The sequence below is a fragment of the Luteibacter sp. GL_149 genome (assembly GCF_057834065.1).
Genome location: NZ_CM174395.1, coordinates 1 through 57,671, shown reverse-complemented (window position 1 = coordinate 57,671; position 57,671 = coordinate 1). Strand labels below are relative to the sequence as shown.

Genomic DNA, 57,671 nt, shown 5'->3' with positions numbered 1-57,671 from the left:
AGACCGATCGCATGGATCTCGTCGGGCGTCAGCTCCAGCGTCGTGTATTCGCGAATCTGCTGCTGGTAGTAAGCCTTGCCGTCCGGCAGCGCTTCGGCGGCCAGGGTAGAGCGCGCATGCGGCACGTATTCCTCGCGGAAGAAGCGCAGCAGCTTCGCGTAAGCCGGCACGACGCTTCCTGAGATGACCCGGCGCGCGTCGGCACGAAGCTTCTCGGCGTCGGCAGCGGGCATGCTGGCGGGAATCGTGGTGAGCGGCTGGTAAAGCGCACTGTCCTCGGGCGATTTCAGGTCGGCGACAGCGGCGATGGAGACGTCGCGACCCGCCAGGACGTCGCGCGGCACGGTAAAGCCGCGCGCCAGACCCAGGCGCATGTTGGCGATTTCCTGATCGACGAACGCCGGGATATCGCCGAGGCGGTCGACGTAGCGGCGGTAGTCGTCGCGCGTGCGCAGCCGGTCGCCGCCCAGTTGGTAGCCGATGTCGGACCAGAAGGCCGAGTCGCTGTTGAACGGCATCTGCCACTGACCGAAACGCTGGGTGGCGATGAAATTGCCGATCTGTTCGCGATAGATGGCGTAGTCGATCTGCGCGCTGTCGCTCAGCGTCTTCGGGTCGATACGGTCCAGCCTGGCCATCACGTCGGTCCAGTACGCCAGCTTGCGCTGCTGGCTGGCGGCATCGACCTGATCGAGACGACCGGAACCCGGCTGGGACTCGCCGGAAGTCTGGATGCCTGCCTGCCCGTTACGCCACGCCCATTCGGTGGTGTAGATCGTTCGGAAGGCGGCATCGGCGGGCGTCGCGACGGGTTGTTCGGCGTGTACGGCGCCGGTCGCCAGGGCGGCCAGGAGCAGGCCTTGGGTCCAACGGTTCATGCGTTATCCGGGTCTATCGGGGGGAACGGTCGATGATCGCATTGAAGCGCCTGGATCGGGGGTGCCGAAAGTCCCCGGGCGCAGCGCCCTGTCTACCCCTCACCGTCGCCCCTGCGCAGGCAGGGGCCCAGGGCGATCGCGACCGGAATGCTTAAACGCGCACGATCATGCTTTGAGAGCATGAACGAACCCCGTCGCGAAAACCCTTTGCACCGTACTGGACCCCTGCCTGCGCAGGGGAGACGGTGAGGGACGTGGAACGTTAAAGGAACCCCGGGATGTCGTTACGAACTCACTCAAACCCTTCGTAATCCCCACGCATCGTTCCCAGATACGCCTCGAGATTCCGTCCCGGACCGTCGTCGAATGTTTCGCCCGACACACGGCAGACGTCGATGCGATCGGGACGGAAGTTACGGAAACCCTGCCGCATCCGGCACCAGCTGCCCAGCGTCCAGGCGCCACCCCAGAACGAAAGACATAACGGTTCGACTTCGCGAACGCTGGTACGGCCTTCGCCGTCGCGATAATCCAGACAAAGTACGCTGCGCGCCACGATGGCCGCGTGCAGCTGATCCAGCAACACAGCGACCCGGGTCTGGAAGGCATCGCGCCATATCGGCGCGTAAATGCGCGACTGCGCCGAACGCTCGCGCAGGTCGGGCGGAAGTACCGCCTCGATCTTGATCAGTGCGGACTGTGCCTCGCGGGCAAGACGCTCGCCGGCGAAAGCGCGTACGAAACGCGTTCCCGTGACCAGCGCCTCGAGTTCGTCGGCGGAAAACATCAGCGGCGGGATATCCGAGCCCTTGCGAAGCACGTAGCCGACGCCGGCCTCGCCTTCGATGGGTACGCCGGAAAGCTGAAGATCGGCCACGTCGCGGTAAACCGTACGTAACGAAACCTCCAGCGTGGCTGCCAGCTGGCGCGCGGGCAAGGCTGTCCGCCTGCCACGTAGCGCATTGATAATGAGGAATAAGCGGTCGGCTCGACGCATTCGGTGATCTTTGCGGAAGAAAGTGATGGGCGCCAGCGCCGGAAGGCACTAGCTGGGGATGGGGGGTGGGAAGTGGGGGCGCGTTTCCGGCGAACGCCTGAGGGAACGACAGTTGCCCGGTGAACGCTACGTCTGCCGAGCGATACGAGTGCCCTCGAACGATCGTCGGAACAGCGCCCCCACTTCCCATCCCCCATCCCCAGCTTCACAAATGCCTCGTCTCGCCGGGCTCACTCATCCAACTGCCGTGATAGGTCTTCTTCATCGGGCGATTCCTTTGGTCCGTGCGTAAATGCGAAGCGTGGAGGCCGTGCTCGCCCTTGCGGGGCGCACATTGCGACGATCGGCCGGCGGCACGTCGCCGCTCGTTTTTGCCGCGAAGCGATACTGTCCGTCGAAGAGCAGGCCGCGCTGACCCAGCGGCGCGTAAGCGATAGCGAGACGTTCGAGAATGCGATTCATCCGGTGTCTCCTCAGGCGATGGCCGGGTTGCCGTGTTTGAACAGCCGGTACCAGTCTTCCCGGTCCGACGGGTCGTACAGATCGAGCGCGGCGATGACGCCCCTGGCGAACTCCACGCTGCCGTGCTCGCTGGCGCAGAGGTAACGTTCCTTACCAGCCAGATGCGCCATGGCGAGCATGGCCGTACCACTGGCGGCGACCGTGCCTCCGGCGTCGTGAATGCGCTGGGCCGCCGCTGCCACGTAATCCAGCCGCCCTCGCCCCCACGCGTGACCGCCGGGCAGAATCGCCAGCGCGGCGCGCGCCGGTTCCAGCGCATCCAGCGTCTCGTCGGGCGTCACCCGAAGACCGCTGGCCGACTGCACCGGCGTCATCGACTGCGCGACGACCCGGACCCGCCAGTCGCAAGGCCGCCGGATCTCATAGAGCGCCAACGCCGTCTGCCAGTCGGCGAAACCGTCGAACACCAGGAAATACACTGCGTCGCGCATGACCGTTCCCTCTCCCTTACCGTGGAGTAAGAGTCTGAGGGGGGGCTACTGACAACGTACTGTCAGCAGAGCGGGGGGTGGGGGTGGGTAGTGGGGGCGCATGTCCGGCGAACGCTTGAGGGAACGACAAACGCCACGCGGACGCTGCCTCCGCCGGACGATGCCGGCCCCCTCGAACTATTGCCGGATCTACGCCCCCACTACCCACCCCCAACCCCCGCTCTACTAGCGCCCCGAAGCCAGCCACCCGACAATACCCACCTTCGCTAAAGGAACCGTCCACCTCCATGTCCAGACCCATTTCGCTGATCCAGTTCCTTATCGAGGAAAAACGCGCGGGGCATATCAATGCCCAGCTGAGCCTGCTGATCGAGGTCGTCGCGCGTGCCTGCAAGCGTATTTCGGTCGCCACGGGCAAGGGTGCGCTCGGTGGGGTGCTCGGCAATGCCGGCACTGACAACGTGCAGGGCGAAGCCCAGAAGAAACTCGACGTCATCTCGAACGAGATCCTGCTGGAAGCCAACGCCTGGGGCGGTCATCTGGCGGCCTGCGCTTCGGAAGAAATGGAAGATCCGCAGCCGATTCCGGATATGTATCCGAAGGGCAACCACCTGCTGTTATTCGATCCGCTGGACGGTTCGTCGAACATCGACGTGAATGTCTCGGTGGGCACCATCTTTTCGGTGTTGCGTTGCCCGGACGACGTTACGGAGCCGAAAGTCGACGACTTTCTCCAGCCGGGCACCGAGCAGGTCGCGGCGGGTTACGTGGTCTACGGACCCAGCACGTTGCTGGTGTTGACCTTCGGCCACGGCGTCCACGAGTTCACGCTGGACCGCGAGCACGGCAGCTTCGTGCTGACGCGCCGTAACGCCATGATTCCGGTGGAAACCGGCGAATTCGCCATCAACATGTCGAACCAGCGTCATTGGGAAGCCCCGGTACAGCGCTATATCGGCGAGCTGCTGGCGGGTAAGACCGGTCCGCGTGGGCGCGACTTCAACATGCGTTGGGTCGCCTCCATGGTGGCGGATGTCCATCGCATCGTGACCCGTGGCGGCGTCTTCATCTATCCCATCGATGCCAAGATCAAGGCCAGCGGCGGCACCGGCAAACTGCGCCTGATGTATGAAGCCAATCCCATGGCGTTCATCGTCGAGCAGGCCGGCGGCGCCGCCACGACGGGTCGCGAACGGATCATGGATCTGCAACCGACCGCCCTGCACCAGCGTGTGCCCGTGTTCCTCGGTTCGAAGAACGAAATCGAGATCGCCACGCGTTACCACGTCGAAGCGGACGATACCCGCGAGTAAATGCATGGAAGACGCGCGACAATCTGTCGCGCGTCTCATCCCCGCCATGTTTCGGCCCGCGGCGCGCCGCGTGCACGCCCGATCATCCGGCATCACCGACCTTCTGTCCCAAGGCCACCCCATGTCGTTCCGCCGCGCCCGCACCTGGCTTCCCGTTCTGATGGCGGTGCTCCTCAGCGGGTGTTTCGGCACGAAGCCGGACACAACGCCCGCGACCACGCTTCCCTTCCTTAGTCCGACGCCGCGTATCGGCCTCGCGCTGGGCGGCGGCGCGGCGAAGGGCTTCGCGCATATCGGCGTTATCAAAATGCTGGAAGCCAGCGGCATTCATGTCGACGTGGTCTCGGGCACCAGCGCCGGCAGCGTCGTCGGCGCGATGTATGCCAGCGGCATGGATGCGTTCGCGTTGCAGCAGCAGGCTTTCGCACTCGACGAATCGAAGATTCGCGACGTCCGCTTCTTTTCCGGCGGACTGGTCCAGGGTCAGAAACTCGAAGACTACGTCAACGAACTCGTCCACCACCTGCCGGTCGAAAAGCTGCGCACACCGTTCGCCGCCGTAGCCACGGAACTCGAAACCGGCGAACGGGCGATCTTCGTACGCGGCAACACCGGTCAGGCCGTGCGTGCGTCCAGCAGCATCCCCGGCGTTTTCGAGCCGGTGGAAATCGGAGGCAAGCATTTCGTGGATGGCGGCCTGGTCAGTCCGGTCCCCGTGGATGCCGCACGTCAGCTCGGTGCCGACATCGTTATTGCCGTGGACATCTCGACCAAACCCAGCGGCAGCAATCCCGGCAACATGGTCGGCATCGTCGGCCAGTCGATCACGATCATGGGCAGAAAGCTGGCCGAGCAGGAACTGGCGCGCGCGGACATCATCATCCGTCCCAAGGTCGGCATGATCGGCCCAACGGATTTCGATCAGAAAAACGTGGCCATTCTGGAAGGCGAACGTGCGGCGCTGGCCGCCATTCCCGCGATCCGCGCGAAAATCGCGGAAAAGACAGCGGCCATGGGTCAGCCGCCGGCACACTGATTACACGCTTGAAGACCCCAGGCTGATCGCCGCCTGGCGACCGGCCACGAGGATTTCTTCCGACAGCGCCGGATCGTCGACGGCGCGCGCCAGCGACATCGTGCCCACCATCGACGCGAAGATGGCCACGGCCAGCGCACGACGCTGTTTCGGCTTCAGTGTATCGGGAAGGTTCTCGCCCACGAATTCGACGACACCGCCGAACCCCTCGGTGAAGGCCGCGCGCGTCGCATCGGGACGGCGGCCGATTTCGGACGAAAGCGCCGCCGCGGTGCAGCCGCGTTCCGGATGGTCGCGATGCTCCACGCTGAGATAGCCGGTCACCAACGCCTTCAGTCCATCGCCGCGCGATGCGGCGACGCGGGCTTTCAGTCGATCCAGCGTCGACTCGAAACCGTCTGAAAGGCTCTCGCGAACCAGGTCTTCCTTCGATGGGAAGTGGTTGTAGAAACCACCCTGCGTCAGGCCCACCTCGTTCATCAGGCTGACGACGCCCACGGCTTCGATGCCTTCGGAACGGAAACGCCCGGCCGCCGCCTCGAGGATTCTCTGGCGGGTGATTTCTTTATGGCCTTTGTCGTAGCGCATGTTCGCGACTCCACTCGATCGGACGATTGTACGGCCGCCCTGTGCCTCTTGCGTTTTTGAATGATGCGTATCATATTAAATTATGATCATCATTGCAAAGGCGCCCGGCGCCTCTCCCGTCCTTCGCTAAATCACGAGGCTTCACCATGAAAATCCAAGGTTCCGTCGCACTGGTTACCGGTGCCAATCGCGGTCTCGGCCTGGCCTATGCCAAAGCGCTGCTGGCTGCCGGCGCGTCGAAGGTTTATGCCGGCGCGCGAGCCCCTTCCACCGTGCCCGATGTCGGACTGATCCCCGTACAGCTCGATGTGACCGATCCGGCCAGCGTCGCTGCCGCGGCGGCGGCGTGCGGCGACGTCCAGATCGTCGTCAATAATGCAGGCATCGCCGCGGCCCCGGCCGCTCTCGCCACGGCCGAAGGTACGGAAGCGCTGCGCAACGTGCTGGATACGAACCTCTACGGCGTCCTGTCCGTCAGCCAGGCGTTCGCGCCGATCCTTGCACGCAACGGCGGCGGTGCGCTGGTGAATATGTTGTCCGCGCTTAGCTGGACAAGCCTTTCCGGCATCGCTGCCTATTCGGTCTCCAAGTCGGCTGCGTGGGCACTGACCAACGGTCTGCGCAACGAACTGCGCCAGCAGGGCACGCTGGTGATGGCCGTCCATGCCGGATTCATCGACACGGATATGGTCCGCGCCGTGAACGCGCCGAAGATCAGTCCCGAAGACGTCGCCGCCCGGGTCGTGGAAGGTCTGGAAGCGGGCGCCGAAGAGGTACTTGCCGATGACACATCGCGCGCGGTGAAGGCCGGATTCAATGCCACGCCGGCCGCCTATCTGGCTCCCTGGGCGTGAATGCCGTCGCCGCCGATGTTCGCCCCCGTCGCATGCGACGGGGAGTCCTCTTGCTCGGCGTCGTACTGGTCGCGACATTGGGCGCGGTGGCGTGGGGCTGGCACTGGTGGACACTGGGTCGCTTCCTCGCTACGACCGACGATGCGTACGTGGGCGGCGACATCACGGCGATCGCACCGAAGGTCGCCGGCTTCATCGACGAAGTACGCGTAACGGATAACCAGCGGGTCCATGCGGGCGAACTACTGGTGCGGCTCGACGATCGCGACTACCGCGCCCAGGCGGAACAGGCTGCGGCGGCCGTGACATCGGCGCGGGCCGCCATCGCGAATCTCGACGCGCGGCGGCACCTGCAGTCGGCGACCATCGACGAGAAGCGCGCCGGGACCTTCGCCACCGCCGCGGAAGTCGTTCGTGCGGGAACCGATGTCGAGCGTTACCGGCACATCGTGGGTAGCGCCGTGTCCAGGCAGGTACTCGATCAGGCCGATGCCACGCACAAGAAAAGTCTCGCGGACGACGCACGTGCTCGTTCGGCCGTGAAGGCGAGCGAGCGCCAGCTCGACGTCATCGATGCGGAACGTAGCCAGGCGGTCGCGACGCTCGCGCAAGCGCAGGCCGCCTTGCGCGTCGCCGAGCTCAACCTGGAGCACACACGTCTTCTCGCGCCCATCGATGGCGTAGTCGGAAATCGCTCCGCACGTCCCGGTGCCTACGCGACGATCGGCGCCCAGTTGATGTCCGTCGTGCCGGCCTCCGGCATGTGGATCGACGCGAACTTCAAGGAAAGCCAGCTCGCCGACATGCACCCGGGACAACATGTGGACATCCGCGCGGATGTGTTACCCGGAGAGCGCTTCGACGGTCGCGTCGAAAGCATCGCGCCGGCCACGGGCGCGCAGTTTTCGCTGCTGCCTCCGGAAAACGCCACGGGCAACTTCACCAAGATCGTGCAGCGCGTGCCAGTGCGGGTACGGCTGGAAGGGGCATCGGGCACGTTGGGCCAGTTGCGCCCGGGGCTTTCGGTTATCGCAACGGTCGACACGCGCGACGCTCCGCGATGACCTCGACGATCGCCGGCATGCCGGAGTCGCGCAAGCTGCTCCTGTTCTCGTTGATGGCGCTGGGTCAGTTCATGGCCCTGATGGACATCCAGATCGTCGCCAGTTCGATCAACGATATCCAGGCAGGTCTCGCGGCCGGTCCCGACGAATCGTCCTGGGTGCAGACCGCCTACCTGATGGCCGAAATCGTGATGATTCCGCTGTCCGGCTGGCTGTCGCGGGCATTCTCCACGCGCTGGCTGTTCACAGCCTCGGCGGCGGCGTTCACCGTCACGAGCGTCGCCTGCGGACTGGCATGGAACATCGAATCGATGATCGCGTTCCGCGCCATCCAGGGCTTCGTCGGCGGCGCGATGATCCCCACGGTTTTCGCGACAGGTTTCGCGCTGTTCGAAGGCAAGCGGCGTGCCATGGTACCCGCGGTGCTCGGCATTCTCGGCGCACTGGCGCCGACGATCGGGCCAACACTGGGCGGTTACATCACCGATACATGGTCCTGGCACTGGCTGTTCTTCATCAACATTCTCCCCGGCATCGTCATCGTGTCGACCATTCCCATTCTCGGCCGCGTCGACGAACCCGATCCCGGGCTGATGAAGCACTTCGATTTCATATCGCTGCTCTTGCTCGCCATGTCGCTTGGCGGACTGGAATATGTGCTGGAAGAAGGTTATCGCTGGAACTGGATGGACGACGAGACGATTCGCGGCGTCGCGTGGATCGCCGGTATTTCGGGTATCGCATTCATCGTCCGCACGCTACGCAGCGTGCATCCGCTGGTGGACCTGAAAGCACTGCGCCATCCCACGTTCGCCCTGGGGTGCCTGTTCAACTTCGTCACCGGTTTCGGCATCTTCGCGGCCGTTTACGTATTGCCTCTGTTCCTTGCGCGCGTTCGCGGCTTCAATGCCCACCAGATAGGCAATGCGGTATTCATCGCCGGCGTCGCAATGGTCGCATCCGCACCGATCGCCGCGAACCTGTCCAGACGCCTGGACCTGCGCATCATGATCGCCTTCGGCCTGTGCATGTTCGCCGCGGGTCTGTGGATGATGTCGTTTATCGCGAGCGAATGGACCGGTGCAGAACTCTTCTGGCCCCAGGTGGTACGCGGCTTCGCCATCCTGTTCTGCATCGTGCCCGCGACGAACATGGCGCTCGGATCGGTGGCGCCCGAGCGCCTGAAGATGGCCAGCGCGCTATTCAATACGATGCGCAATCTCGGCGGCGCCGTCGGTATAGCGGCGGTGAATACGGTGCTCAACGACCGCCTCAACCTGCACTGGCTGCGTCTCAACGAGCACATGACCGGCGCCTCGGCGACACTCGACGGCATCCGGCAACACCTGATCCAGCACGGATCGGATGCGGCGCAGGCTGGCGAGCAGGCCATTGCCATGCTTGCCCGCCTTGTCCGGCGCGAGGCGACAACGCTGGCTTTCGCCGACGTACTCTGGCTGATGGCCATGCTGTTCGTGCTTGCGCTACCGCTGGTGCTGCTGATCAGACCAGTGGGGGCGCCGACCCCGGCACAGCAGGTCGACGCCCATTGATGCCGGTCAGAAGCGCAGGCGTACGCCAAACCCCGGAAGCCCATGCTTCTTCTTATAGCGCTCTTTTCTTCGCGACGTCATCGGGTGTGACCGTTCCCTGTTTGTTACCGAAGTGCGCGATGACGTAGTTGGCGAGCGCAGCCACTTCGGTATCGGTGTAGGCATGACCGAATGCCGGCATGTACACATCGGTATCGTTCACGCGCATCTTCACGCCTTGCAGGATGGCCTGCGTAACGTTGGCGCCCTTCGGATCGTTCACACCGCGCGTGCCGATAAGGCTCGCGTGCGACACCTGCTGGCCAGCACCATTCCATTGATGGCAACTCGCGCACGCGCCTTCGAACAAGCGCAGTCCCATGGCGTTGGCGGCATCGTCGCCACCGGGTGCGGCATTCGTCGAGGCCAGCGCAGCGGCTGGCTTCGCATCCACGTCGACTGGGTGCTTACCCTCTCGCGCCGGTACCGTGCGCAGGTAGGCAACCAGCGCGGCCGTGTCGTCAGGCGTGAGGAATTGCAGGCTATGCGCAATCGCCTCGCCCATCGGTCCCGATGCCGACGCATGTCCATCCGCATGCCCCGTCCGCAGGTATTGCGCGACCTGATCGTCCGACCATCCACCGATGCCGTACTTCGGGTCCGACGTGATGTTGTACGCACGCCAGCCCTGGAGTTCCTCACCCGCCAGCGCGTTGCTGTTTTCCAGCCCGAAGCCGATGTTGCGCGGCGTATGGCATTCGGCGCAGTGACCCAACGCCCCCGCGAGATACGCGCCACTATTCCATTCCGGCGATTTCGACGCATCCGCGACGAAGCGCTGGCTACGGAAGAAAGCCGCGTTCCAGAAGCCCATGGCCCAGCGTTGATTGAACGGGAAGGACAGATCATTCTCCCGATCGGCCTGCTTCACCTTCGGAAGACTGAAGAGATAGGCCTTGATCGCCAGCACATCGGTGCGGCTCAACTGCGTGTACGAGGTATACGGAAACGCAGGATACAAATGCTTGCCGTCGTTACGCACACCCTCGCGCACGGCGCGCACGAAGTCGTCGTCGCTCCAGCTGCCGATCCCGGTTTCCGCATCGGCGGTGATGTTGCTGGAATAGATCGTGCCGAACGGCAGCTTGAATGCCACGCCACCCGCGAAGGGTTTGCCGGTTTCGGGAACGGTGTGGCACGCGATGCAGTCGGCGGCACGCGACAGGTATTCGCCTCGCGCGAGCACATCGGCGGTTGCCGGTGCACCGGCAATGGCCGGCGCGGTGCCGTCGTTCTTGTCCGTGCGATTAAGCAGGAAGTAGGCAACGGCGCCCAGCACTACCACGATGACGATAAATCCGAGGAAGCGTTTCATACCGGCGTCCCTCCCGCCCCGACCGTCGCCGAAGCGACCGTCTGTTTCAGTGCGTCCGGGCTGGCAACCAACAGCGAACGGTCGACGGGCAGCTTATGCAAGCGCACGCCCGTGGCCGCGAAGATGGCATTCGCCAGCGCCGGTGCGGCGATGGCCGTACCGACTTCGCCGATACCTCCTGGCGTTTCGTCATTGTCGATGCGGTGCACCTCGACCAGCGGAACCTCGTTCATGCGCAGGTTGCGGTAATCGTGGAAATTGCTTTGCTCGATGGCGCCGTCCTTCACGGTGATGCCGCTGTATAGCGCGGCGCTCAGGCCGAACAGCAGTCCACCCTGCATCTGCGCTTCGATGGAACCCGGATTGATCGCGATGCCGGTGTCGATGGCCACCACGAAACGCCGGAGTTTCACCTCTCCCTGCGCGGTGACTTCCACTTCCGCAATCGCGCAGACATGACTATCGAAGGGCGACCCGACGGCGATGCCGCGACCCACGCGCGCCGGCAACGGCTGCGAGCCCCAGCCGATCTTTTCAGCCGCGAGATTCAGCAACGCCAGAACACGAGGATTTTTCTGCAACATGGCGCGACGGTATTCGAGCGGCTCCTTGCCGGCAGCATGCGCCAGTTCGTCGACAAAACTTTCGACGATGAAAAGGTTATGCGTCGGTCCGACGCCACGCCACCAGCCGACCACCAGGCCGTCGGGCATATCGTGGCGAACCCATTCCACATGGACGTTCTTCAGGTCGTAAGGCAGGTCGGCCGCCGACTCGATGGCATCGCTGTCCATGCCGTTCTTGCCCATCGCACCGGGCGCCCAACGCCCGAGAACGGTTCCGCTGGTAATGCGATGCCGCCAGGACGACGGCAGGCCATCGGTTCCCAACGTGGCGGAGATGCGGTCGTAGTACATCGGCCGCACGATATCGTGACGGATGTCTTCTTCGCGGCTCCACACGACTTTGAGCGGATAGGACACGTTCTTTGCCAGCCGCACGGCCTGTTCGACCGAGTCCGTTTCCAACCGGCGTCCGAATCCGCCACCAATGTAGTGATTGTGCAGGATCACTTTTTCGACGGGCAGGCCGGTAATTTTCGCGGCGGCCTCCACGGCACGCACAGGTACCTGCGTACCGACCCAGATCTCGCATTGACCGGGTGTGACATGCACCGTGGTATTCAGAGGCTCCATGGTTGCGTGCGCCAGCATCGGCGACAGGAACACCGCATCGATCGCCTTGCCCGACACGTTTTCTTCGCCATCCTGGCGCCCGACGATCGCCTTGCCGTTGAGCGAGGCATCCATAAGATCGGCAACCAGCTTCTCAGTGGTCAGATTGGCGTTCGCGCCGGGGCTCCATTCGATATCCAGCGCTTCCAGGCCCTGCTTCGCTGCCCAGTAATGCTCGCCCACCACGGCGACGGCGTTATCGATGCGAATGACATCGATGACACCGGGCATGGCCCGCGCCTTCGCATCGTCCACGCGGCCAAGCTTTCCTCCGAACGTTGGACATGCCTTCACCGCGGCGATCTTCATGCCCGGCACGCGGACGTCCAGACCGAACTGGGTCGTGCCCGTTACCTTGTCCGGCGAGTCGACACGGCGCAGCGGCTTGCCGATCAGTTCGAAATCCTTGCGCGCCTTCAGCTTCACCTGGGCGGGCTGCGGCAGTGCGCCCGCGGCATCGGCGACAGCGCCGAAACCGATCGTGCGACCGGACGGTACATGTGTAATGACGCCGCGCGATACCGAGCAGCTTTCCGGTTCGACATGCCATTGCGCCGCCGCCGCCGCGATGAGCATTTCGCGTGCCACCGCGCCCGCTTCGCGCAGCGTCTGCCAGGTACCGCGCGTACTGGTCGAACCGCCGGTGATCTGACCGCCAAGCAGCGGCGTGCCGTAAAGCGGTTCGTTCGGCGGAGCATGCTCCGCCTTGATCTGGTCGAGGCCCACGCCGAGTTCCTCGGCGAGCATCATGCAGGCACCCGTATAAATCGCCTGCCCCATTTCGACGTTCGGCATCACCAGACGGACACTGCCATCCTTGTCGACGCGAATGAATGCATTGGGAGCGAAGGGAGGATTGCCGTCGGCCGCCGCTGCCGCGGCATCGTCCGGCTGGCGGCGGGCATTGATGGCGGCGGCAACCTTGCCCGCTCCGCCCATCCAGAGAAACGCGATGGCCAGCCCACCGCCCGCAGCTTGCATGGCACGACGGCGACCAAAGTCGATCTCATTCTGGTATTTCGGATCGACGATGCTCATGGCGCACCTCCGGCCGGGCCGCTCACGATCGTCTGCATGACTTCGGGCTTGCCGGTCGCGGCTTGCTTGATCGCCGCGCGAATGCGCACATACGTACCGCAGCGGCAGATGTTTCCGGACATCGCCGCGTCGATATCGGCGTCGCTGGGATTGGGCGTCCGGGTAAGCAGCGCCGTGGCGGACATGATCTGTCCCGACTGGCAGTAACCGCACTGGACCACATCGACATCGAGCCAGGCCTTCTGGACCTTCTGTCCCTCCGGCGTCTGCCCGATGGCCTCGATCGTCGTGATCGCCTTCTGTCCGATGCTCCCGACGGGCATCACGCAGGACCGGATCGGCTGGCCGTCCAGATGGACGGTACAGGCACCGCACTGGGCGATGCCGCAACCGAACTTCGTGCCGGTCAGACCGACGACGTCCCGCAATACCCAGAGCAAGGGCATGTCGGCGGGAACGTCGACCGTACGGTCTTCGCCATTGACGCGCAATACGAACATAGCTGTCTCCGGGGTGTTCAGATTGTCGGCCCGTGCAGGCGCTTCCGACGAGCATATGCCCCTGCCAGCCGGGTTTCTATGTAAAAAAGACCGGTTCTTGGTTCATGTCCGGAAGCACTTGTCGTTGAGAGCCCCCGTCCCGATGTCTTAACGACGATCTTCCCCTCCCAAGGATCAAAACCATGGCAACCCAACCCAATGCGGCGGCATCCGGACAATTCCTGATCGGCGGTGACCTTAAGGTCAACAGACTCGGCTTCGGCGCCATGCGGATCGTGGGCAAGGGCATCTGGGGCAATCCCGAGAACCCCTCGCGTGCGCGCGAAACGCTGGCGAAACTGCCCGAACTCGGCGTCAACCTGATCGACACGGCGGACAGTTACGGGCCTTACATCAGCGAGGACCTCATTCGTGACGTCCTGCATCCTTATAAAAATACGGTGATAGCGACGAAAGGCGGCCTGACCCGCCATGGGCCGGATATCTGGGCGCCGGTCGGCCGGCCCGAGTACCTGCGCCAGTGCGTCCTCATGAGCCTGCGCCGCCTGGACGTCGAACGGATCGACCTCTGGCAGCTGCACCGCGTCGACCCGAAGGTTCCGCGTGAAGAACAGTTCGGCGTCATCGCCGATATGCAGAAGGAGGGCCTGATCCGCCACGTGGGCCTCAGTGAGGTCAACGTCGAGGAAATCGAAGCCGCCCGCAAACATTTCGACGTCGTCACCGTGCAGAACCTGTACAACCTCGCCAATCGGCAGAGCGAAGAGGTGCTGAACTACTGCGACAAGCACGGGATCGGCTTCATCCCCTGGTTCCCGCTGGCGGCCGGCAAGCTTGCCACGCCCGACTCGGTACTCAGCCGCATCGCCGAACGCCTGAAGGCCAGCAATGGTCAGGTGGCGCTGGCATGGCTGCTGAAGCGCTCGAAAGTCATGCTGCCGATTCCCGGTACGGGCAGCGTCGACCACCTCATTGAAAATGTCGGCGCGGCGGATATTCAGTTGAGCGGCGAGGACTTCGCAGCATTGGAGGCAGCGGCAAAATAAGGGTGCTTCTCGCACTACGGGAGCGATTTCGTGCGGCTCGTCGCTCTTTGGTTGAGGACCGCCGCTGGGTGGCTCGTGCTATTCGTAACTTGGCCGCCTCACGCTCGTGGGTTTGGGAAGCCGCGACCGGGTTGGCCCTTGGGGCCTTCGGCGCCGTCCCTGCGGGAGCGGGCCGTAGCGCCGCTTTCGCTCCAACGAGGCAGCGCGGCCCTCGGCTAAGGCGGCCCCAAGGGCCAACCCGGCCACGGCACCGTCGGTTGCGGTTTACTGTGGGCAGAGCGCGAGCCGATGCACGTGATGGGACGGGACCGGATGCGGTCATCACGGATCCTGCGTCACGCGATGCTTTCCCCCACGCGACCGCAGCATCCGGAAGAGCCGTCGGCCACCCCCCTCGACGTGACTTGCGGAACCGAGCGCGGCGGGCGGAAAAGGCCCGGAGGGGGCGGACCAGGACGGTCCGCCGTTTTCGCTGAGGCAGGAGGCCGAATCGAAAACCCCCGCCCGCCGCGCGGGCGCGACGGGGCGCAGCCATTAAAACACCAGCCGCGCAGCGGCTATCCCTCCCCGAGCGACGGTGGAGACGGAGCGTCGAGGGCGGTGGCCGACGGCTCTCCCCGAAACGTCCCAGCGCAAAAGCGATGGCGAAGCCGAGCCCTCCACGTAAGGAACCAAAGTAAACCCCGCCTCATCACACCGTACGCGTCGCCTCGACCGGTGGAACGCGCGAAGCGCGAAGCGCCGGCGCCAGTACCGCCAGCTGACCCAGCGCCAGCAGGATGAATGCCGCGATGACGATGTAGATCGCGGCGAGGCGTGCCGTCTCGAACTCCATCATCATCCAGCGATTGAGTACCAGCGCCAGCACGACGCCGCCGACGATGCCACCCACGCTGATGAGGACGTTCTCGGTCAGGAAGTACATGACGATGTCGCGACGCGTGGCGCCCAGGGCCCGCCGTATACCGATCTGCCGGCGGCGCTGCCCGACCCAGAAGCTGGTGAGGCCGACAATACCGGCCGCCGTGACCACGAGGAGAATCGTGCTGATGCCACCCATCATCCAGGCCAGTCCGCGGTCGCCACGGTAGGCCATGTCACGTATCTGGGCGAACGTCATGACGCCGTGGGGTTCGGGAATGACGCGACGCGTGCTGGTCGCCTTGAGCGCGGCGGGTACCGTTTTCAGCAATGTCGGGAGTTGCCCCGGTTTCGCACGGATAACGAAGAATGCCCCCGAACCGCTGAGACGCAGAGGAACGAGAATGACGTTCTTCCAGCGTTCGTCTTCGCCGGCACTGGTTTCGGGCGATTGCAGGTGCTCGACAATGCCTACGATCGTGCTCGGACGAGCGTCCGATGTGCCGATGTAGATCAACTTGCCCAGCGCTTCCGTGTCGGGATACAGCAACTGTGCAAGCGCACGCGTGACGATGATGGTGGGTGCATCGGGAGAACCGTGATCGTCGAGGCGGCCTATCTCGTCGCTACGGAAATTCCTTCCCGCGACTAGCTTTACGCCAAGGGTCGATATCGCGTGATCGTCCGCGAAGTACACCGCCGTACCCGAATCGAGATTTTTTTCGGTGGGCGTGCGGCGAATGCCGCTCTGCCAGCCGTTACCGACCAATGGAAAAGCGTTGGTCACGTAGGCATCTGCGACGCCGGGCAATGCACGCACGGTGGCCAGATCGGCAGCCTGCCGCGCGGGCACATCCGTGACGCGACCGACCCATTTATTGTTGACGACCATCAGTTCGCTTTCGGTAATACCGGTGGGACGCGATAGTCTCTGTATACGGCCCTGGATGATGAACAGCGCATTGCAAACGATGGCCAGCGTGAGCGCGATCTGTAGCGCGATCAGCAAGGTGCCGGATTTATGGTGCCGGAGCGCGGAAAGGATCGGTTTAATCTGCATGTCGGTCGGCCCCGGTATCAGTTGGATTTCAATTGCCAGGCCGGCTGCACCCGCGACGCGCGCCATGTGGGATAGAACGCCGCGATCAGAGTACTGACCAGCGCAACGACGACCGTCAGCGACAGTAGCGAAAGATTCATATGCGCCAGCTTCGCGATCGCGGGATCGAATACCAGTCCGATGCCCATCATCCCGACACCCGTGAGGACTATGCCCAGCAAGCTGCCTGCCAGGCCCACGGATGCCGCCTCGATAAGGAACTGCGCGTAGATGGCACGGCGCGACGCACCGAGCGCCCGTCGTATGCCGATTTCCGGAGCGCGACGCATGAACTTCGCCAGCAGCAGTCCGATCGTATTGACCAGGCAGATCACCAGGAACGCCGAGGCAATCACAAGACTCATGCGCGCCTCCGGTGGAACCACACGCCTGTACGATAGCCAGTCCATGACACTACGCAGGCGAACGTTGGGTTCCCAGCGGAATCGGCCTGCACTGCGCTGCTCGTTCGAGTAATCGTGAAGAAAGCGGAGATAGCGATCCGCGGATGCGGCGTCGGGAAGTTCGGCCCAGAAGCTGACGAAAACGCATTCCGAACGAACGAAGTTATCCCAGCCTGGCCCCGACGGCAGGTTGCATACGTTTCCTCCCTGGGTTGGGCGCTGGTCGGCGATGGCCCGGGCGAACGGCATGTACAGATCGCCCAGATCGCCGAATCCCCGCTGGACATCGAGATCGAAGAAGCGCGGTCGCGCATCCCAGCGCGCCGTGACTCCCACCACCCGAAAGTTCGTGCCGTCGAGATCGATCTCGCGGCCGACGCTGTTGACGCCGCCGAACACGCGATCGTTCAGATCCTTGCCGATGACCACGACGCGGGCACGGGCCTCGTCGTCTTCGACCGACCAGGGGCCGCCATAGATGAAGGGCACATCGAACATCGGGAACATGTCGGTGAATACGGCATAGCCCCGAACGGGGTACGCCAGTTTCGAGGGATCGTCGCTGAGTACCGATACGCCGATCGGATACAACGCCGTCTGCCGCTTCGCCTGCCGCGCCTGCATCAGCGCCATCGCATCGCGCCATGTCAGCCAATGCAGCGGTTCGGCGCCCGGCGCCTCGGGACCATAGTTGTCCACCTGCGCGATAAAGAGTTGCGACGACTTCTGCGGAATCGGATCGCCCGACGTAGCGCGGAACACGGCGTATGTCGTCATCGATGCCGCGACGCCTACGCCGATGACGACGATCATCAGCGCGGTCAGCATGGGGTTTCGTCTCAGGCTGCGCAGGCCGAGCTGTAGGTAGTAGCCAAACATATCGAAGTCGTTCCTTCTGAGCTCGTAACGAGTGGCTAAGCAAGCGACGTGCCATGCGGCGGATGGCCCACTATCCGCGCTTCGCGACGGATCGCATGTCCGCGGACAAATGCGACGCGGACATGCGGACAACCGCCAGCACCGGGCATACCTCCATCTCGCCGGTGAGAGAAGCGTTGACCATTCCCGACGAATCCTCGTAGACTGTAATGCGAATCGTTCGTATTTAAGCCCTTGATCACCGGAAGAGATCGGGCTTCCCTCCTTATCTCTACAGGGTTTCAATGCGTCTCCCTTATCGTTTAATCCCCGCGGCCTCGCTGCTGGTCGTCGCGTACGCGCATGCCCAGACGGCAGCGAACCCTTCCACCTCCCTGGATACGATTACCGTTTACGGCAATGCCGACCACGGCTACGTGGGCCAGCGGGTAGGCGTAGGCGCCTTCCGCGACCAGTCGATCATGGACGTGCCGGCGACGGTCAATGTCGCCACGCGCGATCTGATCGAAACCCAGGCCGCCGTGACCCTGTACGACGTGCTGCGCAATACCGCCGGCGTGACGCGACAGCAACTGGGTGGGGAAACGCTCGACAACCTCGCCGTTCGCGGCATGATCCTCGATAACCGGAGCAACTACCGCCTCAACGGATCGTTGCCGCTGCTGAACCTGATGCAGTTGCCGCTGGAAGACAAGGAACGCATCGAAGTACTGAAGGGCGTGTCCGCTCTTTACTACGGCTATACCGCGCCCGGTGGCGTGGTCAACATGGTGACGAAGCGGGCGGGCAGCGAGCCGAATACCCGCGTCGGCATAACGACCGACAACAACGGCACGATCGTCGGCAACATCGACGTGGGACGCCGTTTCGGTTCGGAACAGCAGTATGGCCTGCGCGTGAACGCGGCGGGCGGATCGCTACAATCGCCAGTACGCGGTATCGACGGCGAACGAAAGATGGCCAGTGCGGCGTTCGACTGGCGCGTCAACGAACGGATGAATATCCGGCTCGACGGCGAATACTTCCAGCGCACCATTGCCGAGCAAAGCGTCGTGACCTTGCCTGCCGCGAAGAATGGCGTCATCGCCATTCCGCGCGTTCCCGATCTGTCCAACCGCCTTTCTCCCGAGTGGGCGAATTTCGCGGCGCACGGAAACAACCTGCTGTTCCACACCGACTACGCGCTCAGCGACCGATGGATCGCGACATTCGAGGCCGGACAAGCGAAGCTCACCCGCGACGAACGGTCGTTCACGGAGGTCAAAGGCTACGACCTTGTTACCGGCCAGGGCACCATCAGCGGCAATCGCCAGCGCGATGTTTCGTGGACGAACAGGAATCTGCGCGCCGAACTTTTCGGCAGCTTCGCCACCGGTTCCATCGGACACGAGCTGACGATCGGCGCGGCACAGACGCGTTCCGATCAAAGCCCGACGTATACCGGACTTTTTTCCGGTTCCCAGAACCTCTATAACCCCGTCGACCTGCCCTGGCTGCCCACCACCCGCACGACGTATACCGCGCCGCTGGCTGCCGTGGACAAAGGTATTTATGCCACGGACCGCATCGCTCTGACGGACAAGTGGCAGGCCATTCTCGGTGCGCGATACACGAAGTACACCAGCGACCAGGGGGCCAATCATTACAAGGCAAGCAAGACGACCCCGCTTACCGCGCTTATCTACAAGTTTTCTCCGAAGCTGACGGCCTACGCGTCCTATGCGACGGGCATCGAGCAAGGCGATCGCGCACCCAACACGGCAACCAACGTCAACGAAGCGCTGCCCCCCGGCATATCGAAGCAGAAAGAAGCCGGCCTTCGCTGGCAGCCGACCCAGGCGACTCTCCTGTCCATCGCCGCGTTCGACATCAATCGTGCCGCCAGCTACGTCAACACCGATAACCTGTTCGTGCAGAGCGGTCGCGAGCGTTACCGCGGCATCGAGTGGTCCGCCCAGGGGCAGGTATCGCGCGACTGGTCGGTGCAGGTCTCGGGCCAGTACCTCCACGCGCGCTTCGAAAGCATCAGTGCCGAGTTGCTCGGCCGCACGCCCGAGAACACACCGACGTATACCAGCAGCGTGTTTGCCCAGTACACGGTGCCCATGCTGCCGAAGCTGTCGCTCAATGCAGGCGTCTACTACACCGGCCGCCGCGCGGTGAACGATCTGGACCAGGGCTATCTTCCGCACTTCACGCTCCTCGGTCTCGGCGGTCGTTATGTCACGACCATCGACCGGAAGAACGTTACCTGGCAGGTCAACGTCGATAACGTCATGAACAAGCGTTACTGGGCCGCGGCCGGCAACAACCGCCTTGGCATGGGCCAGCCGCGTACGGCGAAACTCAGCGTCCAGCTCGATCTATAAGGAAACATCATGTCGCGTGTCGCCAACCGGTTTCGTTCTTTCTTCTTGATTTGCGCGGCCTGTATCGCGGGAATAGCTACCCCTGCGATGGCCGCGAATGCGCCGACGGCACTGCTCGTCGTAAGGGAGGACGGCAAGAGCCTCGCTGTCGATCAGGCAATCCAGACGCATCTGGAACAACTGGGCTATCGCGTCACACTGTACGACCAGTACAAGCCCGCATCGCAGGCCAATAAAGTCGACCTCGTGGTGTTGTCTTCGACGGTGCGTTCCCGCGACCTGCTCGGCGCGTATCGCGATGTACCCGTGCCCCTGGTCACCTGGGAAAGCGATCTGCTCGACGACATGGCGATGACCGGCAAGCGTCCCGAGGTGGACTTCGGCAAAAGCGAGAAGCAGCACGCGCTATGGTTCGTCAATGCACCGCATCCGCTTCAGGCGGGCCTGCACGCCGGCATCGTGAATGTCTACGTGAAGAATGCGCCCATGAACTGGGGCAAGCCCGGCCTTGGCGCAACGACGATCGCGACGCTGCCAGGGGAACCCGAAAAGGCCGCGATCTTCGGCTATGAAAAGGGCGCCACCATGGACTATGAAACCGTCGCACCCGCGCGACGGGTCATGTTTTTCCTCGACAACGAAACCTTCGGCAACCTGACGCCCGAGGGCATGCTTCTTTTCGACGCCGCCATTCGATGGGCGACGCGTCCCGAGGCCCAGCCGAAACCGTGACGTCCTGTCAGCCCTGCGACCAGCCGCCACCCAGGGCCTGAACAAGTGCGGCCGTGTCGCTGAAGCGGGAAGCCTGCGCCTGGATACGAGCGATTCTGGCCTGTTGGTAGGCCTGCTCGGCGTTGAGTAAAACCAGGACATTGGTGTACCCGAGATCCAGTTGCCTGTGCGTCAGATCCAACGTTTTCCTGGCCGCCGTTTCGGCCCGGACAGCGGCGGCCAGGGCTCTTGCATCGGCATCCAATGCGTACAGGGTGTCGGCAACGTTCTGAAATGCTGTGAGAACGACGACGCGGTAGTCGGCTGCCGATTGCTGCAACGCCGCTTCGGCCGCGCGCTGTCGATGCTTCAGCGTGCCGAAGTCGAACACCGTCTGGGTAAGATTGCCGGTGAGGCCCCAGAATGTGTTGTTGTCCTCGAACATCCGGCTGAACTGTGTCGAGCTGCCGCCATATAGCGCGGAAATCGAGAACTGTGGCAACCGGTTCGCCAGCGCGATACCCACCTGTGCACTTGCCGCCCGCACCTGTGCTTCGGCCGCCCGTACATCGGGGCGTTGTTCGACCAGCTGCGAGGGCAAACTTACGGGCAATGTCCGCGGCAATTGCAGGCCGGCCAGATCGAACGCTTCGCTTCCACCCTGCGAAGGCGGACTACCCGTGAGTACCGCCAACAGGTCGCGTGCCTGTTCGAGCTGTTTTTCAAGTACGGGCAGACCTTGCTGCGTCTGCGCCAATGCGGTTTCCTGTGCGGCCACGTCCAGACCGGAGGCAAAACCCAGTGCGACCTGCTTCCGGAGTATCTCCAGCGCTCGCGAATCGGCATCCACGATAGCGTGGGTAGCATCGATCTGAGCGCGTAGCGACGCTTCCTGTATAGCCGTCGAAACCACATTGGAAGCCAGCGTGAGATAGGCAGCCTCAAGCTGGAACCGCTGTACGTCGGCTTGCGCCTGAAGCGATTCGACGGTGCGCCGGTTGAGGCCGAATATGTCGGGTGCGTAAGCGATGCTTAGCTGAGCCGTATGCAACGTATAAAGCGCATCCCCCGACGTCAGCGTCGGCGAAATGGTGCCTACCGCATTCTTCTGCCGGGTCGGCGAGTAACTCAGCTGCGCGGAGGGGAAGTACCCGCCGCGCTGTGCCGCGACATTTTCCCTGGCCTGACGCAACGCAGCCTGCGCGCTGTGAATGCTGGGATTGTGGGCGAAGGCGCGCTGCACCAGTGCGTCGAGCGACGGCGAAGCGAATACGGTCCACCACTCGCGAGCGATCGTCGCCGTGGGGTCCAGATGCTGTTCGTCGTGGTCAAGGCCAGCCGAACCGATCGTCGCGGGAAGCGGCGAACGGACATAACTATCCGTAGCGGGAAGGTCCGGCCGATGGTAGTCGGGTCCTACGGCACAACCGTTGCAAAGCACGCTCAGTATCGCCACGGCCACAACGGACCGGCTGCATGGCGGCAGGCGGCGGCCCCTCGGTATACGAAGCGATGTCATGGCAGGTCTCCCGTCGAACCGCGAGCGCCGGCGCGATGCTTCGCCCGCCTTTGCGACCACTCCACCACCAGCACCTGCAGTGCCGGCGCGACGATCAGCAACATGATCGGCCCCAGCAACATGCCGCCAACCACGACCGTCGCCAGAGGACGCTGTACCTGGCTGCCGATACCGGTGGATATCGCCGCCGGCAACAGACCGATACATGCCGACAAAGCGGTCATCAGCATCGGCCGCATACGTTGCTCGGCGGCAAGATACATGGCTTCCAGCGGAGCGTTACCTTCGAACACCAGATGATTGAAGTAAGTGATGACCAGAATGCCGTTCATCACCGACACACCGAACAGGGATACGAAGCCGATGGCCGCCGACACGCTCATGTTCAGGCCGGACAGATACAAGGCGATGATGCCGCCGGCAATGGAGAACGGAATGGCCGCCAGTGTCAGCAAACTATCGCGCAGCGAATTGAACAACGTGAACAGCAAAGCCAGGATCAATCCGACGGCAATCGGAAGAACGATGGCAAGACGGTGCTTGGCCTGCTGCAAATCTTCGAATTCGCCCGCCCACACCACGTGGTACCCCGTAGGCAGCACGACATGTTTCGCGATCCTGTCCTGGGCATCCTGCACCGTGCTGCCGAGATCCCGGCCACGCACGCTGAATTTGACAGGGATGAAGCGTTCGTTGCGCTCGTGATAAATATACGAGGCACCGGTATCCAGCGAAATGGAGGCCAGCTCGCGCAGCGGGATATAAGCCGTCGCACCACTCGGCGTTGTATAGCCGACCTTGATATTGCCTATGGCCTGGACGTCCGATCGATACTGCGGCGTCAGTCGAACGACCAGAGCGAACTGCTTGTCGTCCTCGAGTACGGTCGTTGCCTGAGTGCCGCCAGCGGCGGCTTGCAGTGCGCTATTGATGTCGCCGGTGTTCAGGCCATAGCGCGCGGCCTTTGCACGATCGATGGTGACGTTGAGATTGGGCTGGCCCATGACACGGAATACGCCGAGGTCCTCCACCCCTTTGACCTGTCGCATCTCGTGCAGTACCTGGTCGGACAGCTTTTCCAGTTCGCGTAAATCGGGGCCGATGATTTTTACCGAATTGGCGCCCTTGACGCCGGACAGTCCTTCTTCGATGTTGTCCTGGATGTACTGTGAGAAATTGAATTCGACGCCGGGGAACTCGGCGGTGAATTCCTTCTGCAACGCATCGACCAGTTGCTCCTTGGTGTGACCGCTCGGCCACTGGTTTTCGGGCTTCAACGGCACGAATAGTTCGACGTTATAAAAGCCCGACGCATCGCTGCCATCGTCGGGGCGGCCGTGCTGCGATACGACGGTCACCACCTCGGGATGCGCCTTGACGATCTGCCGCATGCGATCGACTTTGTCCATGCCGGCTTCGAGCGAGATGGTCGTGGGCATGGTAGCCCGTATCCACAGATTGCCCTCTTCCAGCGCAGGCAGAAACTCGGTGCCGATGCGCGGCAGCAACAGGCCGGCCAGCAACAGAAAGCCCAGCCCCAGCATGACGGTGATCTTGCGCCGGGTAAGCGCCCAATGAAGCACCGGCGAATAGACGCGGCGGATAGCCCGTACGAACAGCGTTTCGACTTCCCGGACGTTTTTCGGTAGCAGGACCGAAGCGAGAACGGGCGTCACGGTAAAGGTGGCGAGCAGTGCACCGGACAGCGCATAGGCATATGTGCGCGCCATCGGGTTGAAGATCTGACCCTCCACCCCCTGCATGGTAAACAGCGGAATGAATGCCGCTACGGTGATCGCGGATGAAAACAGCACCGCGCGATCCACCTGAATGGCACTGATATACAGCAGCCGGAGTCGCTGGCTCCATGAGTGTGCGGCATGGCCGCGCGCATACATGGCAAAGTCGCTTTGTGCCTGGTCGTGCAATAGCTGCTGCCGCTCTTCGTTAGTCTTCTGGAAGTTGCGGAAGATGTTCTCTATGAGGATCACCGCCGAATCGACAATGATGCCGAAGTCCACCGCCCCCACGGAAAGCAGGTTGGCGGAGTCGCCCAGCAGGACAAGGATGATGATGCTGAAGAAAAGCGCGATCGGAATATTCGCGCTGACGATGATCGCGCTGCGCAGATCACCCAGGAAAAGCCACTGGATGAAGAACACGAGCAGACAACCGAAAATGAGATTGTGCAGCACCGTGTGGGTAGTGACTTCGACCAGACTGGAGCGGTCGTAAATCGGCACCACCTTCACACCCGGTGGCAGTGTACCGTCGCTATTGAGCTTCTGGACTTCCGCCTTGACGCGTGCGACCACGTCGTTGGTTTGCTCGGTCCGGTTCATCACCACGATGCCGGTCACCACATCGCTCTGGTCGTCGCGGCCCGCCTTGCCGAGGCGCGGTACCGTGCCGATCGATACCTTCGCTACATCCCTGACCAGTACGGGCGTGCCATTGGATTGCGAAAGCACGATGTTGCCGATGTCGCCGGTATTCTTGATCAGACCCACGCCGCGAATATTGACCGACTGCTGACCGATATTGACCGTTCGTCCGCCGACGTTGATGTTGCCGTTGCCGATCGCGCCGATGAGCTGGGGCAAGGTCACGTTATAGCCTTCCAGCTTATGCAGATCGGCTTCGACGTCGTATTCCTTGGTGGTCCCGCCCCAGGTCACCACCTGCGCAATGCCGGGCGTCGACAGCAGCCGACGCGTGACGACCCAGTCCTGGAGAGTGCGCAGATGGGTCAGCCCATAATGCGGCGGCCCGACCAGCTGATATCGATAGATTTCGCCGACCAGACTGGATGCCTGGATCTGCGGTACCGCATTGTTCGGAAGAGTGACGTTCTGCTGCAGGTTGAGCGCCGCCTGCGTCGAGGCAAAGTAATAGTCGATGCCGTATTTGAATGTGACGCGAACGAACGAAAGACCGTAGAAAGAAGTCGAACGGATATTGTCGACGCCGGGCGTCGTAGCCAGCCCGACTTCCATCGGGCGCGTATAGCTTCGCTCCATCTCTTCGGCGGACAACCCCGGCGCTTGCGCCGTAATTTCCAGAATGACGGGGGCCGGATTCGGATAGGCCTCGATATTGAGCCGGGTATACGCCACCAGGCCCGCGGCGATGAAAGCCACCAGACCCATGATCACGATGGATCGCCGGGTCAGCGCGAACGCGATAATGCCTCTGAACACGATGAGCCTTCTAACGTTGGAGTGCGGCGGACGACAGGCGGTAGCCCGATCGGGCTATTGCGATTGCAAGGCCAGCGCGTTGCTCAGGAACACGGCGCCGTCGCCGGCCACCCGATCGTTGGCCGACAGGCCTTCGAGGACCTGGTTGAGACCGTTCTGTTGCAAACCCAGCGTGACCGGACGACGCATGAAACGGCGGCCATCCCTGGTAACGAAGGCAACCGTGGTGCCGTCGCCTTCGCGTACGACGGCATTGGCCGGCACCGCGACCGATGAGGTAGCCGCACCCGTCCGCACCACGAAGGACGCGAGCATCTGCGGACGCAGCTCATGGAGCGGATCGGGAATGTAGGAACGGACGACGATGCGATGGGTGCCTGGATCGACCGAGTCGCCGATATAGTCGATCGTGCCTTGCAGTGTTCGCCCCGGAAGCGCCGCCACCGCGATCGAAACAGGCTGGCCCATTCGCAGCGCGGCCACTTCGTCCTCGGCGACATTGGCCACCATCCACACACGGGACAGATCCGCCACGGTGAAAGGCGCAGGGGCGGCTCCCGGTTGCACGAGTACGCCGGGCGCGGCGGTCCGGGCGGTAATCCGTCCGGCGAACGGACTGACGATGCGCAGTTCGCCATCGATCTTGCGGGTGCTGGCGATGCGATCCATATCCGCATCCGACTTGCCGAAGATACGCAACGCGTTGCGGGCCGCCTGATAGTTGCCCACGGCGGTTTGCTGATCGGAAACGGCCTGGTCGATGTCCTTCTGCGCGTTGGCCTGGATTTCGAGCATTTTCCTGGCGCGATCCAGGGTTACGCCGGTCAGCTTGAGCGTGCCCGCCGTCGAGATCAGATTGGACTCGGCTTGCACCAGGTCCGGGCTTTCGACAGTAAACAGCAGCTGATCTTTAGCAACATCGTCGCCGGCTTTGGCGAGGACCTTGCCGACGCGCCCCTGATACGGCGAAAACACCTGGGTCAGACGATCCTGATCGAAGTCTATGAAACCGACGGCATCCAGTTGTGGCTCGAAGCTATGGGTGTGGACGTCGACTACCGCGACATGCGTGGCTTGCAGATCGGTAATGGTTACCGTATCGCGCGTGGCCGGATCCGCCGCGGCGATCACGGGCGTCGCAGCGCCGTGTCGGGCAAGCAACAACGTATAGGCGAGATAGATACACAAGGCCGCCAGGAAAATGGCCGCGCTGGCTTTCAACGTGCGTGCTTTCCGCATACTTCTTCCAGATTGTCGGCACGGGTTCGCCTTCGCACACGCGAATCGACCTGCTCACATAGCGAGCGCGGACGGGCAGTCCGAAGCGGCGAGCGCTTTGCAGGCAAACGTTAGTATTGGCAGGGAGAAGGGACCAGTTACGGTTTGGAAAGGTTGGTCGCCCGGCCGCACGGGGACTCAGCCGTAAGGAAGCGAGATGCTTACCTTGAGCCCCGGGCCGGCGTCTTCCAGAGCGAGCTGGCCCCGGTGAAGAGCCACCACGGCGGCCACCGTCGACAATCCCAGGCCATTGCCCCGCAGATTCCGGCTGGCATCCACGCGGAAGAACCGCTCCGTGGCTCGCCCTATCGCATCCGGTGGAATGCCCGGGCCATCGTCCTTCACCACGATGCGAACATCCTGCAAGCCGCATACGATGCTCACCTGCACGTGCGCTCCGCGACCCGCGTATTTCAGCGCGTTGTCCAGAAGATTGGCGAGCACCCCAGCCAGCAGGTCGCGATCGGCACTGACCATCGGCTGGCCGGCCACCTCCAGACTCAGCGTCATGCCTTCGTTTTCGGCAGCGGGTTGATACAGCTCGACCAGATCGCCGACCACCTCGCGCAGGGGCAACAGGTCGAAACGCTGTCGCCGCACTCCCGATTCCGCTTCCGCGATCTGCAGGAGCTTGTCGAATACGACGATAAGCCCATCGATTTCGTCGATGGCGTACTGCGCGCGCAACGGTAGTTTTTCGACCGCGTTACCGGAACGCAATGCGTCCTCAAGCGCGCCGCGAATGCGTCCGAGTGGCGTGCGCAAGTCATGCGCGATCGCATTCGATACGTTGCGCGCGGCATCCATCAGACGCTCGATTTCGTCGAGCATGTCGTTGATGTCGCCGGCGACTACGGCAAATTCGTCTTGCGACCGGCTGACTTCGATACGTCGGTGCAGATGGCCGGCGGAAATTTCGGTCGTCGTGCGGTGGATGGCCTTGAGCTGCTTTTGCAACTGCGAACGGAAAAGCGCGGCACCCACGCCCGCGAGGACCAGTGCGATCAGACCGCCCAGTCCCAGTGCTATCAGGACCATGCGCTCCAGCTCGTGCTGGTCCTGCATATCGCGGCCCACCACCAGCGTGCTGCCATCCTGGAAGCGGTAAGTCAGGAGCCGGCTGACCGAATTGCGACCCAGCCGTTTGACCTGCTGCTTCACCAGCCGGTTGTCCTGGCCGGCGAGTCCCATCCATTCGGTGAGGTTGCCGACAAGCTTGTTTCCCCGGGAGTCGATAAGCAGATACACCTCGGTATCGACGTCCTGATCGTCCGTCAGAAGACCATGGATTTCATGCTCCAGTGCTTCCTGCCCCGCCTGGTCGTGAATCTGGATGAGGCGATGGGAAGTAATCGTCAGTTGCTTGTCGATATTTCGCGCCAGCAAGCCAGCGGTTCCGACATAGAACACCGTGGAAATCAGCGCCACGGAGACCAGCAGAAGCAAGCCATAGCCCATCGCCATGCGAAATACGACGGAGTGACGGAAGCTAGCCATGCGCGGAACTGTCCGATGGCAAGCCGAGGGTATAGCCGACGCCTCGTACCGTCTGGATCAGCGGCACGGAAAAATCCTTGTCGACCTTATTTCTCAGGCGGCTCATCTGTACGTCGATCACATTGGTTTCCGGATCGAAGTGGTAACCCCATACCGCCGAGAGAAGCATCTTGCGAGTCACGATCTCACCCTGGTGACGAATCAGGTATTCCAGCAGCAGATATTCGCGTGGCTGCAGCGCTATCGGTTTGTGATCGCGAAATACCCGCCGGGTACGGGGATCGAGCTGCAAGTCGGCCACCGTCATGAGCTCGACATCGTGGCGTTGGCTGGCCCGGCGGGTCAGCGCCTCGATACGGGCCAGTAACTCGTCGAATGCGAAAGGTTTGCTGAGATAGTCGTCGCCACCGGCCCGCAAACCGCGAACGCGCTCGTCGAGACTGCTCAGGGCACTCAGTACAAGTACCGGAGTGGCGTTATCGCGAGCGCGCAGTACGGCAAGAATGTCGAGTCCATCGATGTCGCCAGGCAGCATCCGGTCGAGCACGATCGCATCCCACTGACCCTCGCTGGCCTGTACCAGCCCGGCCGCGCTGTCGTGACAGACCTCCACCGTATAACCACTCTGCCTCAGGCCGTCGCAGATGAACTGGGCGGTGTACTTGTCGTCCTCGATCAATAGACAGCGCATGCGATAGAAATCCAGGTGATCCGGGCGCACCGTCCGGTCGACATAACCACCCGGGTCATTCTACGGCCGGTCCCAGTAAGTATCGAGTAAGTACCCGGGCAAAATAGTATGCGTACCTAACTACGAAGCATCGGCTATGTCTACATCGATCCGTTTCAGCCACCTGGGGCTTTTGATCCTTGCAGCCGCATTGCCTCAACTCAGTCATGCCGACGAACCGGTGCCGCTAACGCAGCAACAGAAAGAGAACGCTCCCCATTGGGGTCTGGGCGTCGGCGTTGCCGCCCAGCAGCAGCCGTATCGGGGTGTCGGGAGCAAGGTCACGCCGTTCCCGCTGGTGACCTACCAGAGCAAGTGGATAAGCCTGTTCGGAAACACGCTCAGCCTGAAGGCGCCGAAGTTTTCCGATAATTTCTCGGTATCGCTGCGCGCCTCCTTCGCACTGGGCGACGGCTATAAGGCCTCCGATTCGTCCTATCTGCAGGGCATGAGAAGGCGTAACGGGAGCATCTGGATAGGGCCGGCCGCGAACTGGCACAACGACTGGTTCGATATGGCCGTAAGCTGGAGCGCCGACGCATCCGGCGAAAGCAAGGGTCAGCAGGCGGCGGTGTCGTTCCAGAAAGATTTTACGATCTCGCCCTCGTTCCAGATCACGCCGTACCTCGGCGCGACATGGCTGGACAAGAAATACGTCGATTATTACTACGGCGTGAGACCGGAAGAAGTACGGGCCAACCGGGCGGCTTATGTGGGCGGTTCCACGGTCAACACCCGTGCCGGCGTGAGAGTGGGCTATAAACTCAGCGACCATCAGCACCTGATCTTCGACGTGGGCGCGACGATGCTAGGCTCCAAGATCAAAGACAGCCCCCTGGTCGACAGCAGTTCCGTCCCCACCGTGGCATTCGGTTATTTCTATGCATTCTGAGTAGCCGCGTCATCTATGAACCGTATTGCCCTGGTGGAAGACAACGTACGGTTAGCGGGACTGGTGCGCCTCGCGTTGTCTCGCGCAGGAATTCAGGTCGATACGTTTTCCAGTATCGAATCCGCCTGGCGAGCACTTAACTCGACGCCCTACAGCGTGCTGATCCTCGATCGGGGACTGCCCGATGGCGATGGCGTGAGCCTCGTGCGGCGACTGCGACAAGCCGAGCGCTGGATCCCGTGCCTTATGCTAACGGCCCGGGATGCCTTGCACGATCGCATCGCGGGCCTGGAAGCCGGCGCCGACGACTATCTGCCCAAGCCCTTTTCCATGGAAGAACTGGTTGCCCGGGTACGTGCGCTATTGCGGCGCCCGGAGATGCTCAGGCCCCTTTCTCCCACGTTCGCGAATCTGCAGATCCATCCCAATCCCGGTCAGATGATCTGCGGGAACGAATCCGTCTCGCTGGCACCGGCGGAACTGCAGATCATGCTCTGCCTTGTCGAAGCGCAGGGCGACGCGGTACGCCGCACCAGCATCGAACATGCGGCCTGGGGTCTGGAGGACGCCGTGACACCCAATGCACTCGACGTGGCGTTGCATCGCCTCCGCAAGAAGCTCGCCGCCATCGGCTGCGACGTAGCCATTACCAATGTCAGGGGCCATGGATATGCACTTCGTGAAAGCCATCTGGCCTCGTAGCCTTTCCGGCAAACTGCTGACGACATCCGTCGTCGCCATCGTGCTGACCACCGTCCTGACGGTATGCGTCCTGATCGCGGTGCTACCGATGAGCAAGAGCCTGTGGATACAGGGCGATCTATCGCATGCGATACGCCGGTTGGAGAGTTCCATTCGTTACAGCAGTGCGGGACCTCCCGTAGAGGTCATACTTCCCGCGGATAAACGCGCGATGTATTCCGTGCTTCCTGCCGATCTTATCTACCAGATCCTCGATGCGAACGGACAGGTGCTACTCGCTTCGAATGGATCCACATCTCCCCTGGTTTCAGGACCTTTCGATTCCGACTTCCGTTCGTTGGAAATAAATCACAACGGTGTTCCATTGAACGTCGGCATCGGGCGATTCGAACACGCTGGAAAAACGTACTATCTCCAGGTAACAACCAGCTCGCGCATACGCGAAATCGCCAATGCCCGCGATGCACGATTGATGATGATGATCTTTCTGACCGCCGCCGTGGTCGCCATGTTGGTTTTCAGTACGGTGGTCTTGCTGACGCTTCGTCGCGTGTTGAGACCCCTGCACAACGTATCGGTAGCCGCAGCGCAAATCGAACCGAGGAATCTCGCCGCACGCCTCGAGTACGCCGATCTGCCCACCGATATCCATCCGTTGATAGCCGCGTTCAATTTCGCGCTTGCCCGGCTGGAACACGGCTATAGGGTGCAGCAGGAGCTATTGGCGACCGTCGCCCACGAACTGAAGACGCCGCTTTCCCTGATTCGCGGCCAGATCGAACTGGAAGGCCTGACCGACCGCGCCACGCTACTGAAGGACGTCGATTTCATGAGCCGTCAGGTCCAGCAGCTGTTGCAACTCGCGGAAGTCAGCGAGTTCCAGAACTATGTACTGGAAAAGGTAAGCCCCGTGGTCATCGCTCTCGAAGTCACCGACTTCCTGGCCCGATTGGCGGAACAGCGACGCGTCCTTGTCGCAGTCATCGTTCCACTCGATCCTGTTTTTGTGCAGGCGGATCGCAGCGCGCTTTATATTCTGATCAAGAATCTTCTCGAAAACGCCATACGACATTCGCCTCCGGGCAGCCACGTCGCCATTGCATTCACGGATGGCTATCTTTCGGTCAAGGACGACGGGAACGGTATTCCGGAGGAAGACCTTACGAAACTCTTCTCGCGATTCTGGCGTGGTGCGGGAAGTCAGGACGGTGCCGGACTGGGCCTTTCGATCTGCCGGGAAATAGCGCTCGCGCATGGCTGGACGATAGCGGCCGTCAATACGTCGCCGGGGGCGGAATTCTCGGTAGCCTTCGAAAACAATGACTATGTACTGCCGAACGTGGCGAACTGAGGGCGCGTTCGATTCAGAACAACTCGCCCTGGGGCGACACGATACACGGAGCGACGAAGCGCGACGTATCAAGTACCAGCTCGCGCGCACGCGTGAGCCCGAATCGCCGCGATGCTATCTCGAAGCGCTTCTTCAACAGATCGGCGAAAATTCCCTGCCCGCGCATGCGCGTGGCAAAATTGGAATCGTAGTCGCGACCGCCGTTCATCTGTTGAACCAGGCTCATCACATGCGCCGCGCGATCCGGCACGTGGACATCCAGCCATTCGCGGAACAGACCTTTGAGTTCGTGCGGAAGACGCAGCACCGTATAACCGGCCGATCTCGCACCAGCGGCGACGGCCTGTTCCAGGATGGCTTCCATGTCGCGCTCGTTCAACGCCGGAATGATCGGCGCCACCAGCACGCCGACGGGAACGCCGGCCTCGGCAAGTGTCGCTACCGCTTTCATCCGACGATGCGGCGCACTGGCGCGTGGTTCAAGACGTGCTGCCAGTTTGTTGTCGAGCGAGTTGATCGACACGAAGACCTGCACGAGATTCTGCTCCGCCATCGGGACCAGCAGGTCAAGGTCGCGCTCGACCATCGCGTTCTTCGTGACGATGGTGCAAGGGTGTTTGCAATCGTGCAGAAGCTGTAGCGCCGCACGGGTCAGCCGCCAGTGTTTTTCGACAGGCTGGTAGGGGTCCGTGTTGCTGCCGATGTTGATCGGCTTGCACGTGTACGACCGCTTCGTCAGTTCGCCGCGAAGTACGTCCGCCAGATTCGTCTTGGCGTAGATCTTCGTTTCGAAGTCCAGGCCAGGCGACAGATTGAGATATGCGTGCGACGGGCGCGCGAAGCAATAGATACACCCATGCTCGCAACCGCGATACGGATTCAGCGCCTGATCGAAATAGATATCCGGCGAATCGTTCCGCGTGATGACGCTGCGTGCCCGCTCTTCACGCACGCTGGTCTCGACACGAACGGGCTCTTCTACTTCCTGCAACCAGCCATCGTCTTCGGCCTGGTGCCGGGTGCGCTCGAAACGGCCTTCGGGATTGGAGGCGGCGCCGCGCCCTTTCAGGACGCGCGTTGTGGGTAGGGGCTCGGACATGCCATCAGCCTATATCGGCCGCGTCTCACGGTTGGCGACACGTCGTCCGAAGCGGTGCCGGCCCTCAGGCCATCGGGCATGTATCTGAATGTTTTCCTTGGGCACGATTTTGTCGTGTAGCTCCAGTACCCACCACGCGATGTAGTCCCGGTATAGATCGTGTCCATCGGTGATACCTGTGTCGTCGTGGACAAAAATTCTGACCGTAAGGATCGCATCGTCTGTCGCGCGTTCCGGAGCATTGACGCGTACCGTTCCCACGTCGCTCGATCCCTGCCCGATCGGATCAGGCTGACCTGAGTATTCGCGCGGATCGGTGTTGGGATGCATCACGTGTTCGGTTTCACTGCTTCCCAGCGTGATTCTCCGGGTATCGAAACCTTCGCCGCGGCGCGCGGTAACGTCGATATGGTCCGCCCGCCGGGACACCACGGCCGGCGCACCGTCTACACGTGCATCGAATATATCGATGACATCGCCCCGGGGCATCTTGATATCCACATCGATGCGCGACAGAAGCGTCAATTCTTCGGTTTTGACCTCGTCGAGGTCATGCTCCGGATCGCGCGGAAGCGTGATGGTTTGCGGTAAACCCTGAGCCAGCGCTCTATCGAATTGCGCAACCACCGATGCGTCGTCCGTTCGGCCATCCAACGCTATGGATGGAGCGCTGACACAGCCTGCCATGGCCAGAGCCATCGCTTGCAGGATAGTTGTCGTTTTTTTTCACGTATCTGTTCCTCACCTGGATTCGTTGATCTACGAATGGTGCTATCCATCGTCCGACCATAGCCGATAGCGGCGCGTACCACGTCGCGACGCCAGGTATTCATGGCGACGAACGTCTTGTTTGCAGGAACCGCGATAGCGAATGCATTCCGGGAAGGAGGCGCGACGAGTAGGGCATACAGCTTGGCGAAGTCTCGCGGGAATCGTTTAACCCGGTTCGGCGTGTCGCTTTGTACCTGCGGACCTTAACTTTTGCAGTGCGTCCAGTTCGTCGACGAACTGGCGTAGTCCGCGGGCAGTCTGCGCGGCAACCTCGGCGATGCCGCGAACGGCTTCGAGTCGTATCGTTATCGCGTTGTCGATGTCGCTCACGGGGACGATCGGGGCGATGTCGCTCACGGAGGCTGAATGGTCGTTCGCGGGGTTCGAGCGGGAAGGCTTCTTTCGATGGTTCAAGGCGGCATCCTGTTCCGTGGATGGCCGCCACCCGCAATGCGGGTGGCGGACGTGCCGAGGTAGGAAACCGGTTATACCATTCGGCCGAGCTTACGCTCGCCCGGCACGCCCGCCGTAAAAGGGCGAGTCGTAAGGTAATGCAACGCCGGGAAGCGACGTTTGAGACGACACTTCCCGGCGCTAACCGTATAACGCAGGTTCCTACACCCGGTCGCCGCAAGCGGCGACGACCCGTGAATAATCACGGCGCCGCTTCCGAGGGTCAACCGCCGGACGTAATTCCGTCGCAATTTTCAGATTAGTCTGAGCAAGCCACTAGTTTTTGTCTTTTGCCTCTCGGCTCTCCTGGCTCTCTGTGGGAGCGCGCCTGCGCGCGAAAGCCAACAGGGCGAGGAAGCCGGATACTCACATCCGCGAGCCCTATCTTCTGGCTACGGATGCCACCCACAGCATCGTCGCTCCGTCGGCTTTCGCGCGCAGGCGCGCTCCCACAGAGAGCAGAGAGCCGAAAGCCGGGCGCCATCGAAAAGTCGTCCCGTCGGTCACAAATCCGTTCCTTCGTTCGTCTACCCAGTGACACCAAGTCAAACCCCACTGGAGAAGACCATGCAAGCACGACAGAAAAACCCCGCCGTCGCCATTCCCGATGCCATGAAAGCCCTTATGGCGTTAACTGCCGTCACCCGCTCTCACGGAAGTGTCCCGGGCACGACGCTGGACCTGATCGAACTACGCGCCAGTCAGATCAACGGCTGCGGCGTCTGTGTCCACATGCATTCGCGCATGGCCCGCAAAGCGGGGGAGACGGACGACCGACTTTTTTCGCTGGCGGGATGGCGCGATACGCCGTACTTCAACGATGCGGAACGCGCGGCCCTGGCCCTGACCGAAGCCGTGACGCGGATCAACGACCGTCCGGACGCTGTATCCGACGACATCTGGAACGACGCGACCCGTCATTACGACGAGGCGGCGCTGTCCGTGCTGTTGCTTGCCATCGCCAATATCAACGTCTGGAACCGGCTGAACGTCGCGACGCGTCAGGTCGCCAGTTCGTGGCTGCCGTGATGGCATAAAGAAGAACCCCCGCGACGTGTGTCGCGGGGGTCCGGTTCTGCTTACGTCCATCGGCGATGCTTACTGATCGATCGGAACGTCCTTGGTTTCGCGAACGAAGAACAGACCGATTACGAAGGTCATCAACGCGACGGCGATCGGATACCAAAGGCCGTAGTAGATGTCGCCCTTCCATGCCACCAGCATGAAGCCGATCGTCGGCACGAAGCCACCGAACCAGCCGTTGCCGATGTGATACGGAAGACTCATCGACGTATAGCGGATGCGCGTGGGGAACATTTCCACGAGCCACGCCGCGATCGGTCCGTACACCATGGTCACGTAGATCACGAGCAGGGCCAGCAACAACACCAGCATCGGATAGTTCGACTGCGCGGGATCGGCTTTCTCCGGATAGCCGGCGGTTTTCAGCTGCGCGCCGACCTTTGCGGTGAAGTCCTTGTTCTGTGCAGTGAACGTTGCCTTGTCGAGGCTGGCACCTTCGAACGAGTTGATGACATCGCTACCGATGGTGACCGTTGCCACGGTGCCCGCCGGCGCGTCGACGTTCGAGTAGGGGATGCCTTTCTTGGCCAGCACGCTCTTGGCCACATCGCACGAACTGGTGAAGGTCTTCTTGCCGACCGGATCGAACTGGAAGCTGCAAGCGTTCGGATCGGCGGTGACTTTGACCGGTGCTGCCGCCGCGGCCGCTTCGATGGCCGGATTGCCGTAGTGCGTTAGTCCTTTGAAGATCGGGAAGTACGTGGCCGCGGCGATCAGACACCCCGCGAGCACGACGGTCTTGCGACCGATCCGGTCCGACAGCCAGCCGAAGAACACGAAGAACGGCGTGCCTATCAACAGCGCTCCGGCAATCAACAGATTCGCCGTGGTGCCGTCGACTTTCAGGCTCTGCGTCAGGAAGTACAGCGAATAGAACTGCCCCGTGTACCAGACGACTGCCTGGCCCGCGGTGGCGCCGAACAGCGCGAGGATCACCAGCTTCAGGTTTTTCCACTGCCCGAATGCTTCGGTCAGCGGCGCCTTGGAGCCCTTGCCCTCGGCTTTCATCTGCTGGAATACCGGCGACTCCTGCAACTGCATGCGGATATATACCGAGACACCGACGAGCACAGCCGAGACCAGGAACGGAATGCGCCAGCCCCAGGCCTCGAACGATTCGGTACCCAGGCCCAGACGCGTGCCGAGAATGACCAGCAGCGAAAGGAACAGGCCGAAGGTTGCCGTGATCTGGATGAAGCTCGTATACAGACCGCGTTTGCCTTGCGGTGCGTGTTCGGCCACATAGGTCGCCGCACCGCCGTATTCGCCGCCGAGCGCCAGGCCTTGCAACAGTCTCAACAGGATCAACAGCACGGGAGCCGCCATGCCGATCTGGTTGTAACTGGGCAGTACGCCGACGAGGAAGGTCGACGTACCCATGATGACGATGGTGATGAGGAAGGTGTACTTGCGGCCGATCAGGTCACCGATACGGCCAAAGACAATGGCCCCGAAGGGACGCACCGCGAAACCGGCGGCGAAAGCGAGCAGCGCGAAGATGAACTGGCTCGTTTCGTTCAGACCGGTGAAGAACTGTTTGCCGATCAGGGCAGCCAGCGAGCCATACAGATAGAAGTCGTACCATTCGAAAACGGTGCCAAGGCTGGACGCGAAGACAACGCGTTTATGACTGGTGCCGATGCTGCCCGATCGGGGCAGGTTGCTCACGTTGGCCATCTTTTTTCCCTCGATCAGAACTTGTAGTTGCCGTTGAGGGTAAATTCGTTACCCGATGTCTTGACGCGATTCGCACCGTTGGTTGTGGAATCGAGGTTCGCGCGGATCCACTCCACGCTCAGGTCGTACGCTCCGGCGGAATACTGAAGGCTGAGGGCCGTCTGACGGTTCTTGAGCAAACCCGTCGAACCGCGACCAAGCCAGCGGACCACGTCGTTCTTGTCTGGTTTGCTTTGCGAATAGAACGCATAGGCACTCCAGTGCGGCGTGAACTTGTAGCCAGCCTGCAGGTAACCGCCCGTGTCCTTGATGTCGCCGAACTGCGACAGGTCGCCGAAGATCTGGCCGATGGCGTTGCCCGTATAGGCCAGTCCCTTGAACACCCATGAGCCCGGCGACCACATGCCACCGAGTTCGTATGCGGTGCTCTTGATGTTGCTCTGGATCGGCGTGAGCGCGGTGCCGTCGACACCGTGCAGGTCGACCTTGCTGTAATGCGCGGCAAAGAAGGCGAGCCAGGTCTTGTCCTGCACGCGCAGACGCGCTTCGAGCTGCGGCTTGAAGCCCGCGTTGCCGGCGGTCAGGTAGTTGACGTTGCCGGTGGGATAAGTTGCCGCGTCGCCGTTGTTCCAGTTGCCCTCGAACGCGCCGAGGTCGAGACGCCACTTCGCGCCTTCGCTGTTGTGATTCAGCTCCTGCATCCAGACCACGCCCGGGAAGCGCCAACCGATCATGCCGGTGCCGTAACCCAGCGGAAAGGCGATGTGCGAGAGCGACTGGGGAATGATGTCCAGCGGGAACATCAGCTCCCACTGCTGACCGATACGAATCGTCGTTCCCGTCTCGGGGTTGGCGATATCCATATAGGCCTGGCGCAGTCGCGGTGTCGGCTGCTGCTGGCTGTACGGACCGGTACCGTTGAAGCCGCCGAAGAAGTCCATTTCGATACGGCCGCCGCCGGTCCAGTCGCCGGCGAACTTGGCACCGCTGAAGTCGAGCCAGAAGCGCGTATTGCGTATATCCACGCCACTCAGTGTGCCGTCGCTGTGAGCGGCGGTCCTCGGAAGCGGGTACTCGGCGTTCTGGCCGTTACCGAAGGTGTAGCTCCGGCTCTGGCTGAACGCGCTGGCGTTGACGAAACCGTGCAACGCGACCGAAACGCCGGGCGCCGTGGAGAACACCGGCTTCGGCAACGGCTGCGCGGCCACCGTGGCGACCTTGGTTTCGGTCTGCTGTGCCTGCGTCTGCGCGGCTTGCGCTGTCGCCGTGGCCTGCGCGGTGGCGGTCTTCTGTTCCTGGATCATCGCTTTCAGCTCGGCGAGTTGCTGCTCGAGCTGATTGACGCGCGATTCCAGTTGCTGTTCGCGGGTGGTGGCAGTGGATTTGCTCTTTTGCGCATGCGCCGCCATCGGCAGCATCAGTGCACAGGCAATGCTCAAAGCGATAGCCTTACGGCTCCCGACACGGATCGTATTCATTATGGCCTCCCCAACCATTGGCGAGCTGAGCATGACCATGCAGGACAGCCCAGACCATTCGCCAAAGGTCGAACCTCGACCAAAGTCGTAGGGCGACGGGCCCTAGGAAACACGCCGCGACGCTACACTGCCGCATTGCCGCATAAATCAAACCAGACCTTAGATTTCGCAGGAGCACGCATGTCCGAGAAGCACCCGGTCGACCCCGCCTTCGCCGCCAGGGCCCATATCCGCAAAGACGACTACGAGCGCATGTACGCCGAGTCCGTTGGCCATCCGGAAGGCTTCTGGAAAGAGGCGTCGAAACGGCTGGACTGGATCGTTCCTCCCAGCAAGATCAAGGACGTCTCGTTCGCCGCCGACGACCTGCATATCCGTTGGTACGAAGACGGTGTCCTGAACGTGTCGGCGAATTGCCTCGACCGCCACCTGGAAAAGCGCGGCGATAAAACCGCGATCATTTTCGAGGGCGACGATCCGGGCGAATCGCGCCACATCACGTACCGGGAGCTGCATGGCGAAGTCTGCAAGTTCGCGAATACGCTGAAGAATCTTGGCGTCGTGAAGGGCGATCGCGTCATCGTCTATCTTCCGATGATTCCGGAAGCAGCCGTGGCCATGCTGGCCTGCGCGCGCATCGGCGCCATCCATTCGGTCGTTTTCGGCGGCTTCTCGCCCGATTCGCTGGCCGGCCGCATCGCCGATTCCGCGGCCAAGCTGGTCATCACGGCGGACGAAGGTTGTCGCGGCGGCAAGAAGATCCCGCTGAAGGCAAATGTCGACGAATCGCTGACCCGCGCCGGCACGAACAGCGTGGAAACCGTGGTGGTGGTGCGTCGCACGGGTGGCGCCATTCCCATGCAGTCGCCGCGCGATCGCTGGTACCACACGTTGATGGAAGGGCAGTCCGCCGAGTGCGCGCCCGAACCGATGAACGCGGAAGACCCGCTGTTCACGCTGTACACGTCTGGCTCCACCGGCAAGCCCAAGGGCGTGTTGCACACCAGCGGCGGTTACCTCGTCTATACGAGCATGACCCACGAACTGATCTTCGACGTGCGCGAGGACGATGTGTACTGGTGCACGGCCGATGTCGGCTGGATTACCGGCCATAGCTACGTCGTCTACGGTCCGCTGGCGAACGGCGCCACCGTCGTGATGTTCGACGGCGTGCCCAACTATCCGGACTTCAGCCGCTTCTGGCAGGTAGTCGACAAGCATCAGGTGACGCTGTTCTATACCGCACCCACGGCTATCCGCGCACTGATGCGCGAAGGCGAAGAACCGGTAAAGAAAACCTCGCGCGCCTCGCTGCGTCTGCTGGGCACGGTTGGCGAGCCGATCAATCCGGAAGCCTGGAACTGGTACTGGCGTGTGGTGGGCGGCGAGCGTTGCCCGATTGTCGATACCTGGTGGCAAACCGAAACCGGCGGCATCCTGATCACGCCGTTGCCGGGTGCCATCGATACGAAGCCCGGGTCGGCGACGCTACCATTTTTCGGCATCACGCCGGCCATCGTGGATACCGAGGGCAAGGTGCAGGAAGGCCCGTGCAGCGGCAACCTGGTCATCACCGATTCCTGGCCGGGCCAGATGCGTACCGTGTACGGCGATCACGCACGTTTTATCGAAACCTATTTCAAGACCTATCCCGGTAACTATTTCACCGGCGACGGCGCACGACGCGACGAAGACGGTTACTACTGGATCACCGGCCGCGTCGACGATGTGATCAACGTGTCGGGCCATCGCATCGGTACCGCCGAAGTGGAAAGCGCGCTCGTGGCGCATCCCAAGGTGGCCGAGGCGGCCGTGGTCGGTTGCGTGCACGAGATCAAGGGCCAGGGCATCTATGCGTTCGTCACACTGACTGCCGGCGTCGTCGGCGACGATGCGCTGCGCAAGGAACTGATCGCTGGCGTCCGCAAGGAAATCGGTCCTATCGCGGCGCCCGATTATCTGCAGTGGGCGCCCGGTCTGCCGAAGACACGCTCGGGCAAGATCATGCGACGCATCCTGCGCAAGATCGCCGAGAACCAACCGGATCAGCTGGGCGACATCTCGACACTGGCCGATCCGTCGGTGGTAAAGAACCTCGTTGACGAACGCCTGATCAAATAGTGGTTTAACGGCGATAGCGGGAGCTATCCCGCTATCGCCGTTCAGATAACGGAAGTATCGAGCCATGCCCGACGTACTGATTGCCGACGACCATCCGCTGTTCCGCGATGCGTTACAGCGCGCCGTACTTGCGGCACTACCCGGTGCGACAGTGCACACGGCCGACAGCGTAAACACGCTGCTGGCCCTGGTGGAAGCACAACCCGAAGCCGATCTTTTGCTGATGGATCTGCACATGCCCGGCGCACGCGGGTATTCGGCGCTTGCGCATATCCGCGGCCAGTATCCAGGCCTGCCAACCATCGTCGTATCCGGCCACGAAGAAGCGCAGGTCGCACGGCGCGCGCTTGCGCACGGCGCATCCGGTTACATTCCGAAGTCGGCGGCGGTGGAAGACATCGTCGAAGCCGTTCGTGCCGTACTCGATGGCGACGTCTGGTTGCCGCATCAAATGGTGGGCGGCAGCGTGGAACTTGTCGCCGACGAAGCCGACGTCGCCGCTCGCGTGGCTTCGCTAACGCCGCAGCAATTCCGCGTACTGAACATGATCGCGGAAGGTCTTCTGAATAAACAGATCGCCTACGACCTCGGCGTGTCCGAAGCTACGGTGAAAGCACACATGACGGCGATCATGCGCAAGCTCGGCGTATCGAATCGCACGCAGGTCGCTCTGGCCGCCAGTCATCTGGATGTGGAAAAGGAAACCCTTCCCGGCATCGCGCCCGCTGCCGAATAATCAGGCCGCCGTGGTTCCCGCTCGCTTCGCCAGCGCTACCAGCAACGCACGCAGCGCTGCCGGTCGAACCGGTTTGTGCAGCAATGGATAACCCAATGCCCGCGCACGTTGCTTGAGTTCGGTGCTTCCGTCCGCCGTGACCATCGCCGCGGGCGGCAGCAGGACAACGCGGGTACTCAGGTATTGCAGAGCCTCCAGACCGTCCATGCCTTCGCCCAGGTGATAGTCGGCGAGGATGAGATCGACCGTGGTTTCCGACAGCACGAGAAGCGCTTCGTCGACCGTCAGCGCCACGCGGCAATCCACGCCCCAACGGCCGAGCAGTGCTTTCATGCCTTCCAGAATCGATTCGTCGTTGTCGAGACAGAGCACCGTCAGCGGCAGTTGTTCGCCGCCCGGCCGCGCCATCGGCTGAACACGCTTGCGTGCGACGGTCGCCGTGCGCGGCACCGTAATACTGAAGCAGCTCCCACGGCCAACGCGCGAACGCAGGTCAAGGCGATGTCCGAGGATGCCGGCGAGACGTTCGCAGATCGACAAGCCCAGCCCCAGACCTTTTTCTCCCCAGGGAGAAGGGCGTTCCAGTCGCTGGAATTCGCCGAAGATACGCGCCTGCTGTTCGGCGGCGATACCCGGACCGCTATCCCATACTTCGATGCGAAGGCTGTCGCCAACACGGCGTACGCCAAGTAATACGCCGCCCGAACGGGTATAGCGCAATGCATTGGAAAGATAGTTCTGCACGATGCGGCGAAGCAGCTGAGCGTCGGTACGCACCGATAGCCCGCAAGGCACGACACGTAACGAGAGACCGCGCTGCTCGGCAACCACCGCGAATTGCTGCTTGAGCGAATCGAAAAGATCCGCAAGCGCAAAAGGTACGATTTCCGGCCGATAACTGCCGGCGTCGAGACGGGATACGTCGAGCAGTGCGTCCAGAAGGTCTTCCGCCGCACGGAACGATGCGTCGATGCGTTCGGCGAGCTGCGCGGCATCGCTATCCAGTCCCGGATGCTGTCGCAGCGCGGAGGTGAAGAGTCGTGCCGCATTCAGTGGCTGCAGAAGATCGTGACTGGCCGCGGCAAGAAAGCGCGTCTTCGATACGTTGGCGGCTTCCGCCTCGCGCCGTGCGAGTGCGGTGGCGCTGAGTGCTTCGGACAGTTCTGCGGTACGAACCTCCACGCGTTGCTCCAGCGTTTCGTTCGCTTCGATCAGCGCCTGTTCGGCGTGCTTGTACGCGGTGACGTCGGTGAATGTCGTCACGAAGCCGCCGCCTGGCAAGGCACGTCCGCGCATTTCGATGACCGTACCGTCGGGCCGAATGCGCTGGAACAGGTGCGGCGAGCCGGCGCGCATGTACCCGATGCGTTTGGCGACATGTTGATCGACTTCGCCCGGACCGCATTCGCCATGTTCGGCGTTCCAGCGGATGAGATCGCCAACGGGAAGACCGACATAAACCATGCCCTCGGGATAGTCGAACAGTTCCAGATAGCGCCTGTTCCACGCGACGAGCCGCATTTCCGCGTCCACGACGCTGATGCCTTGCGATACGTTTTCGAGTGTGGTGGAAAGCAGCTCGCGATTGAACCTCAGTTCCTGCGACGCTTCGTCCATCAGCGCCATGGCTTCGGCGATGTCCAGGCCGGTACCGGACAACGCACCCATCAACATGCGTCGTGCGCTCGCCGCACCGACGGCGCTGGCAAGAAGGCGTTCGGTGAACTGGATCAGGGAACGATCCGCTGCATCCGTCGGTTGCAGCGCGCCGCCGTGACGTTGACCGTATTCGGCGAACGCTTTTACCGTGACGCGTTCGCCGACGATACGACCGGCGATCGTACCAAGATCGCGCACAGTGACGCGTCCGCGCCAGTCGCCCGCACCGGACGCGATACGTACATAGGGATCGACGAATAGCGCGGCATGCAGGCGTTCGGCGACGCTCGGACGAAAACGCAGGGAGATGAAAATCAGACTGGCGACGTTTATCAGCAACGACCAGAATGTGCCGTGCGTGACCGGATCCCAACCGCTCAGATGAAACAGTTCCTGCGGTTTCAGCCACGAAATATCGAACGGTCCGTCGTTCATCCAGTGGGCTGGCAACCAGCCCGAGCGCGTCATGGCGGGCAGCAATAAGGTGTAGGCCCAGCACAGAAATCCCGCAAGCAGACCGACATACACGCCAACGCGACTGGCACCGCGCCAGTACAACGCGGAGACAATGGCGGGCGCGAACTGTGCGACGGCGGCGAACGCGAGCAGGCCCGTCGCGGCAAGATTTTCCGCATCGGCGATAATGCGGTAGTACGCGTATGCCATGGCGGCAAGCGCGACGATGGCGACGCGCCTGACGCGAAGCACGATATGCGACACATCGCTGCGCTGTTCGAGATTCAGCGAACGAATGCGTAGCAACGCAGGCATCACCAGATCGTTGCTGATCATGGTGGACAGCGCTACGGCAGCCACGATGACCATACCCGTGGCCGCCGAGAAACCGCCGACGAACGCGAGGAGGGCAACGCTGCTGTCGCCATGCGCCAGGGGAAGATTCAACACCCACGCATCCGCGGCGCCATTGCGTACGGAGGCGATATTCATGCCCGCGCCGACGATGGGAAGCACCGCGAGCATCACCAGGATCATGTAGATCGGGAACAGCCAGCGCGCCTTGCGCAGATCGCGCGGGTCTTCGCATTCGACGACGCCGATCTGGAACTGGCGTGGCAGACAGAACATCGCACAGAACGCGAGCAAGGTCTGCGCGACGAACCCCGGTGGGAAACCGCCATGCTCAAGCTGCATGACGGGCTCGCGCAACGTCGCTTCCAGGCCGGGGCCTTTGATGAAGGCATAGACACCGATGGCGACGAACGCAAGCAGCTTGATCAACGACTCGAGCGCGACCGCGAGCATCATGCCGTGGTGGTGTTCCGTCGCATCGATGGTACGCGTGCCGAACAGGATCGCGAACACGGCAAGCAGCGTCGCACACCACAACGCGGTATCGCTCAGCCACCACGAAGGTTTGCCGGCACCCATGTCGCCGAGGACGGCGAAGGACATCGCAACCGCCTTGAACTGCAGCGCGATATAGGGAATGACGGCGAGTACCGCAATGATCGCCACCAGCGCGGCAAGGCCATGCGACTTGCCGAAACGTGCAGCGATGAAGTCTGCGATGGATGTGATGTTGCGCTGCCGGGCGACAAGGACGAGTCGCTCGATGAGGCCGAATCCCAGAACAAACAGAAGCAGGGGACCGAGATAGATCGGTATGTAGGCGAGACCATCGCGAGCGGCGGTGCCAACGGCGCCGTAGAAAGTCCACGACGAACAATAGACCGCCAGCGCCAGGCTGTAGACCACCGGTCGCAGGTGCGGCTTGCTGGGATACAGAGGCCGGCGGTCGCCCGCATACGCGACACAGAACAGCAGGCCCACGTAGACGAGCGATACCAGCAGCAGTAGCCAGCCTGCAATCAAGGTCGGTGCTCCCCGAGATTCACCGCGTCCATTCTAGTGCTTTCACGACGAGCCTTGCCCGGCGACGCCGGGCGCTGCACCATCGCCGGATGAACTCCAAGGATCTTGCGGCCGTGGCCGCCACGCTAGGCTCGGACGTCCACGTATGGTGTGTGCCCTGGCGTGGCGTTTCGGCCGAGGCGCTGTTTCGGCCACTCATCGCCGCTTATGCGTCCGTTTCCCCCGACGACTTGCCCGTCGTGCGCGGCGAGCACGGCAAGCCATGGCTGTCCGCGCCGCTGGACAAGCTGGCCTTCAGCTGGTCGCACAGCGGCGATACGGCACTGTGCGCTATCGCACGCGGAGATGCCGGATTCGAACTGGGCGTCGATATCGAGCGGGTTCGCCCCAGGCCGCGATTGCTCGCACTGGCCGAGCGGTTCTTTTCTTCCGGCGAGGCGGCCTTGTTGCGCTCGTGCACCGAGGAAACGCGGCTCGATACGTTTCTCGCGTTGTGGACGTCCAAGGAGGCCGTGCTGAAGGCGCACGGCGGAGGACTGTCTTACGGACTGCATCGCGCGTCGTTCCACGTGGTGGAGGGGAGAGCACGCCCCGTCGCATTCGACGGGGCGATTGCGCCGGCGGCGGCTTGGACCGTTCAGCCTCTGGCTGTGCGCGCAGGATTCGCCGGCGCGATCGCATGGCGCGGGACGTCACGGAAGGTGCGTCTCATGACGCAAGACACTGAACCCTTCCCATCGGCGCCTTGAACCATTTCGCCGCGAGCCGAGTCTGATTTCTGGCAAGTCGTGGAAGTTCGCTACAGGGACGTAGCGCGTTATGCTGGGAAGACAGTCATTGCGCACGCCGCCTGGCGTGCGCTTTTTTTCAGGCATCCCATGACCGTTCTCAGCGTCAATCTGAACAAGATCGCCGTACTGCGCAACTCGCGCGGCGGCAATGAACCCGATATCGCCACGGCCGCGAATACCTGCATCGATGCGGGTTGCGGCGGGCTTACCGTCCATCCTCGACCCGACATGCGCCATGTGCGGCCCGACGATGTCCGCGTCCTTGCCGGCCTTCTGCGCGGGCGGGTGGAATACAACATCGAAGGCAATCCGTTCGCGCCGGCACGCGGCGAATATCCCGGGCTGCTCGAGCTGGCCAGGGAAGTGCGTCCGACCCAGGTCACGCTGGTTCCGGATTCGGACGGTCAGATCACATCCGATCACGGTTTCGACCTCACGACCGACCTGCCGAAACTATCGCCGATCGTCGCTGCGTTCCGCGAACTCGGTTGTCGGGTGAGCGTTTTCGTCGACGCCGACGCGAAGGGTTTCGCGGAAGCCGCCGCCGCGGGTATTCAGCGCATCGAGCTTTATACCGGTCCTTATGCCGAGGCATTCGCACGAGGTGACGCACGCGTTGAACTTGCGGCGTTCGCGGATACCGCGCAGCGTGCGCAACAGGCCGGCCTTGCGGTCAATGCCGGCCACGATCTGAGCCTGGCGAATCTCGGCACGTTCAAGTCGGCTATCCCGGGCCTCGCCGAGGTATCGATCGGCCATGCGCTGATCGGCGAGGCGTTGTACCAGGGTTTGTCGAATACGGTACGCGCGTACCTCGATATTCTTTCCTGATCGCTCCGCATGGACACGATGCTTTCCTCCACGTGACCTCGACGTTTCCCGAGCGACGGTGAAGCCGGGGGGGCCGACGGCTCTCCTCGAAGCGTCCGAACGTGAAAGCGATGGCGAAGCCGAGCACGCTGCGTAAGAAACCAGAAAAAGGTTCTTCACACATAAACGGGGACGGCTTGACTGTCTCGTCGATCTTCAGTCGAGGACAGCCGCCTCACGGTCGTGGCGTGAGGAAGCCGCGACCGGGTTGGCCCTTGGGGCCTTCGGCGCCGTCCCTGCGGGAGCGGGCCGTAGCGCCGCTTTCGCTCCAACCACTCATCGCGGCCCTCGGCTAAGGCGGCCCCAAGGGCCAACCCGGCCACGGCACCGGCGACTGCGGTTTGTTGTGGACAGAGCGCGAGCCAAGCACGTGAGGGGGACCGGACCGGATACGCTCACCACCGGTCATGCGTCACGCGCTGCTTTCCCCCACGTCACCGCAACCTCCGGAAGAGCCGTCGGCCACCGCCCTCGACGCAACTTGCGGAACCGAGCGCGGCGGGCGGAAAAGGCCCGAAGGGGGCGGACCAGGACGGTCCGCCGTTTTCGCTGAGGCAGGAGCCGAATCGAAAACCCCCGCCCGCCGCGCGGGCGCGACGGGGCGCAGCCATAGAACACCAGCCGCGCAGCGGCTATCCCTTCCCGAGCGACGGTGGAGACGGAGCGTCGAGGGCGGTGGCCGACGGCTCTTCGCGAAGCGTCCCAGCGCGAACGCGAACGCGATGGCGAAGCCGAGCCCTCCCCTGACCATGCGCAAAGAACCAAAAAAAACCCCGCCGAGGCGGGGTTTCTTCTTGGAGCCGGAAGAGTCTGGGGATCAGTTCGAGTTAACGAAACCGATCTTGGTCAGGCCCTGGCCCTTGGCATCGGAAAGAACCCGAGCCACGACTTCGTACTGAGCCGCGTCGTCCGCATCGATCTGCAGTTCCGGCTGGTTGGACTGACTGGCGACTACCGCGATCTGAGCCTTGAGGCCCAGCTCGTCAACCGGCGTGTCGTTCCAGTACAGCGAACCATCCTGGCGGATCTGCAGCCGGATGGGATCCGGCGGATTTTCGGGGTTTACGATGTTCGGATTCGGCTGCGGCAGATCGATCTTGATCTTATGCGACAGCATCGGAGCCGTGATCATGAAGATGATCAGGAGAACCAGCATCACGTCGACGAGCGGCGTGACGTTGATTTCCGACATCGGACCACCGGAATTACCTGAACTGAATGCCATGGTGCGTCACTCCTTGCCGGTGGTGAGGAAGCCGACATGAACCATGCCTGCTTCCTTGGCAGCGCCAAGGACCTTGCGCACGACTTTGTATTCGGTCGTGCGGTCGGCGCGGATCTGCAATTCGGGCTGCGGCGACTTCGCCGCCGCAACCGCGAACTGGCCCTTGAGTTCAGCATCGCTGACCTCGGCGTCGTTCAGGAAGTACGTGCCGTCCGGCTTGATCGCGAGATCCATCGGTTCGACCGGGGTGTCATCCTTAACATTCGGATTAGCCTTCGGCAGATCGATCTGGATCCGATGGGACATCAGAGGAGCCGTGATCATGAAGATGATCAGCAGAACCAGCATCACGTCGACAAGCGGCGTGACGTTGATTTCCGACATCGGACCGCCGCTGTTGCCCCCGCTACTCATAGCCATGGGTCAGTTCCTCACTTCTTGACGTTAGCGACCGGCGTACCGGTGCCTTCGACGCGGGCACCCGTGGCGAAGAAGTCGTGCAGGTCATGCGCGAATTCGTCGAACTGGGCGTACGTCAGGCGGTTGGAGCGCATGAAGAAGTTGTACGCAAGCACGGCCGGGATAGCGGTGAACAGACCGAACGCGGTCATGATCAGAGCTTCACCGACGGGACCGGCGACCTTATCCATGGAGGCGCTGCCGCTGGCCGCGATACCGATAAGCGCGTGGTAAATACCCCACACCGTACCGAGCAGACCGATGAACGGAGCGGACGAGCCGACCGTTGCGAGCAGGGTCAGACCACCTTCGAGACGCAGGCTCTCACGAGCCACGGCCTGACGCAGGGCGCGATCGATGAATTCCGAACGCGACAGGGTCTCTGCCAGACGGCCGCCAGCGGCTGCCTGGTGGTGAGCGACCGCCGAAGCGGCGTCGAGTGCGATCTTCGAGAACGGTTCGCCCTTCGGCTGTTCTTCAAGAACGCGGATCGCATCCTGCGTGGAAGCAGTGTTCCAGAAACCCTGGATCACCTTGTCTGCGCGAGTGCGGACGAGGCTGTTGCGGATGAAGTTGGCGACGATGAAGTACCACGAAAGTATCGACATGGCCGTAAGGACGACGAAGACGATCCAACCCAGAAAATCGAAATTCTGGATCAGATGGTCGAAGCCCATCTGCTTCAGGGCATCGGCGTTGGAGTTTGTACCTGGCACGGCAGGCTGAGCGGAGGTGTCTTGCAACATAACGCTACCCTTGGGAAGTCAAGCGTGAACAATTAACTGTAATGAGGAAATTACAGCTGATTTAGGTTGAACGTAACGGGGACACGCGCATAGCCTTCGACCGCCTGGCCGCCACGCTTACCCGGGTTGAATCGCCAATTCCTTGCGGCATCTTCTGCAGCGCGATCCAACTCACGGAAACCGCTGGACTGATCGACCTTAATGTCTTTCGGCGAACCGTCAACACCAACGAGGACCAGAAGGACCACCGTACCCTCGTGCCGCTGGCGAACCGCCTGCGGCGGATACTTTGGCGGGTTACGCTGACGGTACGACAGATTTTCGCTCGGCGCGATATCAGCCGGCGGAGCAGGCGGCGCGGGAGGCGCCGGCGGCGGAGCCGGAATCGCGTTGGTCGAAGCTTCGTCGACGGCCGGCGGCGGCGGAGCCGGCGGCGGAGGTGTCGGTGGTGGCTTGACCTGTTGAATGATTTTCGGCGGCGGCGCCTTCGGAGGTTCCGGAGGCGGCGGCGGCGGCGGGGGAGGCGGCGGCGGTGGCTCGATAAAGTCCACCTGCACGATCTTCTCTTTCTCCTTTTCCTGCGACTTGGGCGGCGCCATGGGCGCTACCAGCAGCAGGAAGGCGAACGAGTGCAGCGCAATGGCAACTGCCAAAGCACTTGTGCGCCCCCAACTAAACGGCGCTTGGCCGGTTGATTCGTTACTTGAGGCCATCAGTCACTATCAAGAGCTAATCAAGCGGAAGTGAAGCCCGCACTGCTGGCCGGTAATTTCGGCTGTATATGCCGAAATCACTGGTTTCTGCAAGCGGAAAGAGATGCAAGGTACACCAGCATATAGCGTTTGTATAGCGCCTGAAGGGCAGATTTACGAAGTCGTCAAACCCGTACTTCAGGCACTTTACAGACGCTTACTTGGCGCCTGCGGTTTTCAACCAGGCGTTGGCCTTGGCAGAGGTTTCCGGGTCCTGCGCTGCCTGCTTCATGGCGGCGATTGCACCCGGTTTGTTCTTCAGACCACGCTCGGCTTCCGCGAGCATCATGTAGGCAGAGCCCTTATGCTGCACGCCCTTGCTGATGGCATCCTGCAGGGATTTCTTTGCTTCACCATACTTGTTATCGGTGATTTGGAGCTGACCGATGCGCAGTGAAACCTCACCGTCCTTCGCGAAAGGCTGGGCCTTCGTGTAGGCGGCAATGGCCTGCGCATGGTTTTCTGCAACGTAGGACGAGTCACCCTGGAGCTTGTAAACCTCGTAGCCCGGTTTGACGACGCCCTTGGTCAGGCCTTCATCCAGTACCTGATATGCCTTCGAGGCATTCGTCTTGGTACGGGATTCGTTGTCCTGACCGTCGATCAGGTAGATTTTGGCGAGATTGACGTACTGCTTCTCGTCCTTGAACGCGCCGGCGGCGCGGCCCTTCTCCAGCAGCGTGATCGCTTCCGGGTATTTCTGGGCCTGGATGAGCGTCGACGCAGCGTTGTTCAACGCGGTCGCGTCATTCGGATTCTTCTGCAGGGCTTCCGTCGCGAGCGCGGCGGCCTTGTCGCCCTGACCCGTCTCGGAGTAGCTGGCAGCCAGTATCTGGTTCCAGCCGTCGATCGACGTGGGCTTCGCGTCCGGCATCGACTTCGCTTTGTTGATCGCGACGATCGCGTCCGGGAATTTTTCGAGGCGGTAATCGATATTGCCTTCGAGACCGTACGAGTCGGCGGTTTCCTTCTTGCCTTCGGCGCGCCACGACTGCAGCGTGGTCAGAGCCTGCGCGTACTGCTCGTCGGCCACATAGAACTGGGCGAGCATGTACTTGAGCTGGAAGTAGGTGTCGTTCGACAGAACGCCGTTATCGAGGGATTTCTTCAGAAGTTCGATGGCGCCTTTAACGTCGCCGTCGTTGTACTTCATGTTGGCCATGCCCTGGAGGGCGAGCGCCTGAGCGTATTTGCTCTTGGTGCTGGTGCCGTCGGCGATCGGCTGCAGAAGCTGCATCGCCTTGTCTTTCTCGCCGTTGTTGACCGCGTCGAGGCCTTCGTTGAGGGCCTTCTGGTCTTTTTCGCTGGTGAGGTCGAGCTTGGGTTCCTGTCGGCTCGAGTTCGGGTACAGCGCTTCCTTCTTGTCCTTGGAAGCGGTGTCCTTGGCCACGGCAGCGCCGCTGACCAGCGACAGAGCGATTGCTGTTGCAGCCGCCACCTTGATGAGGGAACCCTGTTTCATTGCCTGACCTCTGTTTAGGAGTCGTCGCACGTGACCGTGCTCCGGGGGACTACAGAGGTTAACCTGAATTCATTCCTAAGAACAAGTCGCAGTGCGGCAAAAAAGAATAGTCAAAACAATGACTTGTTAAGAGAGTATTGACGGGGGTTCGCGGGCGGCCTTTTTTGCCGCCCGCTTTAGCCCTTAAACGTCCAGATTCGAGACCTTGAGCGCGTTCGCTTCAATGAAGTCCCGACGCGGTTCGACAGCCTCGCCCATCAGCATGGAGAACATCTGATCGGCCGCAACGGCATCCTCGACACCGACCTGGAGCATGCGACGGGTTTCCGGATTGACCGTGGTTTCCCACAGCTGTTCCGGGTTCATTTCGCCGAGGCCCTTGAAGCGCTGGATCGTCCGGCCCTTCTTCGCTTCGTCGAGCAGCCAGTTCCTCACTTCGGCGAAGCTGACCACGCCGCGCGAACCGTTGCCGCGACGAACCACGGCACCCGGTTCCAGCTTCAGCTGTTGAAGCTGCTGCGAGATCGAAAGGATGGCGCGGAACTCGATACCGCCGAAGAACGACTGCGGCAGGATCCAGGTATGGCTGAGGCCGTGCTGGTTACGCTCCAGCTCGATCGCAGCGCCCTGCTCGCCCGCTGCCGGACGCAGACGCAGCTTGTACGTAGGCTTGCCCAGGCCGCTGGCACTGAGCCGTACGGCGACGCCATCGAGCCAGGCCTGCATGGCGCTGGCGTCCGCCCACATCGTCACTTCGAGCGGTGCATGCTCGATCAACGCCGTCAGCATCGCGGGATCGAAGCGATGGTTGAGACGGGCGATCTGGTCCAGTGCCGTCTGGTAGTCGTGCAGGAGCTTTTCCAGCGTCTCGCCGGAAATGGCGCCAGCACCCTCTTCCGGCATCAGCGTCGCATTGTCGACGGCGCTGGCGATGAGGTAGTCGTTGAGGACGCTGTCGTCCTTGATGTACATCTCCTGCTTGCCCTGCTTCACCTTGTACAGCGGCGGCAAGCCGATATACACGTGGCCACGCTCGATCAGCTCGGGCATCTGGCGGTAGAAGAAGGTCAGCAGCAGCGTGCGGATATGGGATCCGTCCACGTCCGCATCGGTCATGATGATGATGCGGTGGTAACGCAGCTTGTCCGGGTTGTACTCGTCCTTGCCGATACCCGTGCCGAGCGCGGTGATCAGCGTGCCGACCTCGGCCGAGGAAATCATCTTGTCGAAACGGGCTTTCTCGACGTTGAGGATTTTTCCCTTCAATGGCAGCACGGCCTGGGTACGACGGTTGCGACCCTGCTTGGCGGAACCGCCGGCGGAATCACCCTCGACCAGGAACAGTTCGGAAAGCGCGGGATCTTTTTCCTGGCAGTCGGCGAGCTTGCCCGGCAGGCCCGCGATATCGAGCGCACCCTTGCGGCGGGTCATCTCGCGCGCCTTGCGGGCCGCTTCGCGAGCGCGTGCGGCGTCCACCACCTTGGAAGCGATGGCCTTGCTCTCGCCCGGATGTTCCAGCAGGAACGAGGCGAACTTGTCGTTCACGACCTGCTCGACCACCGTCTTCACTTCGCTGGAGACCAGTTTGTCCTTGGTCTGCGACGAGAATTTCGGATCGGGCACCTTGACGGACAGAACGGCAATCATGCCTTCGCGCATGTCGTCGCCCGAGAGGCCGACCTTGGCGTTCTTCGCCAACCCTTCCCGCTCGATGTAGTTCTGCAGGGTGCGCGTCAGCGCAGCGCGAAAGCCCGTGAGATGGGTGCCACCGTCACGCTGGGGAATATTGTTCGTGAAGCAGAACATCGTTTCCTGGTACGCGTCCGTCCACTGCATGGCCACCTCGACGGTAATACCGTCGGATTCCGAGCTGAAGGAGATGACATTGGGGTGCAACGCCGTCTTCAACTGGGCCAGATGCTGGACGAAGGAGCGAATACCGCCCTCGTACGCAAAGATATCCTTGCGATCGTTCCGCTCGTCGAAGAGCTCGATCGTGACGCCGGAATTAAGGAACGCCAGTTCGCGCAGGCGCTTCGCCAGGATGTCGTAATGGAATTCGATGTTATTGGTGAACGTGGCCGGGCTGGGCAGGAAACGCACCATCGTGCCGCGGCGCGTCGTATCGCCAGTGGGGCCGATGGGCGCTACAGGCTCGCCATGGGCGTACTCCTGACGATATTCCTTTCCATCGCGCCAGATGGTCAGCCAAAGACGCTGGCTGAGCGCGTTGACCACGGAAACGCCGACACCATGAAGGCCGCCAGAAACCTTGTAAGAGTTCGCGTCGAACTTGCCGCCCGCATGAAGCACGGTCATGACCACTTCAGCCGTGGACCGCCCTTCTTCCGGGTGGGTGTCGACTGGAATACCGCGGCCGTTATCGGACACGCCAACGGATCCATCCTGGTAAATGGTGACCGTTACATAGTCGCAGTAGCCGGCAAGCGCTTCGTCGATGGCGTTATCCACCACCTCGAAGACCATGTGATGAAGTCCGGTGCCATCGTCGGTATCGCCGATGTACATACCCGGGCGCTTACGAACGGCGTCCAGGCCCTTCAGCACTTTGATGTTGCTTGAGTCGTACGAGGTCGAATTCGTCGGTTCGAGATGTTCGTTCATGCGATGCCCGATGGTGGCGCCAAACAGCGGTCCCGGCACGGCGCGATAAGGCGTCGGGACAGTCGGTCGATTATAGCAGGCCCGTCACATGGCCCTGTTCCACGTGGAACACTGTCTTGGGGGCTGTCAGAAGCGCGTGGGGAACCTCGGTACCTGTCACGAGGACCTGGATATCACGATCCAGAAGTTGCGCTACAACCCACTCTTGATGGGTACGATCGAGCTCGGATGCAAGGTCGTCCAGGCAGACGACAGGCCATTCTCCGCGTGCTTCGGCATGATGTGCCGCCTGCCCGATGAGGCAAGCCAGCGCACAGAGCTTTTCCTGTCCACGTGACAAATGCTCTCGCAGCGGGGCGTGCTCAAAAGTCACGACAAAGTCCGCTCGATGGGGGCCAACGGTGGTGTGTCCTCTTGCGGCATCTCGATGCCGGCGTTCGGCCAGCACCTCGGCAAGGTCCATCCCCTCGTCCCAGCCGCGTTTGTAGCGGAGGTTTAGCGCCCCCAGCTCAGGAAGCGTGGTCTGGGCCAGCATATCGATATGCGGCGACAAGGCAGTGATGTAGGCCTTTCGCTGGGCATCGATAATCTCACCCGATTGGGCTAGTTCGGCTTCCCAAGGGGCAATGAGATTATCCGGCGGTATTCCCCCAGCCCGAAGCAACGCATTTCGCTGCTTCAACGCCCTTTGATAGCGACGCCAGGCCAGAAGGAAGGAATGTTCCACGTGGAACAGACCCCAATCTAGGAATCGGCGCCGCTCTTCCGACGGGCCAGCGATCAGCGCATGGGAACCGGGCTCGAAGCAAACCACAGCACACGACTGGACCAGCGCTCCCAACGTCGCCGCAGCTTCGCCATCCACCCTCGCCTGCCAGCGTCCGCTCTCGCGTCCCAGCCCAAGACGATGCAGCCTGCCGTCCTGCGTCCGCAGCTCGGCGAATACCGAAAGCGCCGAAGCACCGCGCTTTAGGAGGACATCGCGGGACCCACTGCGAAACGACCGCCCGTGCGAAAGCAAATAGGCGGCTTCGAGCACGCTGGTTTTCCCGGCACCGTTTGCGCCGGTAAAAACGTTGATACCCGGGGCCAGAGCCAGCGAAACGCCTTCCAGGCACCGCAATCCCGCGATTCGCAGCGTTTCGAACTTCATCCGCTCTGTTTACCCTGTAAAACGCAAAGACGCCGGGGTGTGCGAGACAACCCCGGCGTCACAAGCCGAACCTTAAGTTTACGGCGCGTCAGAGGCGCAACGGCATGATTACGTGCCGCGCCTCGTCGTTACCCTCTTCCTGCAAGAGGCAGCTGGACTGCGCATCTCGCAGGTTCAGACGGACCTTGTCGCCGCGAAGCGCGCTAAGTGCGTCCATCAGGTAACCCACGTTGAAGCCAACGGCCAGATCCGAAACGCTGGTTTCGGCCTCGACCTCTTCCACGGCCTCTTCCTGCTCCGGGTTATGCGCCACGATGCGCATCTTGCCGGGGCTGAGTTCCAGCTTCACGCCGCGATACTTTTCGTTCGACAGAATCGCCGCGCGCTGCAGGGCGCCACGCAGGACATCGCGTTCGATCGTCGCCGTTTTGTCTGCGCCGAGCGGAATGACCGATTCGTAATCCGGGAAACGGCCGTCGATCAGTTTGGACGTGAAAACCACACCGCCACGGCGGACGCGCAGGTGATTGCGCCCGAATTCCAGCTCGACCTGGCCCTCGCCGGTTTCGAACAAGCCGACCAGCTCATTGACGCCCTTGCGGGGAATGATGATCTGACGACGCGTGCTAACCGAGCTTTCCAGCTGGGTTTCTTTCAGTGCCAGACGATGGCCATCGGTAGCGACGCAACGTAGCGTGTGTTCCTGCAGATCCAGGAGCATGCCGTTGAGGTAGTAGCGAACGTCCTGATTCGCCATGGCGAATGCCGTACGTTCCATCAGTTCACGCAAAACATCTTCGGGAAGCGACACGCGCTCAAGAAGTTCGATTTCGTCGATGGTCGGAAATTCCGTCGACGGCAGCGTGGCCAGCGTAAATCGGCTGCGACCGGCATTCAGGGCGATGCGCTCGCCGTTCTGCTTCACATCGATCTTCGATCCATCCGGCAAGGCGCGAACGATGTCGAACAGCTTGCGTGCCGGAATCGTCACTTCGCCGTTCTGAACCGCTTCGGCTGCCGTGGTGGCGACCATTTCGACTTCGAGATCGGTGCCGGTAAACGAAACCTGGTCTCCGTCCGCCTTCACGAGAAGGTTCGCCAGTACCGGTAGCGTCTGACGACGTTCCACGACGCCGACCACCTGTTGCAGGGGTTTGAGCAGTACTTCTCGTTGGATGCTGAATTGCATGCGTGTCCCCTGCTTTTGCTTTAAAGAGTTTTTAAGATTTATTTAGTGGTAGTAGTAGGGCCGGTGGATAACTGGAGAAGTCAAAAATATCTTTTATATTCAGTGACTTGTCTTTTCATATCGACTGGCCTGAAAGTCGGACTGCATGTGGGTGTCTTGTGGATAACTTCGGGTTCTGGAGCCGTCCTCAGATCATCCACTTATTATCCACAGGTTCTCAGCCCGTCAATATACGTATCAGTTGTTCCCAATCCTGCCTCATCCGCACGTCCTTTTCGCAGAAACCGCGAATGGTGCGGCACGCGTGGAGAACGGTCGTATGGTCGCGACCGCCAAAAGCCTCTCCGATCTCCGGCAGGCTGTGTTCGGTCAGTTCCTTCGACAACGCCATGGCTACCTGTCGCGGACGCGCCAGGGAGCGCACACGGCGCTTGGAGAGCAGGTCGGACAGCCGAACCTGGTAGTAGTCGGCGACCTGCTTCTGGATATTGGGTACCGTCACGGCCTGTGCATGGGTATTGAGCAGGTCGCGCAGGGTTTCCTCGGCGAAATCGGTCGTGATCGGCTTGCGATAGAAGTTGGCGCGAGCCGCCAGCGTGTTGAGTGCGCCTTCCAGATCGCGGACGTTCGAGCGGATGCGCCGCGCAAGCAACATCGCGACGTCCTCGGACACCGCCATCCCCTTGTCGTGCGCCTTCGACAGAAGAATCGCCGCGCGCGTTTCGAAGTCCGGCGGCTCGATAGCCACCGACAGACCCCAGCCCAGGCGTGATTTCAGACGCGGCTCAAGCTTGTCCAGCTCCTTCGGATAGCGATCGCAGGTCAGGATGATCTGCTGCTTCGCTTCGAATAGCGCGTTGAACGTATGGAAGAACTCTTCCTGCGTGGTGTCCTTGCCCGCGAAGAACTGGATGTCGTCGATCAGCAACGCATCCACCGAACGGAAGCGACGCTTGAATTCGTCCATGTTCTTCTGTTGCAGCGCTTTCACCATGCCGCTGACGAACTGCTCCGAGCGCAGGTAAAGCACCTTGAAGCCCGGATTGTTTTCCATCATCAGGTTGCCGGCCGCATGCATGAGATGCGTCTTACCCAGGCCGGTGCCGCCATAAAGCAGCAGCGGGTTGTATGCCCGCCCGGGATTCATCGCGACCTGCATCGCCGCGGCCTTGCCCAGCTGGTTCGACTTGCCTTCCACGAACGTTTCGAACGTGTAGTGCGGATCCAGGTTATGGATATGCGCGGCTTCCGCCGGTACGTCCGGCATGCGCGAAGGCGGTGCGTAATGCTGTTGTTGCTGCTGCATGGGCGGGTTGGGCACGATGGTGCGCGCCGGTGCGGGACGCCCGCCACTGGACCCGACTTCCACGCGCACGGGCACGGGACGGCCCAGCAGATGCTCGACGATCGCCTGGATCTGCTCCAGATATTGTTCGCGTACGGTATCCAGCGTGTAAGGATTGGGCGCGAAGAGATAGAGACCCGTTGCATCTTCGCGAGCCTGAAGAGGCATCAGCCAGGTATGCACGTCCTCGGCGCTCAACTCGCCTTCCAGACGCTCGAGACAGCGCCGCCAAAGATCACTCAT

At 61.9% G+C, this 57,671-nt stretch carries 46 protein-coding genes (1 of these 46 running past the window's edge); 16 read left to right on the top strand and 30 right to left on the bottom strand.

Annotation, left to right across the window (positions count from 1 at the left end):
- From AC3IR3_RS00230 to AC3IR3_RS00215, 4 genes are all read right to left on the bottom strand, one after another.
- Positions 1-878, bottom strand: partial view of a DUF885 domain-containing protein gene (locus tag AC3IR3_RS00230; RefSeq protein ID WP_489195042.1) — the 5' portion only. Its footprint begins 862 nt before the window's first position; only the first 878 of its 1,740 coding nucleotides appear in the window; it begins with the start codon at positions 876-878; its stop codon lies off the left edge, out of view.
- Between the two features lie 292 nt (positions 879-1,170).
- Positions 1,171-1,875: a helix-turn-helix transcriptional regulator gene (locus AC3IR3_RS00225; RefSeq protein WP_489195040.1), complete on the bottom strand. Its 705-nt coding sequence runs from the start codon at positions 1,873-1,875 to the stop codon at positions 1,171-1,173.
- A gap of 261 nt (positions 1,876-2,136) precedes the next feature.
- Positions 2,137-2,337 (bottom strand): hypothetical protein, encoded by a 201-nt coding sequence (locus AC3IR3_RS00220; protein ID WP_489195039.1) that lies wholly within the window; start codon positions 2,335-2,337, stop codon positions 2,137-2,139.
- A gap of 11 nt (positions 2,338-2,348) precedes the next feature.
- On the bottom strand, positions 2,349-2,828 hold the full coding sequence (locus AC3IR3_RS00215; RefSeq protein ID WP_489195038.1) for a DJ-1/PfpI family protein: 480 nt from the start codon (positions 2,826-2,828) through the stop codon (positions 2,349-2,351).
- A gap of 287 nt (positions 2,829-3,115) precedes the next feature.
- Here AC3IR3_RS00215 and AC3IR3_RS00210 point away from each other — a divergent pair, with 287 nt between their 5' ends.
- Complete coding sequence (locus AC3IR3_RS00210) at positions 3,116-4,141, top strand: class 1 fructose-bisphosphatase (protein ID WP_489195036.1); 1,026 nt, start codon at positions 3,116-3,118, stop codon at positions 4,139-4,141.
- 121 nt (positions 4,142-4,262) lie between these two features.
- Positions 4,263-5,177 carry a patatin-like phospholipase family protein gene (locus tag AC3IR3_RS00205; protein WP_489195034.1) on the top strand — a complete coding sequence of 305 codons (915 nt, stop codon included), beginning with the start codon at positions 4,263-4,265 and terminating at the stop codon, positions 5,175-5,177.
- Here AC3IR3_RS00205 and AC3IR3_RS00200 read toward each other — a convergent pair whose 3' ends face one another.
- Positions 5,178-5,765, bottom strand: coding sequence for a TetR/AcrR family transcriptional regulator (locus tag AC3IR3_RS00200; protein WP_489195033.1), 588 nt, complete (start codon positions 5,763-5,765; stop codon positions 5,178-5,180). It lies immediately after the preceding gene.
- A gap of 146 nt (positions 5,766-5,911) precedes the next feature.
- Here AC3IR3_RS00200 and AC3IR3_RS00195 point away from each other — a divergent pair, with 146 nt between their 5' ends.
- Genes AC3IR3_RS00195 through AC3IR3_RS00185 form a run of 3 tightly spaced genes read left to right on the top strand, consistent with a single transcriptional unit; the run spans position 5,912 to position 9,236 of the window.
- On the top strand, positions 5,912-6,619 hold the full coding sequence (locus AC3IR3_RS00195; protein WP_489195031.1) for an SDR family oxidoreductase: 708 nt from the start codon (positions 5,912-5,914) through the stop codon (positions 6,617-6,619).
- Positions 6,616-7,683, top strand: coding sequence for an HlyD family secretion protein (locus tag AC3IR3_RS00190; RefSeq protein WP_489195029.1), 1,068 nt, complete (start codon positions 6,616-6,618; stop codon positions 7,681-7,683). The genes AC3IR3_RS00195 and AC3IR3_RS00190 overlap by 4 nt, the downstream gene beginning before the upstream one ends.
- The gene (locus tag AC3IR3_RS00185) at positions 7,680-9,236 is read left to right on the top strand and encodes a DHA2 family efflux MFS transporter permease subunit (RefSeq protein WP_489195027.1); all 1,557 of its coding nucleotides are present in this window, start codon (positions 7,680-7,682) and stop codon (positions 9,234-9,236) included. Before AC3IR3_RS00190 ends, AC3IR3_RS00185 begins: the two co-directional genes overlap by 4 nt.
- A gap of 52 nt (positions 9,237-9,288) precedes the next feature.
- Here AC3IR3_RS00185 and AC3IR3_RS00180 read toward each other — a convergent pair whose 3' ends face one another.
- From AC3IR3_RS00180 to AC3IR3_RS00170, 3 genes are read right to left on the bottom strand one after another with little or no spacing between them, the layout of a single operon-like run.
- Complete coding sequence (locus tag AC3IR3_RS00180; RefSeq protein WP_489195025.1) at positions 9,289-10,590, bottom strand: c-type cytochrome; 1,302 nt, start codon at positions 10,588-10,590, stop codon at positions 9,289-9,291.
- A complete protein-coding gene (locus AC3IR3_RS00175; protein WP_489195023.1) occupies positions 10,587-12,863 on the bottom strand; it encodes a xanthine dehydrogenase family protein molybdopterin-binding subunit in 2,277 nt (758 codons plus the stop codon). Before AC3IR3_RS00175 ends, AC3IR3_RS00180 begins: the two co-directional genes overlap by 4 nt.
- Positions 12,860-13,363, bottom strand: a complete 504-nt coding sequence (locus AC3IR3_RS00170) for a (2Fe-2S)-binding protein (RefSeq protein ID WP_489195021.1) — start codon at positions 13,361-13,363, stop codon at positions 12,860-12,862. Before AC3IR3_RS00170 ends, AC3IR3_RS00175 begins: the two co-directional genes overlap by 4 nt.
- 182 nt (positions 13,364-13,545) lie before the next feature.
- Between AC3IR3_RS00170 and AC3IR3_RS00165 the strand changes: the two genes are divergently transcribed.
- Complete coding sequence (locus AC3IR3_RS00165; RefSeq protein ID WP_489195019.1) at positions 13,546-14,409, top strand: aldo/keto reductase; 864 nt, start codon at positions 13,546-13,548, stop codon at positions 14,407-14,409.
- 691 nt (positions 14,410-15,100) lie between these two features.
- Here AC3IR3_RS00165 and AC3IR3_RS00160 read toward each other — a convergent pair.
- Complete coding sequence (locus AC3IR3_RS00160; protein ID WP_489195017.1) at positions 15,101-16,330, bottom strand: ABC transporter permease; 1,230 nt, start codon at positions 16,328-16,330, stop codon at positions 15,101-15,103.
- A 17-nt stretch (positions 16,331-16,347) separates the two neighbouring features.
- The gene (locus AC3IR3_RS00155) at positions 16,348-17,652 is read right to left on the bottom strand and encodes an ABC transporter permease (RefSeq protein ID WP_489195015.1); all 1,305 of its coding nucleotides are present in this window, start codon (positions 17,650-17,652) and stop codon (positions 16,348-16,350) included.
- 284 nt (positions 17,653-17,936) lie between these two features.
- Between AC3IR3_RS00155 and AC3IR3_RS00150 the strand changes: the two genes are divergently transcribed.
- Positions 17,937-20,021: a TonB-dependent siderophore receptor gene (locus AC3IR3_RS00150; protein ID WP_489195013.1), complete on the top strand. Its 2,085-nt coding sequence runs from the start codon at positions 17,937-17,939 to the stop codon at positions 20,019-20,021.
- Positions 20,022-20,030: 9 nt separating this feature from the next.
- Positions 20,031-20,753 carry a hypothetical protein gene (locus AC3IR3_RS00145; RefSeq protein WP_489195012.1) on the top strand — a complete coding sequence of 241 codons (723 nt, stop codon included), beginning with the start codon at positions 20,031-20,033 and terminating at the stop codon, positions 20,751-20,753.
- A gap of 7 nt (positions 20,754-20,760) precedes the next feature.
- Here AC3IR3_RS00145 and AC3IR3_RS00140 read toward each other — a convergent pair whose 3' ends face one another.
- The 5 genes from AC3IR3_RS00140 to AC3IR3_RS00120 all read right to left on the bottom strand — a co-directional run bounded on the left by AC3IR3_RS00140 (position 20,761) and on the right by AC3IR3_RS00120 (position 28,917).
- Entirely contained in the window at positions 20,761-22,251 is a 1,491-nt protein-coding gene (locus tag AC3IR3_RS00140) for an efflux transporter outer membrane subunit (RefSeq protein WP_489195010.1), read from the bottom strand.
- Entirely contained in the window at positions 22,248-25,451 is a 3,204-nt protein-coding gene (locus AC3IR3_RS00135) for an efflux RND transporter permease subunit (RefSeq protein WP_489195009.1), read from the bottom strand. The genes AC3IR3_RS00140 and AC3IR3_RS00135 overlap by 4 nt, the downstream gene beginning before the upstream one ends.
- A gap of 54 nt (positions 25,452-25,505) precedes the next feature.
- Entirely contained in the window at positions 25,506-26,690 is a 1,185-nt protein-coding gene (locus AC3IR3_RS00130; RefSeq protein ID WP_489195008.1) for an efflux RND transporter periplasmic adaptor subunit, read from the bottom strand.
- 177 nt (positions 26,691-26,867) lie between these two features.
- Entirely contained in the window at positions 26,868-28,226 is a 1,359-nt protein-coding gene (locus tag AC3IR3_RS00125) for a sensor histidine kinase (RefSeq protein WP_489195006.1), read from the bottom strand.
- On the bottom strand, positions 28,219-28,917 hold the full coding sequence (locus AC3IR3_RS00120; protein WP_489195004.1) for a response regulator transcription factor: 699 nt from the start codon (positions 28,915-28,917) through the stop codon (positions 28,219-28,221). The genes AC3IR3_RS00125 and AC3IR3_RS00120 overlap by 8 nt, the downstream gene beginning before the upstream one ends.
- A 136-nt stretch (positions 28,918-29,053) precedes the next feature.
- Between AC3IR3_RS00120 and AC3IR3_RS00115 the strand changes: the two genes are divergently transcribed.
- From AC3IR3_RS00115 to AC3IR3_RS00105, 3 genes are read left to right on the top strand one after another with little or no spacing between them, the layout of a single operon-like run.
- Positions 29,054-29,848: a MipA/OmpV family protein gene (locus AC3IR3_RS00115; protein WP_489195002.1), complete on the top strand. Its 795-nt coding sequence runs from the start codon at positions 29,054-29,056 to the stop codon at positions 29,846-29,848.
- Between the two features lie 15 nt (positions 29,849-29,863).
- Entirely contained in the window at positions 29,864-30,550 is a 687-nt protein-coding gene (locus AC3IR3_RS00110) for a response regulator transcription factor (RefSeq protein WP_489195000.1), read from the top strand.
- Positions 30,528-31,901, top strand: coding sequence for a sensor histidine kinase (locus AC3IR3_RS00105; protein WP_489194998.1), 1,374 nt, complete (start codon positions 30,528-30,530; stop codon positions 31,899-31,901). Before AC3IR3_RS00110 ends, AC3IR3_RS00105 begins: the two co-directional genes overlap by 23 nt.
- 13 nt (positions 31,902-31,914) lie before the next feature.
- On the opposite strand, the gene AC3IR3_RS00100 is transcribed toward AC3IR3_RS00105, so the two are convergent.
- The 3 genes from AC3IR3_RS00100 to AC3IR3_RS00090 form a co-directional block, all read right to left on the bottom strand.
- Positions 31,915-33,000 (bottom strand): PA0069 family radical SAM protein, encoded by a 1,086-nt coding sequence (locus AC3IR3_RS00100; RefSeq protein ID WP_489194996.1) that lies wholly within the window; start codon positions 32,998-33,000, stop codon positions 31,915-31,917.
- 9 nt (positions 33,001-33,009) lie between these two features.
- Positions 33,010-33,687, bottom strand: coding sequence for a hypothetical protein (locus AC3IR3_RS00095; protein WP_489194994.1), 678 nt, complete (start codon positions 33,685-33,687; stop codon positions 33,010-33,012).
- Positions 33,688-33,936: 249 nt separating this feature from the next.
- Positions 33,937-34,128 carry a hypothetical protein gene (locus AC3IR3_RS00090; protein ID WP_489194993.1) on the bottom strand — a complete coding sequence of 64 codons (192 nt, stop codon included), beginning with the start codon at positions 34,126-34,128 and terminating at the stop codon, positions 33,937-33,939.
- A 663-nt stretch (positions 34,129-34,791) separates the two neighbouring features.
- Here AC3IR3_RS00090 and AC3IR3_RS00085 point away from each other — a divergent pair.
- A complete protein-coding gene (locus AC3IR3_RS00085; RefSeq protein WP_489194991.1) occupies positions 34,792-35,253 on the top strand; it encodes a carboxymuconolactone decarboxylase family protein in 462 nt (153 codons plus the stop codon).
- 69 nt (positions 35,254-35,322) lie between these two features.
- Here AC3IR3_RS00085 and AC3IR3_RS00080 read toward each other — a convergent pair whose 3' ends face one another.
- Positions 35,323-36,984: an MFS transporter gene (locus AC3IR3_RS00080; protein WP_489194989.1), complete on the bottom strand. Its 1,662-nt coding sequence runs from the start codon at positions 36,982-36,984 to the stop codon at positions 35,323-35,325.
- 14 nt (positions 36,985-36,998) lie between these two features.
- A complete protein-coding gene (locus tag AC3IR3_RS00075; RefSeq protein ID WP_489194987.1) occupies positions 36,999-38,462 on the bottom strand; it encodes a hypothetical protein in 1,464 nt (487 codons plus the stop codon).
- 180 nt (positions 38,463-38,642) lie between these two features.
- Here AC3IR3_RS00075 and acs point away from each other — a divergent pair, with 180 nt between their 5' ends.
- On the top strand, positions 38,643-40,583 hold the full coding sequence (gene acs, locus AC3IR3_RS00070) for an acetate--CoA ligase (RefSeq protein WP_489194985.1): 1,941 nt from the start codon (positions 38,643-38,645) through the stop codon (positions 40,581-40,583).
- Between the two features lie 64 nt (positions 40,584-40,647).
- A complete protein-coding gene (locus tag AC3IR3_RS00065; protein ID WP_489194983.1) occupies positions 40,648-41,319 on the top strand; it encodes a response regulator transcription factor in 672 nt (223 codons plus the stop codon).
- Here AC3IR3_RS00065 and AC3IR3_RS00060 read toward each other — a convergent pair whose 3' ends face one another.
- On the bottom strand, positions 41,320-44,811 hold the full coding sequence (locus AC3IR3_RS00060; RefSeq protein ID WP_489194981.1) for a hybrid sensor histidine kinase/response regulator: 3,492 nt from the start codon (positions 44,809-44,811) through the stop codon (positions 41,320-41,322).
- Between the two features lie 113 nt (positions 44,812-44,924).
- Between AC3IR3_RS00060 and AC3IR3_RS00055 the strand changes: the two genes are divergently transcribed.
- A complete protein-coding gene (locus AC3IR3_RS00055; protein WP_489194979.1) occupies positions 44,925-45,560 on the top strand; it encodes a 4'-phosphopantetheinyl transferase family protein in 636 nt (211 codons plus the stop codon).
- A gap of 129 nt (positions 45,561-45,689) precedes the next feature.
- A complete protein-coding gene (locus AC3IR3_RS00050) occupies positions 45,690-46,433 on the top strand; it encodes a pyridoxine 5'-phosphate synthase (RefSeq protein WP_489194978.1) in 744 nt (247 codons plus the stop codon).
- A gap of 856 nt (positions 46,434-47,289) precedes the next feature.
- Here the strand turns inward: AC3IR3_RS00050 and AC3IR3_RS00045 are convergent.
- From AC3IR3_RS00045 to dnaA, 9 genes are all read right to left on the bottom strand, one after another.
- The gene (locus AC3IR3_RS00045; RefSeq protein WP_132145653.1) at positions 47,290-47,697 is read right to left on the bottom strand and encodes an ExbD/TolR family protein; all 408 of its coding nucleotides are present in this window, start codon (positions 47,695-47,697) and stop codon (positions 47,290-47,292) included.
- 6 nt (positions 47,698-47,703) lie between these two features.
- Entirely contained in the window at positions 47,704-48,117 is a 414-nt protein-coding gene (locus tag AC3IR3_RS00040) for an ExbD/TolR family protein (protein ID WP_132145651.1), read from the bottom strand.
- An 11-nt stretch (positions 48,118-48,128) separates the two neighbouring features.
- A complete protein-coding gene (locus AC3IR3_RS00035) occupies positions 48,129-48,902 on the bottom strand; it encodes a MotA/TolQ/ExbB proton channel family protein (RefSeq protein ID WP_132145649.1) in 774 nt (257 codons plus the stop codon).
- 50 nt (positions 48,903-48,952) lie between these two features.
- Positions 48,953-49,555 carry an energy transducer TonB gene (locus AC3IR3_RS00030; protein WP_489194975.1) on the bottom strand — a complete coding sequence of 201 codons (603 nt, stop codon included), beginning with the start codon at positions 49,553-49,555 and terminating at the stop codon, positions 48,953-48,955.
- 256 nt (positions 49,556-49,811) lie between these two features.
- Positions 49,812-51,116, bottom strand: a complete 1,305-nt coding sequence (locus AC3IR3_RS00025) for a tetratricopeptide repeat protein (RefSeq protein WP_489194973.1) — start codon at positions 51,114-51,116, stop codon at positions 49,812-49,814.
- A gap of 183 nt (positions 51,117-51,299) precedes the next feature.
- Positions 51,300-53,741 (bottom strand): DNA topoisomerase (ATP-hydrolyzing) subunit B, encoded by a 2,442-nt coding sequence (gene gyrB, locus AC3IR3_RS00020; RefSeq protein ID WP_489194971.1) that lies wholly within the window; start codon positions 53,739-53,741, stop codon positions 51,300-51,302.
- A 70-nt stretch (positions 53,742-53,811) separates the two neighbouring features.
- Positions 53,812-54,894 carry a DNA replication/repair protein RecF gene (gene recF, locus AC3IR3_RS00015; protein ID WP_489194969.1) on the bottom strand — a complete coding sequence of 361 codons (1,083 nt, stop codon included), beginning with the start codon at positions 54,892-54,894 and terminating at the stop codon, positions 53,812-53,814.
- Between the two features lie 88 nt (positions 54,895-54,982).
- Positions 54,983-56,083, bottom strand: coding sequence for a DNA polymerase III subunit beta (gene dnaN / locus AC3IR3_RS00010; RefSeq protein ID WP_132145640.1), 1,101 nt, complete (start codon positions 56,081-56,083; stop codon positions 54,983-54,985).
- 217 nt (positions 56,084-56,300) lie between these two features.
- Positions 56,301-57,671 (bottom strand): chromosomal replication initiator protein DnaA, encoded by a 1,371-nt coding sequence (dnaA, locus tag AC3IR3_RS00005; protein ID WP_489194967.1) that lies wholly within the window; start codon positions 57,669-57,671, stop codon positions 56,301-56,303.

Coding starts and splice junctions, on each gene's coding strand:
- AC3IR3_RS00225 (WP_489195040.1), bottom strand. CDS start 1,875: ATGCGTCGAGCCGACCGCTTATTCCTCATTATCAATGCGCTACGTGGC.
- AC3IR3_RS00220 (WP_489195039.1), bottom strand. CDS start 2,337: ATGAATCGCATTCTCGAACGTCTCGCTATCGCTTACGCGCCGCTGGGT.
- AC3IR3_RS00215 (WP_489195038.1), bottom strand. CDS start 2,828: ATGCGCGACGCAGTGTATTTCCTGGTGTTCGACGGTTTCGCCGACTGG.
- AC3IR3_RS00210 (WP_489195036.1), top strand. CDS start 3,116: ATGTCCAGACCCATTTCGCTGATCCAGTTCCTTATCGAGGAAAAACGC.
- AC3IR3_RS00205 (WP_489195034.1), top strand. CDS start 4,263: ATGTCGTTCCGCCGCGCCCGCACCTGGCTTCCCGTTCTGATGGCGGTG.
- AC3IR3_RS00200 (WP_489195033.1), bottom strand. CDS start 5,765: ATGCGCTACGACAAAGGCCATAAAGAAATCACCCGCCAGAGAATCCTC.
- AC3IR3_RS00195 (WP_489195031.1), top strand. CDS start 5,912: ATGAAAATCCAAGGTTCCGTCGCACTGGTTACCGGTGCCAATCGCGGT.
- AC3IR3_RS00185 (WP_489195027.1), top strand. CDS start 7,680: ATGACCTCGACGATCGCCGGCATGCCGGAGTCGCGCAAGCTGCTCCTG.
- AC3IR3_RS00180 (WP_489195025.1), bottom strand. CDS start 10,590: ATGAAACGCTTCCTCGGATTTATCGTCATCGTGGTAGTGCTGGGCGCC.
- AC3IR3_RS00175 (WP_489195023.1), bottom strand. CDS start 12,863: ATGAGCATCGTCGATCCGAAATACCAGAATGAGATCGACTTTGGTCGC.
- AC3IR3_RS00170 (WP_489195021.1), bottom strand. CDS start 13,363: ATGTTCGTATTGCGCGTCAATGGCGAAGACCGTACGGTCGACGTTCCC.
- AC3IR3_RS00165 (WP_489195019.1), top strand. CDS start 13,546: ATGGCAACCCAACCCAATGCGGCGGCATCCGGACAATTCCTGATCGGC.
- AC3IR3_RS00160 (WP_489195017.1), bottom strand. CDS start 16,330: ATGCAGATTAAACCGATCCTTTCCGCGCTCCGGCACCATAAATCCGGC.
- AC3IR3_RS00155 (WP_489195015.1), bottom strand. CDS start 17,652: ATGTTTGGCTACTACCTACAGCTCGGCCTGCGCAGCCTGAGACGAAAC.
- AC3IR3_RS00150 (WP_489195013.1), top strand. CDS start 17,937: ATGCGTCTCCCTTATCGTTTAATCCCCGCGGCCTCGCTGCTGGTCGTC.
- AC3IR3_RS00145 (WP_489195012.1), top strand. CDS start 20,031: ATGTCGCGTGTCGCCAACCGGTTTCGTTCTTTCTTCTTGATTTGCGCG.
- AC3IR3_RS00140 (WP_489195010.1), bottom strand. CDS start 22,251: ATGACATCGCTTCGTATACCGAGGGGCCGCCGCCTGCCGCCATGCAGC.
- AC3IR3_RS00130 (WP_489195008.1), bottom strand. CDS start 26,690: ATGCGGAAAGCACGCACGTTGAAAGCCAGCGCGGCCATTTTCCTGGCG.
- AC3IR3_RS00125 (WP_489195006.1), bottom strand. CDS start 28,226: ATGGCTAGCTTCCGTCACTCCGTCGTATTTCGCATGGCGATGGGCTAT.
- AC3IR3_RS00120 (WP_489195004.1), bottom strand. CDS start 28,917: ATGCGCTGTCTATTGATCGAGGACGACAAGTACACCGCCCAGTTCATC.
- AC3IR3_RS00115 (WP_489195002.1), top strand. CDS start 29,054: ATGTCTACATCGATCCGTTTCAGCCACCTGGGGCTTTTGATCCTTGCA.
- AC3IR3_RS00110 (WP_489195000.1), top strand. CDS start 29,864: ATGAACCGTATTGCCCTGGTGGAAGACAACGTACGGTTAGCGGGACTG.
- AC3IR3_RS00100 (WP_489194996.1), bottom strand. CDS start 33,000: ATGTCCGAGCCCCTACCCACAACGCGCGTCCTGAAAGGGCGCGGCGCC.
- AC3IR3_RS00095 (WP_489194994.1), bottom strand. CDS start 33,687: ATGGCAGGCTGTGTCAGCGCTCCATCCATAGCGTTGGATGGCCGAACG.
- AC3IR3_RS00085 (WP_489194991.1), top strand. CDS start 34,792: ATGCAAGCACGACAGAAAAACCCCGCCGTCGCCATTCCCGATGCCATG.
- AC3IR3_RS00080 (WP_489194989.1), bottom strand. CDS start 36,984: ATGGCCAACGTGAGCAACCTGCCCCGATCGGGCAGCATCGGCACCAGT.
- AC3IR3_RS00075 (WP_489194987.1), bottom strand. CDS start 38,462: ATGAATACGATCCGTGTCGGGAGCCGTAAGGCTATCGCTTTGAGCATT.
- acs (WP_489194985.1), top strand. CDS start 38,643: ATGTCCGAGAAGCACCCGGTCGACCCCGCCTTCGCCGCCAGGGCCCAT.
- AC3IR3_RS00065 (WP_489194983.1), top strand. CDS start 40,648: ATGCCCGACGTACTGATTGCCGACGACCATCCGCTGTTCCGCGATGCG.
- AC3IR3_RS00050 (WP_489194978.1), top strand. CDS start 45,690: ATGACCGTTCTCAGCGTCAATCTGAACAAGATCGCCGTACTGCGCAAC.
- AC3IR3_RS00045 (WP_132145653.1), bottom strand. CDS start 47,697: ATGGCATTCAGTTCAGGTAATTCCGGTGGTCCGATGTCGGAAATCAAC.
- AC3IR3_RS00040 (WP_132145651.1), bottom strand. CDS start 48,117: ATGGCTATGAGTAGCGGGGGCAACAGCGGCGGTCCGATGTCGGAAATC.
- AC3IR3_RS00035 (WP_132145649.1), bottom strand. CDS start 48,902: ATGTTGCAAGACACCTCCGCTCAGCCTGCCGTGCCAGGTACAAACTCC.
- AC3IR3_RS00025 (WP_489194973.1), bottom strand. CDS start 51,116: ATGAAACAGGGTTCCCTCATCAAGGTGGCGGCTGCAACAGCAATCGCT.
- gyrB (WP_489194971.1), bottom strand. CDS start 53,741: ATGAACGAACATCTCGAACCGACGAATTCGACCTCGTACGACTCAAGC.
- recF (WP_489194969.1), bottom strand. CDS start 54,894: ATGAAGTTCGAAACGCTGCGAATCGCGGGATTGCGGTGCCTGGAAGGC.
- dnaN (WP_132145640.1), bottom strand. CDS start 56,083: ATGCAATTCAGCATCCAACGAGAAGTACTGCTCAAACCCCTGCAACAG.
- dnaA (WP_489194967.1), bottom strand. CDS start 57,671: ATGAGTGATCTTTGGCGGCGCTGTCTCGAGCGTCTGGAAGGCGAGTTG.